The following is a 57,445-nucleotide window of genomic DNA, read 5'->3' as shown; positions in this document are numbered from 1 at the left end:
GGTGCGAGTAACCGCCCGAGGTGCAGAAGCCCACGACCTTGCCGTCCAGCCAGATCGGTTCATAGGCGTTCACGTCGGCGTCGTCGGCGTCGACCTCGAAGGCCACCAACCTGCGCGCGGAGCCGGTCGCACGTTCCGCCTCGGCAGCGGCGCGACCGATGAAATCGGCGGGTTTGTTGAAGGCGATGAAACGGTCCAGCCCGGTTTCGGCCGCCGTGTAGTCGGGCGAGAACTCGCGCATCCACGAGCCGAAGAACTTGTCGAGCCGCAGGCTCATCATCGCGCGCATGCCGAAGGGGGTGATGCCGTGCGGTTGCCCGGCCTGCCACAGCGTCCACCACAGCTGGCGCTGCGCCATCGGATCGCAGTAGATCTCGAACCCCAAGTCGCCGGTATAGCTGACACGCTGCACGATACAATCGGTCATGCCGACGACCATCCGCCGCACGTCCATGAAGCGCATGTCGCTGATATCGGCGCGGGTGCAGGCGGCCAGAACCTCGCGGGCCTTGGGGCCGGCGATCTGGAAGCCGTTGCGTTTGTCGCTGATATTTTCGACGGTTACGCCGTCTTCCTGATGTATCTGGAACCAGCGCATGTGGAAGTTCTGCGCGCCGTATGAGGCGGTGAGCTGAAATTCCTCCTCACCCAGACAGGAAACCGTGAAGTCGCCGATCAGCTTGCCCTTGGGCGACAGCATTGGGGTCAGCGACAGGCGGCCCGGCTTGGGGATGCGACCCGCCATGATCCGATCCAGCCAGTTGCGGGCACGGGGGCCGGTGACTAGGTATTTACCGAAATTGTGCACCTCGTTGATGCCGACGCCCTCGCGCACGGCGCGCACTTCGCGGCCGGTTGCCGCGAAGGCGTCCGAGCGGCGGAAGGAGGGGGTTTCATAGGTGGGCTCGCCCTCTTGCGCGAAGTAGTTCGGCACTTCCAGACCGTATTGCTGGCCCCAGACCGCGCCCAGATCGCTGAAGATGTCATACATCGGCGTGGTGCGGTTGGGCCGAGCGGCGGGCAGTTCCTCGTTGGGGTAGGAGACGGAGAAACGCTTCTGATAGTTCTCGATCACCTTGGGGCGGGTGTAGCCCGGGGTGATCCAGTCGCCGAACCGGGCCACGTCCATGGCAAAGACGTCGCGCTCGGGCTCGCCCTCGATCATCCATTGCGCCAGCGTCAGGCCGACGCCGCCGCCCTGGCTGAACCCGGCCATCACCCCGCAGGCCGACCAGTAGTTGCGCACGCCCGGCACCGGCCCGACCAGCGGGTTACCGTCGGGGGCAAAAGTGAACGGGCCGTGGATCACAGATTTCACCCCGGCCTCGGCCAGAACCGGGAAACGGCGATAGGCAAATTCGATACTGTCGGTGATCTTGTCGAAATCGTCGGGCAGCAGTTCGTGGCCGAAATCCCAAGGGGTGCCGTCCACCGCCCAAGGCTTGCAGGGTTGTTCGTAGAAGCCGATGCAAAGGCCGCGCCCCTCCTGCCGCAGATAGCTCTCGCCGGCCGGGTCCATGACGTGCGGATGCTCGCCTCCCGTGTCGATGATCGCCTCGATCTGAGGGATGTTGTCGGTGACGAGGTATTGATGCTCCATCGGGTGCAGCGGGAAGTAGATGCCTGCCATCGCGCCCACCTCGCGCGCCCAAAGGCCGCCGGCGTTGACGATATGCTCGGCGTGGATGGTGCCCTTGTCGGTGACCACGTCCCATGTGCCGTCGGGGCGCTGGTTGGTTTCGCGCACCATGCAGTGGGTCTCGATGGTGGCACCGCCCATTCGTGCGGCCTTGGCATAGGCATGGGTCGTGCCCGAAGGGTCGAGGTGCCCGTCCAGCGGATCATACAGCGCGCCGATGATGCCGTCGGTATTGGTGATGGGGGCAATCTTCCTGATCTCGTCGGGGCCGACGATCTCGGTCTCCAGCCCCATGAAGCGATGCTTGGCGCGCTCGGCTAGCAGCATGTCGAACCGGTCTTGGTTGTCGGCCAAGGTGATGCCGCCCACATGGTGCAGCCCGCAGGACATGCCGGTGATCTCTTCCAACTCCTTGTACAGCCGGATGGTATAGCCTTGCAGCGCGGCCATGTTGGTGTCGCCGTTCAGCGTGTGGAACCCGCCCGCCGCGTGCCAGGTCGATCCGCTGGTCAGTTCCGACCGTTCCAGCAGCATCACATCCGACCAACCCAGCTTGGTCAGGTGATACAGCACCGAACACCCGACAACTCCACCGCCGATCACGGCAACCTGACACGTCGATTTCATCCGCACCTCCTTGCGTCTGGCCCGAAGGTGCAGGGGTGCCGCGGCGGTATCTGTCACGAAAACGACCGAGTTTGTCGTTTCCGCCGGCCGTCCGTCAGAGCGGCCGCACCTTCAACCAAGTGATCCGGTTGCCCTCGCGTTCGACGACCTCGAACCGGAAGCCGTGGAACGAGAACACCTGACCAACGGTCGGGATCATCTGCGCCTCATGGATCACCAGCCCGGCAATGGTGTTGGCCTCGTCATCGGGCAGGTTCCAGTCCATCGCACGGTTCAGGTCGCGGATGGTCATCGAGCCTTCGACCAGGTACTGACCGTCTTCGGTGCGCGTAATCGTCACATCTTCGTCCACGTCGAACTCGTCCGCGATCTCGCCCACGATTTCTTCGAGGATGTCCTCGAGCGTGATCAGCCCCTGAAGCGATCCGTATTCATCGACCACCAGCGCAAAATGGCTGTGCATACGCAGAAATTCCCGCATTTGGTCGTCCAGAGTGGTGGTTTCCGGCACGAAATACGGGGCGTTGGCCACTTTGAGGATGTCGAATGACTTCAGCCGCTCGGCACCGCCCTCGCCGCCGCCGGCCTGCGCGTACATGGCGCGGAACAGGTCTTTGGCATGCACGACACCCACGATGTTTTCGGGCTGGCCGCGGAACACCGGCAGGCGCGTGTGACGGCTTTCGAGACACTGTTTCAGGATCGCTTCGGGGTCGGCATCGGCGTCGATCATCTCGATATTCGAGCGGTGCAGCATGATTTCCTCGACCGTGCGGTCGCCGAGGTCAAGCGCCCCCAGGATGCGATCGCGGTCCTCTTTTTCGACGACGCCTTCGGAATGGCCCAGTTGCAGGGCGCCGGCGATCTCTTCACGCACGGCAAGGATGTGGCTGTCCGGGTCGATCCGTACACCGAACAGGCGCAAAACCCCGCGCACCAGAAGGCGGACAGCGGCCACCACCGGCGAAAACACCGTAACGACAACACCGATCACCGGGGCGACCGCAGCGGCGGCCTTTTCGGCATTGGTGATCGCATAGGTCTTGGGAAGAACTTCGGCAAAGATCAGAACCAGCAGGGTCATGACCAGCGTAGCCAGCGCCACGCCGCTTTCGCCGAACAGCCGCGTGAACAGAGCCGTCGCCAACGAGGCCGCAAGGATATTCACCAGGTTGTTGCCCAGCAGGACCGACCCGATCAGCCGTTCGTTGTCGTCGGTGATTTCCAGCGCCTTTTGCGCACCGCGCGATCCCTTGTCGGCCTGCGCGCGCAGCTTGCCCCGAGACGACGCAGTCAGCGCCGTTTCCGAGCCAGAGAAGAAGCCGGACAGCACAAGCAGGAACAGGATCGAGACGGTGGTGATCCAGAAGGCGCTGTCGAAAAGGGAAGGGTCAGTGTCCATCGTTCCACTATGATTGTTTTCGCGCCTTGGTTATGGGGTCGCGGGGGCATGCGATCAAGGGGAAGCCCCTAGTCCTCGGTGTCGTTCCTGGCAAGGGGGTGATGTTGCAACACCAATTCCGACAGCCGCTCGTCCAGAACATGCGTGTAGATCTCGGTCGTGGCCACGTCGGCATGGCCCAGCAGGGTCTGGATCGAACGCAGGTCGGCCCCGTTGGCCAGAAGATGCGTGGCAAAGGCGTGCCGCAGCGTGTGCGGGGTGACCTTGTCGGGGGACACACCGCCTTGAACCGCCAATTCCTTGACCAGCAGGAAGAACCTGTGCCGGGTCAGGTGCCCGGACTTGCCGCGCGACGGAAACAGAAAGCGTGACCTCTGTCCGCCTTTGGCCACGGTCGCCTCCTCGGCCGCATCGCGCGCAGCCAGCCATGCGGCCAACGCATCGCGGGCCGGTGGCGACAGGGGCACCATCCGTTCCTTGCCGCCCTTGCCCAGAACCAGAAGCATCCGCGGGTCGCCACGCGCTGCGGACACGGGGAGCGAAACCAATTCGGTTACCCGCATGCCGGTGGCGTACAACAGCTCCATCAGGCATGTGTTGCGCAGCCGGTCGGCTTGGGTGCGGCCGGTCTGGCAAGCGGCCTGCAGCAGGCGGTCGACCTCGGCCACGTCCAGCGTCTTGGGCAGGCGCTTTTGCCGGCCTGGTCCCTTGATCTGGATGGCGGGGTTGGTGTCGCGCCAGCCCTCCTCGAAAGCGAAGCGGTACAGCTGTTTGATGGCGGACAGGCGGCGAGCCCGGGTCGCGCGCGACAGGCCCTCGGCATCGCAGTCGATCAGATAGGCCTCGATCCGGGTCTGGTCGGCCTGGGCAAATCCGTCGCCGTGACGGCTCAGCCATCCCGCGAAGTCCTTCAAGTCGCGCCCATAGGCCAGCAGCGTGTTGGTTGCCGCGCCCAGCTCGGCGGCCTGCGCTTCGAGAAAGGCCGAGATCCACAGCTCTGGCGTTTCAGGCCCCGGCACGGTCAGACCCCCTGCAGGATCAGCAGCTGCAGCGCCGCCCGCCGCGCGGTATCCTCGAGCCCGACCCTGCGGAAGGTTGCGATGGCAGCGGTCAAGTCCACCAGGTTGCCGCGCGCGCCCTGGGCATAAAGCTGCATCGCTTCCAGAATCGCTTCGCCCAACCGGTTCTGATCCAGCATAGTCTGCAGGTCGGGCGGGACCGGGGCGGCCCAGGCAAAGCCTTCGGTGATCGCATCGGACAGCGGCGACGGCGACGGGGCCTGATCGGGCATCCCCCGGGCCAGCGCGGCCAGAAAAGCATTGGCAGTTGGCCCATCGGGCACGGATTGGGCCGCGTCTTCATACAGCTCGGACAGCAGCAGAATGCGCCAGCGCAGGTTCTCGGCCTCGGCGCCGGGCAGGGGGAGGGGCACTAGCCGGTCCGCGAACAGCTCGGCAAAGGGAACCTGCAGCCCGACGGTTTCCATCTGCGCCCAGACCGCGATCAGCGCATCCGCGACGGCCTGCGGCTTGCCGCCGTCCAGCGCGGCCTCGAACCGCTGTACCGCGGCGACGCGGTCCCAGACGGCGCCCGAGGCCGCCGGGGCGCGCTCGGTATAGAGACCCAGCAGGTGGTTGGGGGTCAACGCTCCGATGCGGGTCAGGCGCTCGGCCGCCTCGATCTGGGCCTTCCAGCCGGCGACGTCGCGCAGATCGGCATTGGCAAAGGCGCGCGGCAGCGACGCGGTGGGCAGCCGTTCGCCGATGGCCTCGAACAGGCGAAAGGTCAGCGGGTCGGGGTCCTGGGGTTGCGGAAGATAGGGGGCGCCTTCGAACATCTCGGGGCTTAGAAACCGGTCGAGCAGGTCCAGCGTTTCTGTCGGCAGGATCTCGAGCGCGTGGGCGGCCTCGAGCATGAGCGCGGCCGAGGCCCAGTCACCGCGGCGTGCCTTGCAGAAAATGTGGGCGCGGTAGTCGCGGGACAGGCCGGGTTGCGCGATGAGCGCGGTACAGCTGCGGTCCTCGTCGCCGGTCAGCAAGGTCGTGTCGAACCAGCGGCGAAACCGGTCCGGTGAAGCCGCCGGCCCGGCCTGTTGCACCAGCGCCTGCGCAGGGTCGGCCGCCCCCAACTGGAACAGGCGATCCAGTCGCGCCAGCAGCAGGGTGTCGGGATCCGCGCCGCCCGACGGCGCGCGGGCTTCGGTCAGCAGCAAGGTGAACATCAGCTTTTGCATGGCCGGGCTGGATTTCACCGGAACTTGCCCGATCAGTCGGGCCAGGCGGGCCGGGTCGCTTGGGCGCCACAGATCCACCGGCAGTCCCGTCACCGAGGCATCCACCAACCCCAGTGGCTGCGACAGCGCCTCGAGCGGAGTTACATGGATCTGCGGGTCCGCCACCGCATCGGCCACCGGAGGTTCGAGCATCACCGTTCCCGGTAGCAGGTCGCCCGGTTCCTTCAGCCAGTCGATCGCCGACAGCGGCTCGGTCGTCTGTGCGGCGACCTGCCCGGCCAGGGCAATCGTCACCGCCGCGGCCCTAGTCCACATTCAGGATGACCGGTTCGCTGATTTCGCTTTGCGGGGCCGAGAAATCCGCGCCGAAATACGGCCCCAGATAGGCATAAGCTACCAGCCCGATGAAACTCAGGCAGATGAGGTACAGGAGGAGTTTGATCAGACGGCCCATGGCGAAACGCTGCCTCAAATTTTGATTTTGGCCAAGTTATAACTGGCATTTTTTCCAAGATCACGTCATTCACGGGGAAATGAGCGAAATTAAGCATAACGCATCGCCGGCATCGGTCCGGCCGGCCTATGACCTGCACAAAACGGTGGTTATGGTCGGCATGATGGGCGCTGGCAAGACGGCGGTGGGCCGGGCGCTGGCCGCGCGGCTGGGCGTGCCGTTCCTGGACAGCGATGCCGAGATCGAATCGGCAGCCAACATGACCATTCCCGAGATCTTCGAGCGCGATGGCGAGGCATTCTTTCGGGCCAAGGAAAGCCAGGTCATCGGCCGGTTGCTAGACGAGCAGAAAGGCATTCTGTCGACTGGCGGCGGCGCCTTCCTGTCCGAGGCGAACCGCAGGATGATATCAGAGCGCGGCGTGTCGGTCTGGCTGAGGGCCGATCTGGAGGTGCTGTGGAACCGCGTCCGCCACAAGGACACACGGCCGCTGCTGCGCACCCCCGATCCGCATGCGACGCTGAGCGCCTTGTACCAAGCACGCGTTCCGCTTTACCAACAGGCCGATCTGGTCGTGGACTCGGATGGCGAAACTGCGATCGAGGACATGGTGGACCGGGTCTTGGAAAAACTGGCGACGCGCCCTGACGTTCTGGAACTGAAGTAGATGCATCAAACCGTATTCGTTGATCTGGCCGAACGGTCCTATGACGTGGAAATCGGGCCGGACCTGCTGGCGCAGGCCGGGATGCGGATCAGGCCGCTGTTGCCCCGCCCGCGTGTGGCGGTACTGACGGATGAAACGGTTGCCACGCTTCATCTGGACGCGCTGCGTGCCGGGCTGGCCGCGGCCGGTGTCGAGATGACTGCCCTGGCGCTGCCGCCGGGTGAGGCAACCAAAAGTTGGCCCCATTTCGAACGCGCGGTCGAATGGCTGCTGGCCGAAAAGGTCGAGCGCCGTGATGTCGTCGTAGCCTTTGGCGGCGGGGTGATCGGCGATCTGGCCGGGTTTGCCGCTGCCGTGCTTCGCCGGGGGGTGCGGTTCGTGCAGATCCCGACCTCTCTGCTGGCGCAGGTCGACAGTTCGGTGGGCGGCAAAACCGGCATCAACGCCCCGCAAGGCAAGAACCTGATCGGCGCCTTCCACCAGCCGTCGCTGGTGCTGGCCGATACCTCGGTTCTGGGCACCTTGACGGCGCGGGATTTTCTGGCGGGCTATGGCGAGGTCGTGAAATACGGGCTGCTGGGCGATGCCGAATTCTTTGAATGGCTGGAACGCAACGGCCCCGCGTTGGCCGAGGGCGACATGGCGGCCCGGGTTCAGGCGGTGACGCGCTCGGTGCAGATGAAAGCCGACATCGTCGCGCGCGACGAGACCGAACAGGGCGACCGGGCGTTGCTGAATCTGGGCCATACCTTCTGCCACGCGCTCGAGGCCGCGACCGGCTATTCCGACCGGTTGCTGCATGGCGAGGGCGTGGCCATCGGCTGTGCCTTGGCCTTCGAACTGTCGGCGCGCCTGGGCCTTTGTTCGCAGGAAGACCCCAGCCGCGTTCGGGCGCATCTGCGCGCGATGGGGATGAAGGCTGACCTCGCCGACATTCCCGGCGATTTACCGGGGGCCGGAGCGCTGGTCGATCTGATGGCCCAGGACAAGAAGGTGGTGGACGGACAGTTGCGGTTCATTCTGGCGCGCGGAATCGGGCAGGCCTTCGTGACATCGGACGTGCCGCGCGATGCGGTTTTGTCCGTGCTCGAGGATGCGCTGGCCACCTGCTGACGGTCTCAGCGTCCCCGGATTACCATCAGTTCGCCGATGTTTTCGCGGGTTATGTACCCGACCATCTGCCCCGCTCTGGTGCACACGGCCACCGCCGGAGCGCCGCCGTGCAACCCGTCTAGCACTGCCTCGAGCCCGCCGGCTGGCGATACGATGGGAATCTCGGTCTCCATGACCGATGTGGCCGGTTCGGACCGGGGGTGTTCGCCGGCGAGGGCTGCGAACAACCGGTTGCGCGTCACGAAGCCCAGCAGTTGCCCGTCGGGGCCCAGCACCGGAAACTCGTGCTGGGTGGTCTGGATCACGGCCTGCGCGGCCGTACCCAGCGTGTCCTGCGGCGTCAGTGCGTGGAACTCGGTGATCATCGCGTCGCGGGCCAGAACTCGGCGCGCGATCGAGCGCATCTCGACATCCTGGCTCTCGGCATTGGCGGCGATGAAGACGAACACCGCGATCAGGACCAGGATCGGGTTTCCGGTGCTAAGCCCCAGAAAGCCGAAACCCACCGCCACGATCTGACCGGCCGAGGCAGCAGCCCGCGTGGCCTTGACCCGGTCCATCTTTAGGCACAGCAGCGCCCGGAACACCCGGCCACCATCCATCGGAAAGGCCGGGATCAGATTGAATACCGCCAAGAAAAGGTTCACATACGCCAGCCGGCTGAACAGATCGACGCGCGCCGAGTCGATATGGGCCATTACATCCATCTGAATGCCCGCACCCAGACCCACCAGCACCAGCCAGATCACGATGTTCACCGCCGGCCCGGCTAGCGCAACGGCAACTTCCTGCATGGGCTTTTCCGGCATCCGCTCCAGCCGGGCCAGCCCGCCGATCGGCAGAAGCGTGATGTCCGGCGTGCGGATGCCATAGCGGCGGGCCATCAGCGCGTGGCCGAATTCATGGGCGACCACGCAGGCAAACAGCGCCAGAACGAACAGGATGTTGTCAAATGCGGCGGGCAGGCCGCCCTCGGCATAGGCCGCGAAGCCGACCCAGGCCAACAGAATGAAGAACGTGACATGGACCCTCAGCTCCGAGCCAAGCAGACGACCGACGGCGAAGGACCATGTCATTTTCTGGCTCCGTCAGATCAGAACGGGATCTCGTCGTCGTCGATCCCGCCCGAGGCCGGGGCTGGTGAACTGCCGCCCATCGGTGCGCCATAGGGGTCTCCGTAACCGCCGGACTGGCCGCCACCGTAACCGCCGCCGCCGCCTTCTCCGCGGGCATCCAGCATGACGAGGGTCGAATTGAACCCTTGCAGAACGACCTCGGTCGAATACCGGTCCTGACCGGACTGATCCTGCCATTTGCGGGTCTGCAACTGGCCTTCGACGTAAACCTTTGACCCCTTGCGAAGGTATTGCTCGGCCACCCGGACCAGGCCCTCGTTGAAAATCGCGACCGAGTGCCACTCGGTCCGTTCGCGGCGCTCGCCCGTATTGCGGTCTTTCCAGGTTTCCGACGTGGCGATGCGCAGGTTGCAGACCTTGCCTCCGTTCTGAAACGACCGAACCTCGGGGTCACGCCCGAGATTGCCGATCAGAATGACCTTGTTGACTGAACCTGCCATGTTTTTCCTCGTATCCTGTCTTGCGGGTTGGGGCGCGAATCTCGCGCGGTGTTCACCCGAACCCTATACCCCCCGCGCGCGGGTTGGAACACGGATGATGGCGGAGGCTTAGGTTTGAATTTCCACCCGCGATTAACCAAGCTTTCATTTCGGCTTGAAATACCTATACTCATTCTGATGGCAGAACGGGCGGGATTTGCTTGAATGCGGTATGTGTTGACTGGTTTTTTGGTTGCCTTCCTTGCGCTGACTTCTGTTCCGTCGGGCGCCGATGTTCTTTCGACCAAGAACCGCAGGGATATCTTTCTCAAGCAGGCCAAGGTGCTGGACAGTCGCGCCGCCAGCCAATACCGCGACAGCGAGCGTCTCAAACCCAAATCGGCGCAGGGAAAGTTCGGCAAACGGTATGACGGCAAGTACAAGGGGCAGTATCTTGTCCTGGCGCGCCAGGCCGCCCGCATGAACAACGTCCCCGAAGAGCTATTCCTGCGGCTGGTCCAGCAGGAAAGCGGATGGAACCCGCATGCCCGGTCCCACAAGGGCGCTTTGGGGCTGGCGCAGCTGATGCCGCAGACCGCGCGCCTGCTGGGCGTGGACCCGCACGACCCCAAGCAGAACCTGGAAGGCGGCGCGCGCTACCTGTACTGGCAGTACAAGAAATTCAGGTCATGGCGCCTTGCACTGGCCGCTTACAATGCGGGGCCGAAGGCGGTGGAAAAGCACGGCGGTATTCCACCTTATGCAGAGACCCGGAACTATGTGAAGGCCATCTGGGGCGGCTGAAAACCCCATCACTCGCGCCAATTGGTCTGGACCGTCCAGTGGACGGCCCCAACCCGTCGAAGACCGCGTACGTCATTCAGCAGCGATCTTGATGACCGGCTGCATTCTGGCAAGAATGTCCTCGGCCAGATGGCACTTGATCTGGTGCCCCTCGGACAAAGTTTTGACCGGCGGAACCTGCTGTTCGCACAGGCCCCCGTGGACTTCGGATTTCCACCGGCAGCGCGTCTGAAACGGACATCCCGGCGGCGGGTTCATCGCCGATGGAATATCCCCCTCGAGCACGATGTGCTCTTTCTCGACCGAGGTATCGGCGATCGGAACCGCGCTCAGCAATGCCTCGGTATAGGGGTGATAGGGGGGCGAGAACACCTGATCAGTGGTGCCCAGTTCGACCACATGGCCTAGATACATCACCATCACGCGGTCGCTGAGGTAGCGGACGATCGACAGGTCGTGGCTGATGAACAACAGGGTCGTCTTGTGCTCGCGCTGGATTTCCATCAGCAGGTCGGTCACCGCAGCCTGCACCGAAACATCCAGCGCCGAAACCGGCTCGTCTGCGACGACGATGCGCGCATCTCCGGCAAAGGCACGCGCAATGCCAACCCTTTGCTTCTGGCCACCCGACAGTTGCCGTGGCATCCGGTCGGCAAAGGCCCGGGGCAGCTTCACCAGATCCAGCAACTCCAGCATCCGTTGCTTGCGCTCGGCCTCGGAATTGCCGACGCCGAAGATTTCCAGCGCGCGGATGATCTGTCGCCCCACCGTCATCGACGGGTTCAACGTGTCAAAGGGGTTCTGGAACACCATCTGGACTTCGCCGATGGTTTTCGTATCCCGCTCTTCGATCGGCAGATGTTCGATGTTGCGGTTGTCCAGCAGGATCTGCCCGTCTGTCGCCGTTTCCAGCCCCATCAGCACCTTGGCAAAGGTGGATTTGCCGCAGCCCGACTCGCCCACAATGGCCAGAGTTTCAGACTCGCGGGCCTCGAAACTCAGGGTCTCGTTGGCCTTCACCACTTTCTTCTCGCCGCCACCGAACAGCGCATTTGCGGCGACTTCATAATATTTCTTGAGGTTGTCGATCTTCAGAACGGTCTGACCGATGGGCGCTTTTTCCTTCTGCTCCGCCACGGTAACCGGGGCGTTCCAGTCGATCTCCTGGAACTTGAGGCAGCGCGTGTGGTGACGGTCATTCCCCGGCACCGGGAACATCGGGATGTCTTGCGCGTCACAACGCCCCTCTTCGAAATAGTCGCAGCGCGGTCCGAAATTACAGCCCGGCGGACGTTCATGCGGCAAGGGGAAATTGCCCGGAATCGCGACCAGCGGGCGCGCGTTCTTGTCCGCGCCGGGCAGGGGGATCGAGCGGAACAAGGCCTGCGTATAGGGGTGCTGCATCTCGTCGAACACGTCATGGATCGAGCCCCGTTCGACCGCCTCGCCGGAATACATCACGCACAAACGGTCGCAGGTCTCCAGCACCAGGCCCAGATTGTGCGAAATGAACAGCATCGAGGTGCCGTATTTCTTGCCCAGGTCCTTGACCAGTTCCACCACGGCGGCCTCAACGGTCACGTCCAGCGCGGTTGTCGGTTCGTCGAGGATCAGCAGTGCCGGTTTCGACATCAGCGCCATCGCGATCACGATGCGCTGCTGCTGCCCCCCCGACAATTGATGCGGAAAGCTGTTCAGCATCCGTTCGGGGTCGGGCAGGCGCACGTCGGTCACCACTTCCAGCGCGCGGGCATAGGCCTCTTCCTTGCTGACCCCTTCGTGGATCATCGGTACTTCCATCAGCTGCTTGCCGATCTTCATCGCCGGGTTCAGCGAAGCCATCGGCTCCTGATAGATCATCGCAATCTCGTTGCCGCGGATGTCGCGCAACTCCTCGGCACTCATCTCGCTCAGATCGCGGCCCTTGAACTTGATGGTGCCTCCGACGATACGGCCGTTCTTGCCAAGATCCTGCATCACGCCCAGCGCAACGGTCGACTTGCCGCAGCCGGATTCCCCGACCAGCCCCACCGCCTCGCCGGGCATCACGGAAACCGAAAAATCCATCACGGCCGGAATTTCCCGCAGGCGGGTAAAGAAGGAAATCGACAGCTTTTCGATTTCCAGGATTGGCCCGTCATGATCTGCAAGTTTGCTCATTTCTTCGCTCCTCGCCAAAGTCCGGTTTCCCCTTCATCTGGCTCAAAATATCCCGGGGGGTCCGGGGGGCTGGCCCCCCGGCTGCGTTCACATCAGTCCTTCAGGCTTTCCTCGCGCAGGCCGTCCGCCAGCAGGTTCAAGCCCAGAACCAGCGACAACAGCGCCAACGCCGGCGGCAGGGCCGGGTGCAGATATATCGACAGCAGCTTGCGCCCTTCGTTGATGGTTGACCCCCAATCCGGGCTTTCCGGCGGCAGGCCCAGCCCAAAGAACCCCAGGGTTCCCAACAGGATGGTCGTATAGCCGATGCGCAGGCAGAAATCGACGATCAGCGGCCCGCGCGCATTGGGCAGGATTTCCCACAGCATGATGTACCAGGGACCTTCGCCGCGCGTCTGGGCGGCCGCCACATAGTCGCGCGTTTTGATGTCCATGGCCAGGCCGCGCACGATGCGGAACACCGTGGGCGAGTTGACGAAGACAACCGATACGAACACGACCAATATCCCGCCCGGAATGTCGAACAGATCCAGATAGGTCGGCAACCCCCAGATGCTGTAGGCGTCAGTGTTGATGACGTGGCCCCCGGTCGAAATCAGTGACAGGTACAGCCAGATCGCGATCCCCAGCACCCCGATCAACAGAGGCGTTCGAAAGTTCGGGCGGGTATAGTAGCGCGAGTTCAGGAGCACCGCGATGAACAAGATCGGAAAGATGAACAGCACAGCGGCCATATAGTTCGGCACGCCGGTCGCCACGATTTCCGGGGTTACCAGCAGATAGAACAGCAGGATTACCGGAAAGGCCAGGATCAGGTTGGCGAGGAACGACAGGAACGTATCCAGGCGTCCGCCATAGTACCCCGCCGGCAGGCCCAGCGTGATGCCGACCATGAAGGCGAACATCGTGGCCAGCGGCGCGATCTGCACGACGATCCACGCGCCCTTGACCATGCGGCTGAACACATCGCGGGCCAGGTTGTCGCCGCCCAGAAGGTACCAGGCGAACTGCCCTTCCTCGGGGTTGGGCAGGGGGGTGCCGGGCACCTTGTTCTTCATCCCCGACAACTGCACCAGCGGGTCATGGGTCACGATCAGGTCGAGCGCGCCGAAAATGCCGGTGAACACCCAGAACATGACCAGGGCAAAGCCAATCATGCCGATCGGGCTGTCGAACAGCTTGCCATACAGGCCCAGCCGCCGCTTGAAGGCGACCGACATCGCGAACAGGATGATCAGCGACACCCAGACCGGCAGGAACTGCTGCGCGACGGCGCCGACGATGCCGGCTCCGGTTCCCAGGAATACGCCCAGCAGCAGATAAGCGACGACCGTCGCGATGCTGGCCAGGAAGGAATACCACAGCGCGGTTTCGACCAGGCTGCGCAGCCCGCCACCAGAACTGACGGTGCCATCCGCGTTCACGGTCACCTGGGGTTCAGGCAGCACGATACTGGCCAGGATCCAGGCCAGGACCGAGACGGCCAGTGCAACCAGAGCGATTGTCAGGATCGGGTTCAGAAAGGCGATAGAGCCAGTCCAGCTCAGAGGTTCCATGGTCTATCCTCCTTTATGAAATGCGGATGCGTGGGTTGAGGTAGACATAGCCGATATCCGAGATCAGCTGCGTCACCAGAACCACGAAGACCGACACGACCGAGATCGCCAGCAGCAGCTGGATGTCGTTGTTGCCCGCGGCCTGCACCAGCGCCCAGCCAAAACCCTTGTAGTTGAACAGGGTCTCGACGATCACGACGCCGTTCAGCAACCACGGGAACTGCAGCATGATGACCGTGAAGGGCGCGATCAGCGCGTTGCGCAGCGCGTGTTTCAGGACGATGTTGGAAAAGGATACACCCTTGAGCCGCGCGGTGCGGATGTACTGCGCCGTCATCACCTCGGTCATCGAGGCGCGGGTCATCCGCGCGATATACCCCATTCCGTACAGGGCGATGGTCAGCACCGGCAGAAAGAAATTCTCGAATGTCGGGTTGTCCATGGCCTGCGTGGCCGTGCCCTTGAACCATTTCAGACCCACGGTGGACGAGGTGAAGATGGCGATGAAGATCACGCCCGAAACATATTCCGGCGTGGCCGTGGTGATGATCGAGAAGGTGGACAGCGACCGGTCCAGCGCTGACCCTTCGCGCATGCCGGCCAGAACCCCCACCAGCAGCGCGGTTGGCACCATCAGCAGCAGCACCCAGAACATCAGGTACCCGGTATTGCCCAGGCGTTTGGCGACAATCGTCCCCACCTCTTCCTTGAACACGGTCGAATAGCCCCAATCGCCCTGAAGAACGCCGCAATAGCGGGGGGTCGTGTCCGGGGTCGATCCGGGGCGGGCGCAGGTGCCCACGAATTGCCCGTCATCCAAAGTGTTCGTGAATCCCGGGATCACCCCAAGCCACTGGCCGTACTTGACCAGCGTGGGTTGCATATAGCCACGATTTTCCAGCCACGAGACGACCTGTTCGTCCGACATGCGCTGGTTGCCCTGTGTCTTGGCCAGTTTTTCCAGGTTCGGATAGAGGTTCGTGAGGAAGAAGACCACGAAGGTCAGGCACAGCGCCGTCAGCAGCATCACGCCCAATCGTCGGAGGATGAAGAGTCCCATGTTGGCCCCTGTTGTTCGGGTTTTCCGCAGATCAGTGGACCATTGCCTGGCCTCGGACGTTCCGACCCCGTGTCGGTGTGTCTGCGGCTGGAAAGGGGCGCCCGCATTCGGGCGCCCCAGCAGGGTTCAGGTCGGGCTCAGGCCGCCCAACCCCATTTGTAGTGATGGTGTTCGAACGACACATGCATGTCGGTGCCCACCAGACCTTCCTTCATGTGGCGATACAGCGACCGCCAGTAGGGTTGGATGGTAACGCCTTCCTCCTGGATCATCGCTTCGCCCTTGGCCACGATTTCGCGGCGCTTGTCGGCATCGGCAATGGCCAGGGCCTCGGTCAGCAGGGCGTCGAACTCGGGGTTCGCCCAGCCGAATTCGTTCCAGGCCTCTCCGCTGCGATAGGCCAGCGCCCAGATCTGCACGCCAAGCGGACGGTGGTTCCAGTTGGTCGAGCTGAACGGGTATTTCGCCCAGTCGTTCCAGAAGGTGTTGCCGGGCAGAACAGTCCGCTTGACCTTGATGCCGGCGTCGCGCAGCTGGGCTGCGACCGCATCGGTGGTGTTGCGGCGCCAGTCGTCGTCGATCGAGATCAACTCGTGCTCGAAATCGGCCATGCCGGCCTCTTCCATCAGCTTGCGCGCGCCTTCCGGGTCAACTTTTTGCGGCGGCAGTTCGTAGTAATCCGGGTGGATCGGACCAACGTGGTGGTTTTCCGCGGGCGAGCCGCGACCACCGTAGCCAAGCTCGAGGCAGACCGAGTTGTCCACGGCCATCTGCAACGCCTGACGCACACGTTTGTCGGCATAGACCTTCTTGCCGTCCACTTCCGCAAGCTGGTTCGGGCGGATCACGATGGTGTTCATCGTGACAACCTCGGATTTGACATAGCCGAGGCCGTCCATCACATCGATGAATTCACCGACCGATTCGTACAGCATGTCGACTTCGTCGGATTCCAGCGCCGCCAGCCAGGCCGACGGATCGGTGCCGTAGTCGATATACTCGATACGGTCCAGCGCTGGGCGGCCGAACACGTCCTCGCCCCACCAAGTGTGGTTTTCGTTGCGCACCAGCACGGCCTTTACGCCGACTTCGAGGCTCTCGATCAGGTAGGGGCCGGTGCCCACGTTGTTGGTCAGGTCCGTCTCGCTGAACGAGCTGTGGATGATTGCGGCCGGGTAGTCCGCCATGCCCGGGATCAGCGAGATGTCCGAATTCGGCAAGTTCAGCTTGACGGTGTGCGAATCCACCACCTCGATCGCACCTTCGATCGCCTGACCGGTATCTGCGTCGATCAGCGTGGCGAAACGGCCGGCCATCGAGTTGGTTTCCGAGCTCTTGTCACACCAGCGCGCGATGTTGCGGGCGACGTCGTCGGCAGTGAAATCGTCACCGTTGTTCCACTTGACGCCCTTGCGGACCTTCAGCGTGTACTCGGTGGCGTCGTCGTTGACTTCCCAGCCCTCCAGCAACATGCCGCGGAAAGTGCCGTCCGAGTTGTACTCGACCAGGTATTCCAACGTGCCGCGGGTAACGTTCGCAATCTGCGACCAGTCATAGGTGCGCGGATCCTTGAGGGCGCGCACCTCCATCTGAACGCGCAGCGTGCCGCCCATCTGCTTGGCGTCCTCGCCGGCCGCCTTGGCCGGGGCGGACAGCCCGATCATGCCGTAGGCTGCAGCAGCAGTGACGCCGAGGCTGGTCGTGCGCGTCAGAAACTCGCGGCGGCTCAGCTTGCCTTCCTGGTATTCCCGGGCGTGCATGTCCGCCGCCCAGTGTACCGGTGCGCCGGTCAATGTCTTGATTTCCATGAAAGTCTCCCTGTGAGATTTGTTTTTTCGTTACTGGAAACCGTCGCATTCGAACTGAGCCGTTTGCGGCGTTTCCGTGAATTTTTCTGAGCGCAGATCATCCCCATGCGAACATTCGGCACCAGAATCCGATCAAGGTCAATGTTCGAAATCGTCATCAGATGTTCAAAAACGACATTTCAGAGCAAAGACACCGGTTACCTCGCCACACTCTGCCGGGCAAGTCCAAGAGTGACACCCAAAATCACCCGGGTGATTCTGTTTAGTGCGGGCCAAAGGGTGATAATTCGGCTTAAGGCAATGAAAAGAAATGAAAATAGACTGGTGATAGGGGCCGGCGCCGGGTTGTCTCAGTCGCTCAGGTCGACTTTATGCCAGTCCTTCATGCGCGACCGGCACCAGGTCCGCTGACGTTTAGCGTATTGCCGTGTCGCAATCGTCGCTTTCTCGCGGGCCTGGTCCAGTGTGAGGTCGCCCGTCACGTAGGCCATCAGTTCGGGAACGCCGATTGCTTTGCACGATGGAAGCGACGGGTCGTACCGGTCCCGCATCGCCGCCACCTCGTCCAGGGCGCCGGTGGCCAGCATCTGGTCGAACCGCCGGTTAATCCGATCCAGCAGCCAGGCCTTGTCGACATCGACCACGATCGGTACGGCCTGATCCAGCCGAAGCACCGGCGGCGGCGTTTCGGCCTGCCAATCTGCCAGGCTGCGACCGGTGGCGCGTTCGACTTCCCAAGCCCGTTGCACGCGCGCGCGATTGTGGGTGTCGAGGCGTGCGCGCGTGAGCGGGTCCACCTCGGCCAGCAAGTCGGGCAGGGGCATCGCGTCAGCCTGCGCGCGGATCGCGGCAGGGGTCGGCGGAATTTCGGCCATGCCTTCGGTCAGCGTCTTGAAGTACAGCCCCGTTCCGCCGACGATGATCGGACGCAGGTCGCCCGACAACAACGGGGTAACCTCGCGCAGCCATTGCCCGGCCGAATAGGTTTCATCGTAGGGCACATGCCCATAAAGGGCGTGCGGCGCCCGGGCTTCCTCTTCGGCCGACGGGCGGGCCGAGATGACCCGCCAGCAGTCATAGACCTGGCTGGCATCGGCGTTGACGATGACCCCTCCGAACCTTTCGGCCACGGCCAGCGCCAGCGCCGATTTCCCCGACGCCGTGGGGCCCGCGATCAGAACCGGTTTACCCTCGGGAACGGGGGGGAGCCGGTCCGCGATCGCGGTCGTTGCGTTTCCTGTCCTGTCCGATTGCGCCATTGTCCGACCATCCGCATTGAACCCGCGGGGGTTTTGCTTCATTTTGCGCCGGAAAACAAACCCGTGCCACCCCGGAGCGCAACATGACCCTTTCTCCCGCCACCACAACCGAAGAAACCCCAAAGACAACCTACAATCGCGTGATGCTGAAGATCTCGGGCGAGGCGTTGATGGGCGACCAGGGCTTTGGCCTGCATCCGCCCACCGTGCAGCGGATCGCGCAAGAGGTGAAGTCGGTTCATGACCTGGGCGTCGAGATCTGCATGGTTATCGGCGGCGGCAACATCTTTCGCGGCCTGTCGGGCTCGGCCCAGGGGATGGAACGGACGACGGCCGATTACATGGGCATGCTGGCCACTGTGATGAACGCACTGGCGATGCAGTCCGCGCTCGAGGGGCTGGGCGTGTTTACGCGGGTGATCTCGGCCATTCGGATGGACGAGGTGTGCGAACCCTACATCCGACGCCGCGCGGTGCGGCACCTGGAAAAGAAACGGGTCTGCATCTTTGCCGCCGGCACCGGCAACCCGTATTTCACCACCGATACCGCAGCGACGCTGCGCGCCAACGAAATGGCCTGCGAGGCGATCTTCATGGGCAAGAACGGCGTCGACGGCGTCTATGACAAGGACCCCAAGGCGCATCCCGACGCGGTGCGCTATGACACGGTCACCTATGACGACGTGCTGGCTAAGCGGTTGAAGGTGATGGATGCCTCGGCCATCGCGCTGGCGCGCGACAATAACTTGCCGCTGATCGTCTTCGGTCTGGACGAGCCAGGCGGGTTCCGCGGTATCCTGGCGGGTGAGGGAACCTATACCAAGGTTCAGGGCTGACCCGGCGGTTTCACGCCCGTAACGACTTGGATTCACGAGCTGTGGCTCGCGCCCACTGGCGGCGCGGTCTTGCCTTTTTACGGACGGAATCCGTGTTTTTTTTTGCGAAAATTCCTGAAGGCAGTCGTTTTTGCTCGGTGGACGGTCTCTCGCGACAGACCGTCGCGGCAGGCCTTCCGTGCAGACAGGGGCAGCAACATCGGGAGGAGAGAGAATGTCCGACAATACGGAAACCGACTATGAGGTCGGCCAGGACAATATCCAGATCATGGGGTTGGATATTCACAACCCGGTCTTTGCGGTCTCGGGCCTGACCATCATCGCTTTCGTGTTCTTTTCGCTGGTGTTCCGCGAACAGGCCACGGAGTTCTTCGGCTGGCTGCGGCCGGCGCTGACCAGCCGCTTTGACTGGGTGTTCATGGTTGCGGCCAACATCTTCGTGGTGTTTTCGCTGCTGCTGATCGTTACGCCCTATGGGTCGATCCGACTGGGTGGCCCGGACGCACGGCCCGATTACAGCTATGCCGGCTGGTTTTCGATGCTGTTCGCCGCAGGCATGGGCATCGGGCTGGTGTTCTGGGGCGTGGCCGAGCCGATCTCGCATTTCGGGTCGTCGCTGGGCGGTATGGCCGTGGGAGAGGACGGCGCGCGCACCGACTGGGCGCCGCTGGGCGCCGCGTTGAACGACCCTGAGGCATCGCGTGAACTGGCTATGGCCGCCACGATCTTTCACTGGGGGATGCACCCCTGGGCTGTATATGCGATCGTCGCGCTGGCGCTGGCCTTCTTTAGCTTCAACCGCGGGCTGCCCCTGACAATGCGGTCGGTCTTCTACCCGCTGTTCGGCGAGGCGACCTGGGGTCCGCTGGGCCATGTCATTGACGTTCTGGCGGTGTTTGCCACGATTTTCGGGCTAGCGACCTCGCTGGGGTTGGGGGCGACGCAGGCGCTGGCGGGGCTGAACTATCTGTTCGGCGTTCCGGTGAGCGACGGGATGAAGGTGTTTCTGATCGTCTTGATCACCGCCTTTGCGCTGGTTTCCGTCGTCGCGGGTCTGGACAAGGGGGTCAAGCGCCTGTCCGAGGCCAACATGATCCTGGCCGCCCTTCTGCTGTTGCTGGTTTTGGTCGTGGGTCCCACGATGGTCATCCTGACGGGATTCTTCGAAAGCATGATCGCCTATGTCGAAGCGCTGCCGGCGCTGTCGAACTGGATCGGGCGTGAGGACACCAATTTCATGCAAGGCTGGACGGCCTTCTATTGGGCCTGGTGGATCTCGTGGTCGCCCTTCGTGGGCATGTTCATCGCGCGCATCTCGCGCGGGCGCACCATCCGCGAATTCGTGACCTGCGTGATCCTGATCCCGACCCTTGTCGGTGCGCTGTGGATGAGCGTGTTCGGCGGCGCGGCACTGGATCAGGTGATGTCGGGCAGCGGTCAGGCCCTGACGGATGCGGCGCTGGAGCTGAAGATGTTCAAGATGTTCGAAGCCTTCCCGATGGCCGGCCTTCTGTCTTTCGTCGGTATCGTTCTGGTGGTCGTGTTCTTCGTGACCAGTTCGGATTCCGGCTCGCTGGTGATCGACACGATCACCGCCGGCGGCAAGACCGACGCTCCGACCGCGCAGCGCGTGTTCTGGTGCGTTCTGGAAGGCGCCATCGCAATCGTTCTGCTGCTGGGCGGCGGATTGGGCGCCCTGCAGGCCGCGGCCATCGCAACCGGGTTCCCTTTTGCGATCGTGCTGGTTCTGATGTGCGTGTCGATTTTCATCGGGTTGGTGAACGAACGCCGCTGCAAGTGACGCGGTCCATGATCTGAGCTGATAGGGCCTCGGGCGATCCAGGGCCCTTTTTTGTTGTCGGTCGCGTATAACCGCCACGGGGATACACACCTTGACCCGTGCGACTGGCCAAGGCTAACTGTCGCCGTTCGGTGTGCGCATTCGAACTGCCGCGGCCGCCCGTGGCTGGCTGGAAGACCTGCCATGTTGTCGGAGATGTCCGGTGTCATGCGCGGGCAGACCTCTGGAACCATCGTGCATGACAAGGGAAGGACAGTGTGATGGGCACTCTGGATATCGAGTTCGTGCGGGCGCAGTTTCCGGCCTTTGCCGAGCCGAGCCTGCAGGGAAAGTCTTTTTTCGAGAATGCGGGCGGGTCCTATACCTGCAAGCCGGTGCTGGACCGGCTGACGCGGTTCTACACCCAGCACAAGGTGCAGCCCTATGCCCCGTATGAGGCCAGCCGTCTGGCGGGCGAGGAGATGGACGAGGCGCGTATGCGCATGGCGGCCCTGTTGGGCGTTGACACGGACGAGCTCAGCTTTGGTCCTTCGACCACGCAAAACACTTATGTGCTGGCGCAGGCGTTTCGGCAATGGATGAAGCCGGGCGAGGCAATCGTGGTCACCAACCAGGATCACGAGGCCAATTCCGGCCCCTGGCGGCGTCTGGCCGAGGACGGGATCGAGATCCGTGAATGGCAGATCGAACCCGAGACCGGCGCGCTGAACCCGGCCGATCTGGAAAACCTGCTGGACGACAAGGTGCGGCTGGTCTGTTTTCCGCATTGCTCGAACGTGGTGGCCGAGATCAACCCGGTGACCGAGATCACCGCCATCGCCCACGCCGCCGGGGCCTTCGTGTGTGTCGACGGCGTTTCCTATGCCCCGCACGGGTTCCCCAACGTGGGCGAGTTGGGGCCGGATATCTATCTGTTCTCGGCCTACAAGACCTATGGACCGCACCAGGGTTGCATGGTGATCCGGCGCGCGCTGGGCGAGCTGCTGCCCAACCAGGCCCACTACTTCAATGGTGACGTTTTGTACAAGCGGTTCACCCCGGCTGGGCCGGATCATGCGCAGGTGGCCGCCAGCGCAGGCATGGCGGATTATGTCGATCTGCTGTGCGACCATCATGGTGGCCCGGCTTCGGGCGCGGGCGAACGCGGCCAGTTCGTGCATGACCTGATGCGTGCGCATGAAATTGCGCTATTGCAACCGGTGCTGGATGCGGTCAAGGACCGAAACGCGGTGCGCCTGATCGGCCCGGACAAGGCGGAACAGCGCGCGCCGACCGTGGCGCTGGCGCTGAACCGCAACGCCGAGGAGGTCGCCGCCGAACTGGCGCAACACGGCATCATGGCGGGCGGCGGAGATTTCTACGCGGTGCGGCCTCTGACCGCGCTGGGGGTCGATCTGGGGCAGGGCGTTCTGCGCGTCAGCTTCACCCACTACACCTCGCGCGACGAGATTGACCAATTGCTTCAAGCGTTTGATCGCGTTTTGTGATCCGCTACGCTCGTTGCTGCGTAGACAAGGAAAAACAGGGCGAGCATGGACAGCAAACAGTCACCTATTCTCATCTGGTTCCGGCAGGATCTGCGCCTGTCGGACCATCCGGCGCTAAGCGCCGCGGTACGGTCTGGGCGGCCGATCATACCGGTGTTCATTCGCGATTCACTGGTGGCGGGCCTAGGGGCGGCGCCCAAATGGCGGCTGGGTCAGGGGCTGGCGGCCCTGGAGCGAAACCTTGAACACAAGGGCAGCAAGCTTGTCCTGCGCAGCGGGGCCCCACTGGACGCGCTGAAGGCTCTCATTGGCGAGACGGGCGCGCGCGAGGTCTATTGGTCTCGGGCCTATGACCCGGACGCGATCGCGCGGGACACGGGTATCAAATCGGCGCTGACGGAATTGGGCCTGACCGCAAAATCCTTTCCGGGGCACCTTCTGTTCGAGCCGTGGACAGTGGCCACCAAGACCGGGAAGCCCTTTCGGGTATTCACACCGATGTGGCGCGCGGTGGCGCAGCGGGACGTCCCCTCGCCGGATCCGGCCCCCGAGCGGCTGGCTGCGCCGTCAGACTGGCCCGCGTCCGAACAGCTGGACGATTGGGGCCTCGGGCACGCCATGCGGCGGGGCGCCGGGATCGTCGGGCAGCATGTACAGGCCGGAGAGACAGCCGCCGAGGCGCGGCTTGACGCCTTCATGGAGCGGCTGGACGCTTATCCGGCGCAGCGCGACGCTTTGGCGGATGACGGAACATCGCACCTGTCCGAATACCTTGCGCTGGGCGAAATCGGCCCCCGAACGGTCTGGCACAGGGTGAAGGGCGCGGCCCTGATCGGCTCGACCGGCGCTGACGCCTTTCTGCGGCAACTGGTCTGGCGCGAGTTCGCCTATCACCTGATGTACCACACGCCGCATCTGCTGACGCGGAACTGGAGACCGGAATGGGACGGCTTTCCCTGGAACGAGGACATCGAGACGCCCGAGGTTCGGGCCTGGATGACTGCGCGCACGGGCATACCGATCGTCGATGCCGGGCTGCGCGAGATGTATGTGACAGGGCGGATGCACAACCGGGCGCGGATGATTGTGGCAAGTTATCTGACCAAGCACCTGATGACGCATTGGAAAATCGGGATGGACTGGTTTGCCGACTGCCTGGTCGATTGGGATGCCGCCTCGAACGCGATGGGCTGGCAATGGGTGGCGGGTTCAGGGCCGGACGCCGCGCCCTTCTTCCGTATTTTCAACCCGCAGTCCCAGGCCGAGAAGTTCGACCCAAAAGGCGCCTATGTGCGGCGTTGGGTGGCCGAGGGTCAGAGCGCCCCGCCGGAGACCGCCCTGTCATATTTCGAAGCCATTCCCCGGTCGTGGAACCTGAGTCCCAACGACGCCTATCCGCGGCCGGTCGTCGATCTGAAGGTCGGCCGCGAACGCGCGTTGGCCGCGTATGAAGGCCAAAAAAACCAGTAAGGAACTGAAAACTTGCCAGAAACGCTTTCGCGACCTAGCCTGACCCGAATACCGCAAAGGGGAGCGCGGATGATCTTGACCACCACCGAGGGGCAGAAAAACCTGCCCAGATATTTTGCCCAAGTCTTCAAGATGCTCGGAAAGATGGAGTCCGGCCGGCTGGATATCAGCTTGCCCGACGGGCGCGTGTTTCGCAGCGAAGGCGCCAAACCCGGACCGGTTGCGCGAGTGGACATTCATGACCCCGACGTGTTCGCGCGCCTGATCCGAGAAGGCGAGCTTGGCTTTTCCGACGCCTACTTGGAAGGCGGGTGGAGCACGCCCGATCTGCGCTCCTTCATGGATCTGGTGCATTTGGGCACCGAGACGGTCTACGACGATTTCACCGGTAAGTTTCTGGTGCAGGCCTATGAGAAGCTGCGGTTCTGGCTGCAGCGCAATCACCGGAAACAGGCCCGCAAGAATATTTCGTACCATTATGATCTGGGCAATGATTTCTACGCCGCCTGGCTGGACGAAACGATGACCTATTCCAGCGCCCTGTTCGAGACCGGGCAGGAAAGTCTGGAAAAGGCGCAGATCGCGAAATATGCCAGCATGGTCGATGAGATGGGTGTAAAGCCAGGGGACCATGTGCTTGAGATCGGATGCGGCTGGGGCGGGTTCGCTGAATACGCCGCAAAGGAGCGCGGCCTGCGCGTGACGGGGTTAACGATCAGTCAGGAGCAGTTGAAGTACGCACGTCAACGTATTGAAAAAGCAGGGTTGTCAGACCGGGTAGAGCTCAAGCTGCAGGACTATCGCGACGAACGTGGGCAATATGACGGCATCGCTTCGATCGAGATGTTCGAGGCCGTCGGGCAGAAATACTGGCCCGTCTATTTCGAAACCGTGCGCGAGCGGCTGAAGCCGGGAGCTCAGGCGACCTTGCAGATCATCACTGTCGCCGACCGGCGCTGGGAGGTTTACAAAAACGGGGTGGATTTCATCCAGAAATATATCTTTCCGGGCGGCATGCTGCCGTCGCCGACGGTTCTGCGCGCGCAGATCGCTCAGGCGGGCCTGCAGGTTGTGCGATCGAAGGAATTCGGGCCGAGCTATGACCTGACGCTGCGCCGTTGGTACGACACGTTCAACGAAAAATGGGACCAGATCGCGGCCATGGGCTTTGATGAGCGTTTCCGCCGCATGTGGAATTATTATTTGACGGCCTGCGGCGCGGCCTTTGACACCGGCAATTGCGATGTGACACAGATCACAATAGCAAAACCGAACTAAAGCACGGAAAAGACAAATGCCCACCGCCTCACGCCTGGTTGCCGCGATCTGCCTTGTGGTCGTGGCCTTTCTGGTATCCGGAATGATCATGGACAACGGAGAGGAGGGCAAGGATTATGGCTATTTCACCTATGTCAACGTCATACTCGGGTTTCTGTGCGGCTGGGTGATCATGGGCAAGCGCGCCGGTCACGGGTGGACGGCCGCGATCAACAACGGGCTGACCGGGGTGGTTTCGCTGGTTTTCTGGGGGCTTTTCGTGCAAGGCACCTACGAGATGTTTCGTCTGGCGATGCGCCACCGGTATGACGGCCCGTTCGAAGCGCTGCTTGCGATTTTCCAGCTGGGTGTCGAGTTTGGGCAAGAGCTGATCTATCCGGAAATCATTGCAACCCTGGCCTTCGGGGCCATCCTGTCGGGGCTGTTCACCGAAGAAGCGTCGCGTCGGTGGAACTGAGCTCTGGTTGAAGGTCCTGACAACATGACAGATCTGTTTTTCTACGGCACGCTGCGCCACTTGCCGCTGCTCGAACGTGTGCTGGGCCGGTCCGGGGATGCGCTGGCGGTTCGGCCGGCCCGCCTGATCGACCACGCCGTGCGTTGCGCAGAAGGGCAGCCCTTTCCGATGATCGTGCCCGAAGCTGGACAAGCGGCCGAGGGGCTGCTTGTGCAAGGTCTGCAGGCGTTGGACTTGGACCGGCTGGCCTTCTACGAGGGCGGGTTTGAGTTCGATCTGCGCGATTGCAAGGTGCAGTGCGACGATGGCACGCTGGTGCCGGCCCAGGTGTTCTTTCCTGACGCCGGCCGGTGGACACCGGGTGCGCCATGGTCGCTGGACCAGTGGATTGCCCGATGGGGACCCATGACCCTGCTGGCCGCTGACGAGGTCATGAGCTGGTACGGCCGGATCGATGCCGTCGACATCGCCGAAAGCTTTCCGGCCATCCGAACCCGGGCCTGGGCCCGGCTCGCGGCCCGGAAACGCCGTACCGGAGATCCGCGCGACATTCGCAAGGACGTGATCGTTCACCGGCACCACCGGGCCTACGTCAACTATTTCGGTGTCGACGAGATCGACCTTCAGCATCGCCGCCATGACGGCACGATGGGGCCGGTTCTGAACCGCAGCGCCTTGATGCAGGGCGGTGCCGTGGTCGTCCTGCCATATGATCCGGTCCGCGACTGCGTTCTGCTGGTCGAACAGTTCCGCCCGCCCGTCTATCTGATCGACGACCCCGAGCCATGGGTCTGGGAACCGGTGGCCGGCATGATCGACCCCGGTGAGACGCCTGAACAGACGGCGCTGCGGGAAACGGTGGAGGAGGCGGGGGTGTCGCCGTATCGGCTGGAATACGCCGGCGGGGCCTATTCCTCGACCGGGTCGTCGACCGAATTCGTCCATCTGTATGTCGGCCTGTGCGATCTGACCGATCCGGCGGCCAATGGCGGTGTGACGGCCGAGGGCGAGGACATCCGCAGCCGGATCCTGCCATATGACGCGTTCATCGGCCAGGTCGACCGCCACGGCTTCAAGGACATGCCGTTGTTGGTGGTGGCGCATTGGCTGGCGCGCCATAGGGATCGGTTGCGCGGCTGAGCATCGCCGCTTGTCGTCGGAGCCGGGCACCTGTATGCCTGCAATGATGCCAAATGACATGAGGGCGCCATGCGCATAGCACGAGATCTTGCCGACGCAGTTGGAAAAACCCCGTTGATCCGCCTCCGCCGGGTCAGCGAGGAAACCGGATGTGAAATTCTGGGCAAGGCCGAGTTCATGAATCCCGGTCAGTCGGTCAAGGACCGGGCCGCGCTGTACATCATTCGCGATGCCATCGCCCGTGGCGAGCTGAAACCAGGGGGAACCATCGTCGAAGGCACGGCCGGAAACACCGGGATCGGGCTGGCGTTGGTGGGGGCGTCGATGGGGTTCAAGACGGTGATCGTGATCCCCGAAACACAGTCGGAAGAAAAGAAGGACATGTTGCGCCTTGCCGGCGCGCAACTGGTCCAGGTGCCGGCTGCTCCGTACCGGAACCCCAACAACTTTGTCCACTATTCGCGCCGCCTGGCAGAGAAACTGGCCAAGACCGAACCCAATGGCGCGATTTGGGCCAACCAGTTCGACAACGTAGCCAACCGTCAGGCCCATGTGGAAACCACCGGCCCCGAGATCTGGGAGCAGACCGAAGGCAAGGTCGACGGGTTCATCTGTGCCGTGGGCTCGGGCGGAACGCTGGCCGGCGTGGCCGAGGCGCTGCAGCCCAAGGGTGTGACCATCGGGTTGGCCGATCCGCTGGGCGCGGGGCTATATTCCTATTACACGACCGGCGAAATCGCGATGGAGGGCAGCTCGATCGCGGAAGGGATCGGGCAGGTGCGCATCACCAAGAATCTGGAAGGGTTCAATCCGGACCATGCCTACCAGATCAGCGATACCGAGGCGCTGCCCTATGTCTTCAACCTTCTTCGCGAAGAGGGGTTGGTGATGGGCGGCTCGACCGCGATCAACATCGCCGGCGCGGTCCGGCTGGCCCGCGAAATGGGGCCTGGGCACACGATCGTCACGGTCTTGTGCGACTATGGCACGCGCTATCAGTCCAAACTGTTCAACCCCGAATTCCTGCGGGAAAAAGAGCTGCCCGTCCCCGAGTGGATGACCGAGGCGCCCCGCAGCATCCCCGGCGTGTTCGAAGACGTCTGATGGTCAGGCACCTGCAACATCTGCTGGCACTTGCCTTTGTGCTTGTGCTGAGTCTGGTCGGCGGTGCATCTGCCCAGCTGAGTGACACGCAGAGTGAGTATTACAAGAAATGGCTTAGCACAGCCGAGCGCGCTGAAAACGTCATTGAGGCGCGCCGTGCTTCGAATGTCGCATTCGAAAATTTGAGAGCAGAAATAAATGCTTACAGGGAGGACTTCAATTGGGCACGGACGGCAAACACCGATCGGTTGAAAACACTCGAAGCACAGCTTAATGCGCTTGGGCCGGCGCCCGAGGATGGCTCGGAGGAACCAGAGCAGATAGCTCAGCTGCGGTCCCACTTGGAAAGTCAGATCAACAAGCTGAAGATCCCGCGGATCATCAGCGAGGAAGCCTTCAGTCGCGCCAATGGATTGATCAGCGAAATTGACGGGATCATTCGAGAGCGGCAGCGTACGCAGCTTTTGACGCGTGGGCCGTCGCCGCTCAATCCCGCGTACTGGGTACCTGCCTGGGAGGCGGTCAGCGAGGCCGGGCACAGCCTGGTCAACGAAACCAAGGCGAACCTTCGGTCAGCAGTCGTTCGTGAAAGAATGCGCAATGATGCTCCAGCCATCCTGACGCTGGTCATTTTGGCGCTGGTACTGCTGCTGTTTGGGCGTCGCTGGTCAGAGAGGGCCGGCGATTATCTGCGGCGCTTTGGCGGTGCGGGGCGTGGCGTGTGGACCTTCATCGTTTCGCTGTTTCGGATCATCTTCCCGTGGATGGGGGTCGTTTTTCTCATTCAGGCCGTGTCGATGACCGGCGTTCCGGGGTTTCGCGGCGCTTTGCTGATCCAGGAAGTTCCCTATTGGGCCGCGATCATTCTGTTCTACGACTGGATCGGACGTCAGATACTTTCGATGAGCGAGGCCGATGGTGCCTTGGCCCTGCCGGAAGGCAAGGTTGCTGAACTGCGGCTTTACATCGACCTGTTAGCCGTGATGCTGATTTTGCACGAACTGGCGCAGTTGTTCGGTCGGATCGAAAACATCTCCGACGCGACCCGCGCGGTGGTCAACTTTCCCATCATTCTGATTACCGGTCTGCTATTACTGCGGGCTCGGCATATCCGTGGTGGCGGTGATGGTCGAGATTCCGATGAAAAGACTTCGGAGCGGGGCCGGGGATTTGCGCAGATCGTCGAGCTTCTTCGGCGTCTCATGTTTTTGTTGGGGGCCACCGGACCATTGCTTGCTGCGCTGGGTTATACCAACGCGGCCGTTGCGGTTGTCTTCCCGGCGGTCAAGACGCTTATTCTGATTGCGGCCCTGGTGATCTTCCAGCGTTTCGTGACATCGCTATATGGCTGGCTGACCGGCCAGCAGGACGGGGCGAGCGACTCGCTGTTCTCTGTTCTAGTCGGGTTCGTTCTGGCTGTTCTGGCGCTGCCAGTCCTGGCGCTGTACTGGGGCGCGCGGGAGACCGACCTTATCGAGGTCTGGTCGCGGATCATGCTGGGCTTCGACATTGGTGGCGTGACAATCTCGCCGTCCAATTTCCTGACTTTCGTGGCCGTCTTCGTGATCGGCTACATGCTGACCCGCCTCTTGCAAGGCACGTTGCGCGGATCGCTTCTGCCGAAGACCGGGCTCGACGCTGGAGGGCAGGCCGCTGTCGTGGCCGGAACGGGCTATGTCGGTATTTTCGTGGCGGCGTTGGTCGCCATTGTGGTCGCAGGCTTTGACATGTCTTCGTTGGCGATCGTGGCCGGGGCGTTGTCGGTCGGTATCGGTTTCGGCCTGCAGACCATCGTGTCGAACTTCGTGTCCGGGATCATTCTGTTGATCGAGCGCCCGATCTCGCAGGGCGACTGGATCGACGTGAACGGCATGACCGGATACGTCCGCGATATTTCGGTCCGCTCGACCCGGATCGAGACCTTTGATCGGACCGATGTCATCATCCCCAACTCGGACCTGATCAGCGGGGTGGTCACGAACTATACCCGCGGCAACACCATCGGGCGGGTCATCGTTCCGGTCGGAGTGGCCTATGGCACGGATACCGCCAAGGTCGAGAAGATCCTGCGCGAGGTGGCAAACCAGCATCCGATGGTCCTGTCGCACCCGACGCCCAACATCTACTTTGTCGGGTTCGGGGCAGACTCGCTTGATTTCGAGATCCGCGCGATCATCCGCGATGTGAATTGGGTGGTGGCGGTCAAGTCCGAAATGAACCACGAAATCAATCGCAGATTCGCCGAGGAGGGGATCGAAATTCCCTTTGCCCAACGGGATGTCTGGTTGCGCAATCCCGAGACATTGGTCGGAGCGCCTGGGGTTGGTGTCAATGCGCCCGAAGTCGAGTGCGAGCCGAGTCAAGGAAAGGCTTCGCCGGATGGATTGTCAGACGGTGCCCACAAGTCCGAGGGAGACGTCAAAACCTGAAGGCTCGGTGTCCGGGCCCACAGAATGGGTTGTGTTGTTCATCAACAACGTCGGAAATTTTTGGTCCGGCTGAGATGCATGTGATTTGCGTTCAATCGGGCCTTGCAAATCCTGATTCATTGGTCCAAATATCCTCGGCACGGAGAGGTGGCCGAGTGGTCGAAGGCGCACGCCTGGAAAGTGTGTAGGCGGGAAACCGTCTCCAGGGTTCGAATCCCTGTCTCTCCGCCACTATTTCTCTTCATCCATCTGATATTATTGTGATATTGGCGGGCTAATTTCTATTCGTCCCCCAATTCCCCCACCCCCGAAAGCAGGCCATGCCAAGTTGTGTAAAGACAAAGCTTGGCTGCCAATACATTCCCTTGCCGGACAGTACGACTCTAGATTTTCCGGCCCTGAGCCGACCCCCGAAGTGGGGTCTCGATGCTGCGACAAGACCCGCCTAACTAATAGTCTGCGGACAAAGCAACATTTGGCAAACTCGGTCAATAGCGTTGATACCCAAGGGGGCGTTGGCACGGAATGCCTGTTCTGAGCCGAACCTAGAGGTTTTTGCGTGACGCTTGAATGTCAGATTGCGTCGCAGGCCGCTGTTGTAAATTTGAGAAATCTATTTTGCTACCGTTTCACGGGCCGGGGAGAAGAAGGCATCGCTCTATGCGATAGCGAAGTGTCGTCAGCTGGAGGTCTTCGCAGAATCGGCTTCTCAGCACAGATTTTCTCATGCTCCCAGAGTGCAGCGCGTCGTTTTTGCTCGTGCGACTTTACGATCGACGCCAATGGTGTATTCGAATCGTATGAGAATATTCCCGTGCATTGCGGATATAAACTGCACCCCCAGAAGAGTTGTTCTTTTTTGTTCTTCCGTAGAGCCATCTTCCTACCACACTTTTTGCAGTCAGGATGCGCGGAAATGAAATCTGAGCAAAACTTCTTGTCTTTTTCCCAACCATTGGGAAGACATTTGGTCAGGCCTCCTTCCCGCTCCAAATCGTTGTGTGCGAGTTGGCGAACGTATTCCTTTTGCATCTCTGTTGGAATATTGCTGGAGTTGCCTCTGTGAGAACATAGAACTGAGGCTTCTGCCGAATGCCGTAGCCGGTCATCAAGCATGTTCCAAAGTGGTGTATCCACGAAGTCGGGAATTTGCCCTCCACAATATTTGCAATCTAAACACTTGTAGACATAAACAGATTCAAAGTCTGGTTCGTTTCTCCGCGGACAGGCATTGACGTAGAATTTAGGAGTCAATTTACGCGGAACCATGTCGTTGAGCCGTGAGGCTTCAGCTCTCAATCTCTTCGTGAATTCTTTTTCCAATCTCTCCCGAGTCTCCGTCCGCCCAGTGACCAGCCACTTGCGTGGTGCCTGTAACTTTATTAGCCGTGTTAGTTCATTTGGTGAGACGTGGCGATCTGCGTCCGAGAGGTCAATCTCTATGGCGCCAATTCCCATTCTTCGCATTCGTTCCCGTTTCGGTTGATCAACCTCATGCGTGACACGAATTTCAATGAACAACTGGACGCCGTTCAACTCCAGAACCGCATCAGGCCGAAACCCCTGGTGTACCCAGTCTTGTGGCTCGATGCGGACATTGGACTCCGATGCAATACGTTCAGGAAAGGAATGCGTCATTAGTTCGTTCAGTTTCGCGATGGGCCCGTTTGCCAACTCGTTTGGGGCGGGCCAGCCTGCCTTGCGAATGATTTCTTCCGGAATGAGAATTTTCCCCTTCAGGTCTTTTAGGGCTTGTTTTGCGGCTAAATGTAGTGCGGTTTCGCCAGCGCTCTCGCAGTTCACTTTTGATGCATGGGCGAAGTGCCATACCCGATGCTTGCCCTGACGCGCGATCAGGGGTGACTTGCAGGCAGGGCATAGACATCCGCAATCCGAGCCGTTCCGCACGTCGCTGACATGAACCAAACGACCATCCGTTTCGCGTATACCCCATCCCGGACGATTTTCGTGAGTTGCGGACAATGGTTAGCCCCTCTTGAGGTGTAGCTGAACTACTTCCATTGTAAGTATGCAAACTCCTGAATTCCAAGCTTTTGCCAAGGTGCTGGGCATAAAACGGAGCGATATTGCCTTCTGCAAGCAAACCCCTGAACGCTGGACGAGCGGCAGGTATTGACGGTAAGGGCTAGGTCGTACGTCCAGCAGGAAGGGAACCCCAGTGCATACGCCTGACCACTCGGTGGCCGACAGCATCTATTACATCAACCTTGATCGCGTACCGGAACGCCGTGCCTTCATGGAGGCCGAGTTCGCGCGGGCCGGGTTGGCCGGGGCGCACCGTCTCAGCGCGACTGATGCCAGCCAGCCGGGGGCGCTGAATTCCGCGCGCTATGTGCCCGGCAGCGGCAGCCGGTGGGGGCTCAAGCTGAGTGAGATCGGGTGCTTCGAAAGCCACCGAAGGATATGGCAAATCGGAGCCGACAGAGGGCTGCCGGCCGTGGTCGCATTTGAGGATGATGTCCAACTGTCCGATGTGACGGCCGATGTCCTTCAATCTCTGGTCCTGAACGCCGACAAATTCGACTACGTCAAGCTCGACTATTGGCCGCGCGTGCGCCGATTCGGCCCCAGCAGGGACATTGGTGGCGTGGCGGTGCGCGAGATATTGGAGATGGTTGCCAGTGCGGCGGCATATGTCGTGTCGCAGCAAGGATGCCGCAAACTGCTGGAATGGTCTGAAGAATACTCGGACCATCTGGATGACTTTCTGACCATTCCGCGCCCGGATTGGGCCATGTATCAATGTTTTCCAGCCGTGTGTGTCCAGGCGGTTCAGTCGCAGTTGGACACTCAGACCGTCATCAAGACTAGCGAACGCGAGCAGGACGTTCGCATCAACAGCGGGCTGGACAAGGGGCCGACCTGGTTCCGGGTGGCGCGCGAGCTGAAGGCTGCGGGCCGCAAGCTGTACTGGCGGGCAGGCGGACAGTCCCGGCTTTTGAAGCGGGGCGGCTATGTCGGTCTGGTTCCCTGCGCGGATGATCTTGAGGTCTGAACTCTTAAGGCCGGTTCGGGTCGAGTCTCTTGTAAATCGCTGGTTTTGTGTGCTCAAAAACAGTGAATAGCTCAAAATAATTCGCAATACTCTCGGGATGAGATTACACTGCGAGGATGTTTGAGTTGGTATGAGGTCGCGCCGTGGTTCAGACGATTTTTGAAAAATACGGCGGATTCAAAACGATAAGCCGGATCGTGATGTCGTTTTATGAAATGGCATTGGAGTCCGACGAGATCGGCGACTATTTCGAAGACATCGACATGCCGCGCCTGATCGACCACCAGACCAAGTTCGTGTCTTCGTTGGTCGGAGGCCCGGCCTCGTTCAGCGATGACCGGATCGAGGCGGTTCACCGCCACCTGGGTATCAGTCATTCGGATTTCGACGCGATGGCCGCCTTGTTCGCGCAGGCCCTGTCGATGCACGGCATGTCGGATGAAGACGTGGAGGCCGCCCTTGCCGCCATCGAGGGCAAGCGGGGGATCATCGTCGCCCGCAACGCGGCATGAGCATCCAAGCCATCAACGAACAATTGCTGCGGGCCATCGGAGTCGGCGTTGCGGTATTGCGGGCTTCGGATCTGACCTTCATCTTCCACAACGGGCCTTTTGCCGAATGGTTCGGAACGCCGGCCGCCGATCAGACCTTGCTGGACCTGCTGCCTGATCTGGACGGGCGCGAACTGGATGACGTCAAGCAATCAGGGCTGCGCTATTCGGCCGAGCTGAAAATCAAGCGCAACCGCCGGACGCTGATTTTCGCCGTCTCGGTGTCGCTGGCCAACGGGATGGACGAGCAGATTCTAGTGGTCGAATGCCAGAATATCACTCGGATCCGCGAACTTGAAAGTATGATCGACAGCTACTCGACCATGGTCGAGCGCAACACGCGCGAATTGGAGCGCGAAAAGGAGCGGGTCGAGCGGTTGCTGCTGAACCTGATGCCGCGATCCGTCTACGAGGAGTTCAAGACCTTCGGGGTGGTGACACCACAACTGTTCGATCAGGTTTCGGTTGTGATGCTGGACTTTGTCGGGTTCACCGATTTTGCGGCCCGGACCGACCCCACGGTCACGTTGAGCGAACTGAACGACATCTTCACCGCCTTCGACCGGATCGTCGAGCAATTCGGCTGCGAGCGGATCAAGACGATCGGCGATGCCTACCTGGCGGTGTCGGGAATGCCGGATGCAACGCCCGATCACGCGACGGCGGTGGCGCATTGCGCGGTGCGGTTTCTGCGATATCTCGACCGGCGCAATGAAAGCCATCCGCATAAATGGCAGGCGCGCATAGGCCTGGGCATTGGTCCGGCGGTGGGGTCGGTCGTGGGGGTGCAGAAATACGTCTATGATGTTTTCGGGCCGGCTGTGAACATCGCATCGCGGCTTCAGGTTTTTGCCAACCCGATGAACATTGTCGCGCCGGAAGAGATGAAATACGCCCTGATCGACGAATTCCAGATCGCCGATCTCGGGGCGGTCGAAATCAAGGGCATGGGGCGGATGGATCTGATCAATGTCAGTTCGCGGCTGAACGTATCCCGGTCCGGCCGGATGCCGTGATCATTCGTCCGGCGGCACCAGCCCTAGACCGCGCAGATAGATGCCAATCCCGGTTTCCAGAAGGTCCTCGGGCGGGAAGGGCGAGGACGCGCCCGTGTTGCGGGCATAGAGTTCGACCACGCCGTGGCTCATGGCCCAGATATGCGCGCTGAACATCGAGGCGGGTGGGCGTTTCTCGGGTGGGATGTGTTGTGACAGGTCGGCTGCTGCCTGTTCAAGCACGGATTTCGCACGGTTTGCGGCCATCGACAGCTCGGGCGTGCGGTTCAGGGATATGCCGCTTTCGAACATCGCGATGTAGTGACCGGGATGCTTGCGGGCAAAGGCCAGATAGGCCCGGCCGGTCGCCTCGAACGCGGCAAGCGCCGACGGCTGCCCCTTGTCATAGGCGTGTTGCATCAGGTCGGCGAACATCTCGAAGCCCTGGCGCGCGGCCTCGGCGATCAGGTCTTCGCGCCCGTGATAGTGGCGATAGACAGCGGCCGGCGTCACCCCGGCGGTCTTGGCGGCCTCGGACAGGGTAAAGCCGGTCGGGCCCTTTTCCTCGATCAGGGACAGGGCCGCCTCGATCAGCGCCTGCTTGAGGTTCCCGTGGTGATAGCCGCGCTTGGTCATACCGGCCTCGAATGCCTGTGTTTCTTTTGTCTTTTGCCTAACGGGTATATGGTGTCGATCGGCAGGAATCCACCGCTGCGGCATGGCCGCGCGGGTCGTCATGCATCCCAGATGTCCGGGCCTCCGCAGATCAGGGGATCGGGGGTGCCGACGGTGTCGAGATCTTTTTCGTCATGGTCCAACCCCGCCAGAACCGTTCGGATCGCGGCCAGCCGGGCGCGCTTTTTGTCGTCCGCGCGGATGATGGTCCAGGGGCAGTGGTTGAAATGCGATCGGGTCAGAGTTTCGTGGATGGATTGGGTGTAGTCCTCCCACTTGCCAAGGCCGGCGATGTCGATGGGGCTGAGCTTCCAGTATTTCAGCGGGTCGTTTTCGCGGTCCAGAAAGCGCCTGAGTTGTTCGGCCCGACCAACGTTCAGCCAGAACTTGAACAGGCGGATGCCGTCGTTGACCAGACCTTCCTCCAACCCCGGAAGCTGTCTAAAGAAGCGCTCTCGATCGTCCGGGGTGCAAAAGCCAAAGACGTTTTCGACCACGCCGCGGTTGTACCAGCTGCGGTCAAAAAAAACGAGCTCTCCGGCCGAGGGCAGGTGCGGAATGTAGCGCTGGAAATACCACTGGCTGCGTTCGGCATCCGACGGTTTGCTGAGCGCCACGACCCTTGCGCCGCGCGGATTGAGATTTTCGCGGAACCGTTTGATGGTTCCTCCTTTGCCCGCGGCGTCGCGCCCTTCGAAGATGATGGCGACACGTTGACCGGTTTCCTTGACCCAGGCCTGCAGCTTGACCAGTTCAATCTGCAGCGCGTCCATCTGCCGGTCATAGTCCTTACGCTTCATCTTTTGTCGGTAGGGGTAGGTTGGAGACAGGATGTCGCCGCGGCCAGCATTCTCGATCGCGTCGCGGACATCTTTGGGTGCGGACTTGCGGTAATAGTCGTTGATTGCCCCTTTTTGGGTTCCGGTCATGAAGCGCCTCGTAAAACTGTTCACAGGTCACTATGGCTTGCTGGCCGGGCTAACGCAAACCGGCACGGTGCGCTGCCCGCTCGATGGCTGCGGCCACCTCGGACGCGGCGACGACCTGTGGCATGTGGCCGATGCCCTGCAGTTCGATCAACTCGGCGCCCGGTATCCGATCGCGCAGGCGCCGCGAGTGCCAGTCCAGCCCCACGGTGGTATCGGCAGTGCCGTGGACGATCTCGGTCGGGGCCGAAATTTCAGGATAGCGCGGTTCGAGTCTCGTGACTTCATCCAGCAAGTTGGCGCGCTGTTTGGCATTGGCGTGCATGGATGCGCGGCGCAATGTCAGACCGGGACCGAAATGCTGGGCATAGCCTGCAGGCGTCTTTTGCGGGGAAAACACGGTACCCAGCGCTTTTTCGACATACCAGTCCGGCACGAAAGCGGTAATCAAAGGCAAGAGCACTGCGCTGCCCCAGGCCGTCGATGAGACGCCATTGAACGAATCCAGCGGGGTTTCCCATGGCACCGCTGCCGGGGCGATCAGGACCAGAGCCAAAATATCTTCCGGTCGCGTCACCGCCCAGGCAAGGGCGACCGAACCGCCATAGCTTTGCCCCGCGACGATGGGTTTGTCAGCCCCCAACCGGGCCGCGGCCCTTTGCAGGATGTCCGCCTGTTCGACGATGGTTTCGCCGGCAGGATTGAAGCTTTGCGAATATCCAAGGCCGGGTCGGTCGAACACGATGACACGAAAAGACCTGGCCAGTATCGGTGCCAGCGCAAAGGTCATGTCGCGGGTGTTGCCGCTGGAGCCATGTATCAGCACGACGTCAGGCCCCTGACCCATGACCACCGCATGGACGGCGATACCGTCGATGTCCAGGATTTGCCCCTCGGGCGGGAAGTCCGCCAGGGCTCGGGATTCCCGCTGGGCCGCAAGCCAGAGGGTCACGGCCGCCAGCGTTGCCGCGGCCGCGGTGAACAGTATCAGCGCCTTAACGGCCAATTTCGTTCATGTCGAACGGGGTGGTCTGGTAAATCTCGTTGATCCAGTTCCCGTACAGAAGATGCGCGTGGCTGCGCCAGCGGTTCTGCGGAGTCCGGCTGGGATCGTCGTCGGGGTAATAGTTGATCGGAACGTTGATCGGCGTGCCGTTGGCGACGTCGCGGTCATATTCCTGTTTCAGTGTGTCGCTGTCGTATTCGAAATGGTTGAAGATATACAGAGCCCTGTGTGCGGGGTCCTCGACCAGGCAGGGGCCGACCTCGTCACTGCCCAACAGGGTGGTCAGGCCGGGGGCGGCGTCGATCTCGCCCTGTCGCACCTCGGTCCAGCGGCTGACGGGGATCACGCAGTCATCCGAGAAGCCGCGCAGAAACGGCGAGGCAGGCGCAAGGTTGCGATGCCGGAAACAGCCGAAAGCCTTGGCCGGAAGCATATGCTTTCGGACCCCGTGGAAGTGGTAGATCATCGCCATCCCGCCCCAGCAGACGCCAAATGTGGAATGCACGTTGGTCTGGGTCCAGTCGAACACTTCAGTCAGTTCATCCCAATAGGTCACGTCGGAGAAATCCAGATGTTCGATCGGGGCGCCGGTGATGATCAGCCCGTCGAATTTCTGGTCCTTGACCTCCTGGAAAGGGCGATAGAACTCTTCCATGTGCTCGGCGGCGGTGTTCTTGGTCTGATGTTCGGTCATCCGGATCAGCGACAGTTCGATCTGAAGCGGGGTTGCCCCGATCAGCCGCGCGAACTGGTTTTCCGTCTGGATCTTCTTCGGCATCAGGTTCAGCAGCCCGATCTTCAGCGGCCGGATGTCCTGCCGCATGGCCTGATCCTCGGCCATGACCATGACGCCTTCGTTGGTCAGGACGTCAAAGGCGGGCAGGTCAGAGGGGATCTTGATGGGCATGGCTCAAACTTCTGGTTGGTCCGGTGAGAGGCTCTAGTTAGGACGCGGCCCGGCGGGCCTCAAGGGTGCGTTCGATCAACTCGTCGAAATCACCGGCATCGCGTACCTGTCCGATCTGGTCGGCAGTGACGGTCACGCCCCAGTTTTCCGCCATCGCCCGATACCGCGGTTGGCGATGCGCAAGCGCCTGGGCATAGGTCCAGCGGATGAAGTCATCGGGGTTCACGTCAGCCTCGGCGCAGCCGTGCCGATCCAGGTAGTCCTGCCAGACGCGCGTCAGGAATTCGGCCTGGTAGGACATGGGCTTGGGGGCCTTGTCAAAGCGACGGATCAATTCGGCGGTGTGGTCGTCATCGCCCTTGATCCAGATCATCAGCGTATGGTGCGACAGTTCCGACAGCACGCGATCCGCCGGGTCATCGGGATCGACCCATTCACAGATCGACCCGCCCGTATCGCAGATGAAATGCGGATAACCGTACAACCGCTGCGCGCGGTCGATGAAATATTCGGTGTCCAGCAGGGCGTGGATCTCGGCCAGCCGGAATTGTTCCTGCCGGCGCCGGTATTCAGGCATGGGCAGGCCGCCCAGGTCCGGGTTTCCGGGCTTGCCCAGATAGGCGGACACGGGGGTCAGATTCTCGAACGAGATATTCGAGCCGATATAGATGGAATCGGTCAGCAGCAGATCGCGCAGAAACGGCACCTTCATCGCCTCGGCCTTGGCGTTGTCGGTGATGTATTCTCCCATATAGCGTGTACCGATCCGGTAATCGATCGAGTAATGAAACCAATCGCCGGATTCGCGCAGGATATTCGAGACATAGGTCTTGCCCAGCCCCGACATCCCGAAAAACAGCACCTTCTTTCGTGCAGCCTCGCGCCATTCCCGTGCCGAGCCGTAGATCATGTTCCGCCGTCCCTTGTTTTGCCCTAGCTAGAACGCAGGGCGCGCGGCGTCAATCGCGCCGCCCGGATCGACTGAGGATCGTCAAGCCTAAGGCAAGAACGCCGAACCCCAGATAGGCGTTGGGCGGAAGGGCCTCGTTTCGGACCAGGGCGCCAAGCGTGATCGCCACCGGAGGGATGATGAGCGTCACCAGCAACAGATTGCCGCTGCCCGCCGCCGCGAGGATGCGGTAATACAGCAAATAGGCGCCGGCCGTTGCCACCACGGCGAAATAGCCGATGGCCAGCCACGTCTCGGCGGGCAGGAACAGGACGGGCGGGCCGTCAACGACCATCATGACTGGCAGCATGAAAACCGTAGAGGCGGTCAACATACCAGCAGCCGAGACTTGCGGCGGCAACTCGGACAGGTGAAGCCGCGCCCAGACCGCTGCCATCGCATAGGATGCCGCGCCGGCCAGAATCGCCAGTTGCCCCATGCTCTGCAGGTCAAAGCGCAGCAGACTGCCGATGCCAATCGTGATGGAGACGCCGGCGAATCCGAGGATCACCCCGATCAGGCGGGTCGCCGAAAGCCTTTCGTCGGGAAAGAACATCGCGGCGGCCAGAACTCCGAAGATGGCCGTGGCTGCGTTCAGAATTGAGGTCAGGCCGGTATCCACATGAAGCTGGCCCCAGGCCATCAGGGTGAAGGGTAGGGCATTGTTCAGCAGCCCCATGACCAGGAATGCGCGCCAGACCCGCCAGCTGGTCGGCACGGGCAGCCGCTGGATCAGGACTACGGCCCAAAGAGCCAGCGCCGCCCAGAAAACCCGGTGAAACACGGCGGTGATCACCGGAACCGAATCCAGAGCGATTCGAATCGCAAGGAAGGACCCGCCCCAGATCAGGCCCAGCAGCAAGAGTTCGGCCCCGGAGCTGGGTGAGAGTGTTTTTTGTCGTGTCATACCGGCATTTTCCACACCAGAGCCGGGCAAACGACCCGGATCATGCGAAAAACCCCGCCACTTGGGCGGGGTTCATGTTTTCAACCATTTGGCGGTCTTCAGTTCAGCGCATAGGTGATCTGGAAGCCGACACTCCAGGCGCTGTTGCCTTCGAATGTGGCGCGCGCACCGGGGCCCGCGCCGTCGGCGATCGCATCACCCAGATCCGTATAGCGGACCCCGGCCGATATCTTGGCCTTCTCTATCGAGTAGGTGCCGCCCAAGCCGATGCTCCAGAACCCGTCGGTCGGGCCGAGGTTGGATACAGGCTCGTCAGTGGACGATTCATACCCAAGCGTCACGGCGCCCGAGAACTGCTCGTTGAACTGGTAGCCCAAGCCAAGCGAATAGGTCCAGGTCGGGTCGTCATAGTCGACCAGTGGGTTCGCCGGCGGGTAGTTCGGCGGGTCATACACCGTCTGCGGCCAGTCCGCCCAGCGGACAGAACCAAACAGCAGGGTCTTTGGTGCAACACCGGTCTGGAAGTCCAGGTTGACCGACTGTGGCGAAACCACTTCGCTGGTGCTGTTTAGGCTTGCGACCGTGCCGGGCGGGATCGGCGGAACCGGGATCGGGTTCAACGACTCCGTTTGCGACAGATCATGCGAGATCTTCGAGTTGTAGGTCAGTGCGACACGCGCGGCGATTTCGGGTTTCTCCCACGCCACGCCGACCACGTAACCCAGTGCGGTATCGGCATCTGCGTCAACTTCGTATCCGGCTGCGGCCGGAACCGCGACATTGGCACTAAGGCGTTGAATCCGCAGGCCACCGATTGCACTGAATCCGCCGTCGAACTTGTACCGCAACAGAGCGGTGATCGCATCGGTATCCGCCTTCGCCCGTAGAACGTCGGTCCGGCCACCCGGGATCGGGTTCTGCGACAACGGATAACTAGCGCCATACGAGACATCCGCGGCAAACGGTTCGTCGTAGATCAACGCGAAGTCCAACCTTTCGTTGACCGCACGCTTATATGCAAGATGGGGCGTGAAGAAGTTGTTGGCCACCTCTCCCGAGTCCACCCCGAGCATCGTTCCGGTCACGCTGGGCGACGTGTAACCCAAGCGGAACTGGACCACCGATCCTTCTTCGAAGATGACGTTGATGCCTTGACCACTCCGGTCGATACCGCCTGCATGTACGGCTGTCGCTCCGACGCAAAGCGCGCACGCTTGTAGCAGCGCTTTTTTCATGTGTTCCTCCCTTTTCACTATCCGGTGCCACGTCACTTTTGTGGTGAGTGTTTGTGGCGATGAATTCGATGAACCCTATTCACGCGGAGTTTAAAAAAACGTCAACCTATGACCGAACGTTAGTTGTTTTGTGTACCCCGATGTCGTGTTGCAGAATTGCTACGGCCTTCGGCTCGAACGTTTAGGAAAATACCGCCGAAAATCACGGCAGCTCCCAGCAGTGTCCAATGGTTGAGCGGTTCGCGATACAACAGCATCCCCACAACCGCGATCGTCGGCAGACGTGCAAAGTCAAACGGGATCACTACGGTGGCGGGTGCGATGGCCAGCGCGTTGGTGATGCAGAAATGCGCCAACAGCCCCGCCAGCCCGACCAGCAGCAGGAAGGGCGCTGTTTGCAGGGTCGGCGCCGCGATCTGCCCGTCGATACCCGATGCAGCAAGCCCCATGACCGCCTGCATGCTGGTCAACCAGAAGACGATGCAGCCAATGCTGGCAAACTGTGTCAGCTTTTTGGTCGAAATCGTTGTCAACGCAAAGAAAACCGCCGAGGCTGTCGCGGCCATCACTCCCGGCGAAATCGAGGTGGCGCCGGGGCGGGTCACGATCAGTACTCCGACAAACCCGATCACAGCCGACAGCGCGCGTGTCGGGGTCAGGCGCTCGCCCAGCAACAGGGGCGACAGCAGAATGACCCAGATCGGCTGCGTGAATTCCAGCGCGAAAACCTGCGCTAGAGGAATGACACTGACCGCGTAGAACCACAGGTTCTGGCCCGCGAAATGCACCGTGTTACGAACAAGATGCAGCCCGAACCGCCGGGTCGAAACTTGATGCCATTTTTGGGTCAGCGTCAGAATGGTGGCGACCACGATCACACCGACGACGCTGCGGTACATCATGATCTCGAACGTATCGTGGACGGCGCTCAGCTCGCGCCCCGCAACGGCCATAGAGGAAAACGACGCGATGGCGCCGGTCATCCACAGTGCCGTTTTGACCATCGTCCTTGCGTTCTCATTCATTCCGAATCCCTGCGCTATCGCCGGAGAAGCGAACCAGACACAGGCGGTTGGAACAACAACAAAAAAGCCGGGTCAGGGCCCGGCTCTTCGTGTCATTCCCATTCGATCGTGCCAGGAGGCTTGGATGTGATGTCATAGGTGCAGCGGTTGATGCCCTTGACCTCGTTGATGATCCGGGTGGCGGTTTCGCTCAGGAATTCGTGGCTGAACGGGTAGTAATCGGCCGTCATTCCATCGACAGATGTCACCGCCCGCAAGGCGCAGGCATAGTCATAGGTGCGCCCGTCGCCCATCACGCCGACCGTGCGCACCGGAAGGATCGCGACGAAGGCCTGCCAGATCTCGTCATACAGGCCATGTTTGCGGATCTGGTCGATATAGATCGCGTCGGCCTCGCGCAGGATTTGCAGCTTTTCGCGGGTGATCTCGCCCGGGCAACGGATGGCCAGGCCCGGTCCGGGGAAGGGGTGGCGGCCGATGAAGCTAGGCGGCAGGCCCAGTTCACGGCCCAGCGCGCGCACCTCGTCCTTGAACAGCTCGCGCAGCGGCTCGACCAGCTTCAGGCCCATCTTTTCGGGCAGGCCGCCGACGTTGTGATGCGATTTGATCGTGACTGACGGGCCACCGGAAAACGACACCGATTCAATGACATCTGGGTAGAGCGTGCCCTGGGCCAGAAACTCGGCGCCTTCGATTGTGTCGGCATGCTTCTGAAACACGTCGATGAACAGCTTCCCGATGATCTTGCGCTTCGTCTCGGGGTCCGAGACGCCCTCGAGCTCGCCCAGGAACAGCTCGCTTTCATCCGCGTGGATCAGTTGGATGTTGTAGTTGTCGCGGAACATCGAGACGACTTCCTGCGCCTCGTTCTTGCGCAGCAGACCGTGATCGACGAAAACGCAGGTCAGCTGGTCGCCGATCGCTTCGTGGATCAGAATCGCCGCGACCGAGCTGTCGACACCGCCCGACAGACCGCAGATCACTTTCTTGTCGCCGACCTGTTCGCGGATCTTGCGGATCATCTCGTCGCGATAGGCGCCCATGGTCCAGTCGCCCTTGAACCCGGCCAGTTTCACGAAATTCTCGTATAGTTTTGCGCCCTTGGGGGTGTGGTGCACCTCGGGGTGGAACTGAACGGCATAGAAATGGCGGTTGGTATCGGCGGTGATCGCAAAGGGCGCGTTGGGCGAGGTGCCGAACACCTCGAACCCCGGTGCGATTTGGCTGACATGGTCGCCGTGGCTCATCCAGACCTGTTCTTTGCCATCGGTGAACCAGCCCTCGAGCAGGTCGAGCTTGCCGCGCGGCGTCACGAAGGCCCGCCCGAACTCGGCGGTGCCGTGGCCGCTTTCGACCTTGCCGCCCAGCTGGTGCATCATGACCTGCTGGCCATAGCAGATGCCAAGGATCGGAACGCCATAGTCGAAGATCTCTTGCGGAACACGCGGCGAACCTTCGCGGGTTACGCTGTCCGGTCCGCCCGAAAAGATGATGGCGCGCGGGGCCATGTCCCGCACGAAATCCATCGTGACGTTCTGGTAGGGGTGGATTTCGCAATAGACGTTCAACTCGCGCAGGCGGCGCGCGATCAGCTGCGTCACCTGGCTGCCGAAGTCGATGATCAGAAGGCGGTCATGGGATGTCTCGGTCATACCCGGCCTTTAGGTCGGAAGCCTTGCATGTGCAAGCGCCTTGACGTCATTTGGCGGGAAAGAGTGACGCGGAGCGCACCGAATGACCGAAATCACGCTTAGACCTGCTGTTGTGGGGGACACGGACTCCATTCGCGCATGTATCCGGGCCGCCTATGCGGACCCGGCGGCGCGGATTCCCGATCTGCCAGATGTCGCGGCCGGACTCGAGGACGACATTGCGCGGCATTCGGTCATCTTAGCGGTGGTGCAGGGCGAGATTTTGGGTGTGATCGTCTTCGGGCCCGTGGGGCAGGCGATGATGGTGTTCAACCTGGCGGTTTCGCCGGTTGTACAGGGGCAGGGGGTGGCCCGCAAGCTGCTGGCCCAGGCGGAAGCCCAGGCCATCAGGTCAGGGTGCGACCGGTTGAAGCTGACGACCCACCGCATGATGAAGAATACCTGCGCGATGTACCGGCATCTGGGCTGGAACGAGGTCGCCGCGCAGGGCAACAAGGTCTACTTTGAGAAACCCCTGTGATCCCCGAATGCGCCAGATTTGAGGGGTTGACCTGACGCACTATGTCGCTTTTTCCCCCAATGCGCCGGAAATCACATCTGATGGCGCGCTAGATTCCAGTAACACACATACCAACCTAAACAGTCACACGGGGTCATCTGATGGCAGAGGCAAACACCCGACGCAGAGCGCGCGGTGGCGGCGGCGCCGCCCGCCGGGCCGAACGCACGGCGGTTCGGATCGAAACGGCGAAATACATCGAGCGCAACATTCCGAACTTTGAGGTTCTGAACGACGAGGCGCTGGAGATCATCGAAACCAACGCGGAGACCGTGCTGGAAGAAGTCGGCGTCAATTTCGTCGACAACCCGGCGGCACTGGAACGCTGGCGCGACGCCGGGGCCGATGTGGACGGGGAACGGGTACGCATCCCGCGGGGCCTTGCGCGCGAGTTGATCAAGACCGCGCCCAGCCAGTTCACGCAGCACGCCCGCAACCCCGAGAAATCGGTGGTGATCGGCGGGCGCAACCTGGTGTTGGCTCCGGTCTATGGACCGCCCTTCGTGCGCGATGCCAAAGGCGGGCGCCGCTATGCCACGATGGACGATTTCAACAAGTTCGTGAAACTGGCCTACATGTCCAAGTGGCTGCACCACTCGGGTGGCACCGTCTGCGAACCCACCGACATTCCGGTGAACAAGCGGCATCTCGACATGCTGATGGCGCATATGACGCTGTCCGACAAACCCTTCATGGGTTCGGTGACCGATCCCAGCCGGGCGCAGGATTCGGTCGAGATGTGCGAGATTCTGTTCGGCAAAGAGTTCGTGCAGGAAAACACCGTGATGACCTCGCTCACCAACATCAACTCGCCGATGACGTTCGACGACGTGATGATGGGGTCGCTGGAAGTCTATGCGCGCAACAACCAGGCCTGCATCATCTCGCCCTTCATCGTGGGCGGCGCGATGGCGCCGGTCTCGGTCGCGGGGACGCTGACCCAGGTGCTGGCCGAGGTTCTGGCCGGTGTGGCCTACAGCCAGATCATCCGTCCCGGCGCGCCTGCCATCTTTGGCGCTTTCGTGTCGTCGATCGACATGAACTCGGGCGCGCCGACCTTCGGCACTCCCGAAGCGTCGCTCATCACTTATGGTGCGGGCCAACTGGCGCGTCGTTTGAACCTTCCTTACCGCTCGGCCGGGTCGTTCTGCGGCTCGAAACTGCCGGACGCGCAGGCCGCATACGAAACCGCGAACTCGCTGAATACGGGCTTGCTGTCGGGCGTCAACTTTATGTTGCATGCCTGCGGCTGGCTGGAGGGCGGCCTGGTGGCGGATTTCGAGAAATTCGTGATGGATGCCGACCAGCTTGGCGTTCTGCACGCAATGGCCAAGGGCGTTGCATATGATGAGAACGCGCAGGCCATGGACGCAATCCGCGAGGTGGGGCCGGGCGGTCACTACTTGGGCTGTGCCCATACCCAGGCCAACTTCAAGGACGCGTTCTGGAAGACTGAGCTTCTGGACTACAAGCCCTTTGAAACCTGGGAAGAAGAGGGCGCGCGCGACACGCGCACTCTGGCCTCGGTCCGGGTCGAACATCTGCTGGCCCATTACCAGCAACCGCATCTCGACCCCGAGAAACTGGCCGCGCTGACCGCCTATGTCGAAGAAAAGAAAGCGTCGATGCCCGACGCCTTCTCCTGATTAGTGACAGGCCGGGGCGCGGCTGACCTGATATAGCTGCGCCTCGCCCGCCAGTGCGATCAAAATGTCCAGGTGACGGACCAGAGAATAGGCCGGATCGTTGATGCGCCGCCGGTCTTCCATCTCGCGCTCCAACTCCAACAGCCGTATCAGCGCCGCCCCCGAACCGGGCAGGGCGCCAAAACCCAGCACACGCTGCAAATGCCTGTTGCGGTCGTAGTCCCGTGCCCCCAGTTTGGCCGCCCGAGCCAACAGGCGGGGACGGCGAAGGGATGTGATCATCGTGGTCAGGTCCTGCATCGGGCAATCCTTTGTTCTATGTTGGATGCCTCACCGTTGCACAACCTGAGCGGGTGTTGCCTTCTCCAGGCTCTCTCCGAACGATGGTTTCACCACTGTTTATGATTTTGAATCAATTCTGGTTGGCGCCGTTGGTGGTTAACGAACGAGTAACGAAACCAACCCTAGTTAGATTTGGTTAACACTTTATCCAACGGCGGATACTGGCAGTTTGGTTTGTCGACGAGGGCGTACAACAATGGACAACATCATGGCTTCCACCGTTCCAACCTGGGTCCCCGAGGGCGCGCAGCGCTATCTGGCCCATACCGAAGCGGGGCGGTCGATCCGGGATCTTGCACGATCGGCCGGATGCCACGCGTCAACCATACTCAGGCAGATCCGACGCATCGAAATGCGGCGCGACGATCCGCTGGTCGATGCAGCATTGCAATCGCTTGCGCAAACCCATTTCGCCGACCAGAGCCGGCGGCAAGAGGCAGACGAAGAACCCACGCCGTGCGAATTGACGGCCGAAGACGAGGAGTTCAACCGCGAGGCCCTTCGCGTGCTGCGCCGCCTGTGTGAAACCGGCGCTGTTCTGGCCGTTGCCGAGGACATGGACAAAGCCGTCGTGGTGCGCGACAGCGGAGCGGCCGGCGCGACCCGGACCGCCGTTGTCGATTGCAAGATCGCGCAGGCCTTGGCTTTGAAAGACTGGATCTCGTGCGACAATCCCGGACGGATCAGCCGCTATCGGATCACCCCGACAGGGCGAACGGCGCTGGGTCAGTTGATCGCGGATGCGGAAAACCGAGCCAGGGCAAGGGCGGAATTCGGCATGGCCGAGGCTCCGGCAGCGTTTCAGCATCGCAACGCGGCACGGCCGAGCCACGCCCCGCGCGCGCGTCGGATCCGCTACACTGCCGCCGAAAGCCCTCTGGTCGCCCTCGCGCGTCGGCGGGACCGGGATGGAAAGCCGTTTCTGGATGAAAGTCTGGTGCGCGCCGGCGAACGGCTGCGGGAAGATTTTGAGTTGGCTCAGTTGGGGCCACAGGTCACGCAGAACTGGGACAGGTTCCTGACCGGCGGCGGGCGCGTCGGGTTCGAGGGCGATGCGCCGGTTGCGCGGGGGTCCTCCGAGGCACGCGACCGCGTGGCCCGCGCGTTGTCGGATCTGGGGCCGGGGCTAAGCGATGTGGCCTTGCGCTGCTGCTGCTATCTGGAAGGGTTGGAACTGGCCGAGAAACGCATGGGCTGGTCGGCGCGCTCGGGCAAGATCGTGCTGCGGATCGCGCTCCAGCGGCTTAAGCGGCATTACGAAATGCAGGCGGAGAGCGACCGGCGGATCGGGTGATCTGCCGCGAACTTCATTGGTTTTGCTTGCGATAGCCGTCGTAGGTGATAGTCAGGGATTATGAATTTCACCCTCAGACAGCTGCAATACTTCCGCGCTGTGGCCGAGCAGCGCAACTTTGGCCGGGCTGCTCAGGTGTGTCACGTTTCTCAACCGGCACTATCGGTGCAGATCCGGGCGTTGGAAGACATCATGGGCGGGCCGCTATTTGAAAGGCGCGCCCGTGATGTTCTGCTGACGCCGTTGGGGCGCGATGCGCTTGAGCACGCACGGCGCATTTTGGGCGCGGCCGAACGGTTGGATCGGTTTGCGCGTGACAACTCCACCGGGCATCGCAGTCTGTCGGTCGGTTTGATCCCGACCGTCGCACCGTATCTGTTGCCGGATGTCCTGGCTGGTCTGCGGTCAGCGGATGTGTCCCTGCGCGTGCAGGTGCGAGAGGCGCGCACCGAGCGGCTGCTGTCGATGCTGAAAGCGGGAGAGATCGACGCCGCCGTGCTGGCCCTGCCGGTGGGTTCGCGCGGCATGGACGAGGTGCCTCTGTTCGAGGATCGCTTTCTGCTTGCTGGCAGCGAGACACGCCTGAACAGCCTGACCGTCAGCCCCGACGCTCTGCGCCCGATCGACCTGAATGCAGCCCAGCTGATGCTGCTGGAAGACGGGCACTGCCTTACGGATCAGGCGCTTGAGGTGTGCGGTCAGGACCGGACCAGCGCCCATATCAACATGGGCGCATCGTCATTGGCCACGCTGTCGCGGTTGGTGGCCGAGGGGTTTGGCCTGACCCTGATCCCTGAGTTAGCGGCGCGTTCCGAGACCAAAGCCGTTCCGGGGCTGAAACTGCTGCGGTTCGGCGCCCCGGAGCCCGCTCGGCAGATCGGCCTTGTGCGGCGCGACTCGTCGGATGGGGCGGTGTGGTTCGATCAACTGGCCCAGGTGATCCGGCAGGTAGGCGAAAGCATCGTGTCAGAAACCCGGAACTAAAAAGGGCCCGCACTTGGCGAGCCCTTTGCATGGAGGCTGGTTGACGCCTCAGGCCATTTCGGGCTGCTGGGCTTTTTCCAGGTGCTTCATCAGGTTTTCGGGCGACGAAACGCCATAGGGGTCCTCGGGGCAGTTGTCCATCAGGCCGGGCTCTTCGAACCACGCCTCGACCACGCCATCTTTGATGATGGCGGCATAGCGCCACGACCGCATGCCAAAGCCCAGATTGGCCTTGTCGACCAGCATACCTATCTTGCGAGTGAACTCGCCCGACCCGTCGGGGATGACCTTGACGTTCTTCAGCCCCTGATCCTGTGCCCATTTGTTCATGACAAAGCTGTCATTGACTGACATGCAGTAGATCTCGTCGATGCCCTTGGCCTTGAACGCCTCGTAGTTGTTCTCGAACCCCGGCAGTTGGTAGGTCGAGCAGGTGGGGGTGAACGCACCGGGCAGCGAGAACAGGATGACCCGCTTGCCTGCGAAGTAATCGGCCGTGGTCTTGTCTTCCCAGCGGAACGGGTTGGGCCCTTCGATCGAGTCGTCGCGCACGCGGGTGTGGAACGTCACGTCGGGTAGCTTGGCACCGGTTTTCATGGGCATCTCCTGTGATTCACATTAATTCGGCCCGTGGGTTAAAACGATTCCAAACCGGCTTCAACACGGGATGTGCTGCGTTTGCGAAAATCCTCTTGTATGCTGAAAACATGTCGAAATCAGCGTCGATCTCCTAGAAAATCGCGCTTGTATTCTGCATCTGCAAAACGCTGACGCATGGCAGCTATGCATGGCTGGCGTAATACATCCGACCGGTTTATGTTATGCACCAACCAAATTGACCCAAAGTCAGGAAACCGGCCCCGTGCGCGATCTGAAAATCCCTGAACAACGTCACCCGGAAAAGGCGCATAAGCCCGACAATGCGCAGCCGAAAAAGCCCAGCTGGATTCGGGTGAAAGCGCCCGGCGGCAAGGGCTATGCCGACACGCGCCGGATCATGCGCGACAACAACCTGGTCACCGTCTGCGAAGAGGCCGGATGCCCGAACGTGGGCGAATGCTGGAGCCAGGGCCATGCGACCATGATGATCATGGGCGAGATCTGCACCCGTGGCTGCACCTTCTGCAACATCGCCACCGGTCGCCCCGATGCGTTGGACGCGTTCGAACCGGGCCGGGTGGCACATGCGGTGGAAAAGCTGGGCCTGAACCATGTCGTCATCACCTCGGTTGACCGCGACGATCTGGCCGATGGTGGGGCCGAGCATTTCGCTCAGACCATCCGCGCGGTACGTCACCGCTCCCCCAACACCACGATCGAAATCCTGACACCGGATTTCCTGAAATGCGATCCGTCGGTTCTGGAAACCGTGGTCGCGGCCAAGCCGGACGTGTTCAACCACAATCTTGAAACCGTGCCGGGCCTGTACCCCGAGGTGCGCCCGGGCGCGCGCTATTTCCACTCACTGCGGCTGCTGCAGAGAGTCAAGGAATTGGACCCGTCGATCTTCACCAAGTCGGGGATCATGGTTGGTCTGGGCGAGAACGAACAGCAGGTGCGCCAGGTCATGGACGACATGCGCGCCGCCGACATAGATTTCCTGACCATCGGCCAGTATCTGCAGCCCACGCCCAAACACCACCGCGTGGACCGCTTTGTCACGCCCGAAGAATTCGCGGCCTATGAAAAAGCCGCCTATGGCAAAGGGTTCCTGATGGTTTCGGCCACGCCGCTGACCCGCTCGTCTTACCATGCGGGCGATGATTTCGCGCGCCTGCGAGCAGCGCGACAGAAAAAGCTGGGGCAGGCGTGACGCCGCAAGCGCTGGCGCAACTGACTGCGCTGCGCCATGCGTTGCACCAACGGCCCGAGGTCTCGGGTGAAGAGTCTGAAACGGCCGCCTTCATCGCCGAGCAATTGCGTGGTGTGGGCGGCCGGGTTCTGACCGGAATCGGTGGGCACGGGGTCGCGGCCGTGTTCGACTCGGGCCAGCCGGGGCCGGCCGTGGGCATCCGCTGCGAACTGGACGCGCTGCCGATTTTGGAGGTGCCGGGAAAACCCTATTGCTCGCAGATTCCGGGCAAAAGTCATCTGTGCGGCCATGACGGCCACATGGCCATGGTGCTGGGCGTAGCGCTGGACTTGGCGCAAACGCCGGTGTCGCGCGGTCGGGTCGTGCTGATCTTCCAGCCTGCCGAAGAGACCGGTCAGGGCGCACGCGATTTTCGGAACGACCCGCAATACGCTGGAATACAGCCCGATTTCCTGTTTTCCCTGCATAACCTGCCGGGGCTGGACCTGGGCGCGGTCGAACTGTGCTCTGGCCCGGCCAATTGCGCCTCACGCGGGATGCGGGTGCGGCTGACGGGCAAGACCTCGCACGCCGCGGCCCCGCAGGACGGCCTGTCGCCGGCCTCGGCCATGGTCGAGTTGATGCCGGCCTTGGCTGCCTTGGGGCCGGGCGGAGAGCTGACCGAGGATTACACGCTGACCACCGTCACCCACGCCCAACTAGGGGCCCCGACATTCGGCGTGGCGCCCGGCGAGGCCGAGATATGGGTGACGCTGCGCACCGTCTCGGACGCGCGCATGGCGCAACTGGTCGATCAGGCCGAGGCGCTGGTCTGCGAGGCCGCGGCCGACGAGGGGCTGGGTGTCGAGATCACCTATGACGACGTGTTCGAGGCCTGCGTCAACCACCCGGAGGCCGTGCAGATCCTGGCTCAAGCCTGCGCACAGGCCGGGGTGCAACCGCGCCTGACCACCGCGCCGCAACGGTTCTCGGAGGATTTCGGGCAATTCGCCAAGGGGTCGAAAACCGGCATGTTCTGGCTGGGGGCCGGGGTTGACCATCCGCAACTGCACAACCCCGACTATGACTTCCCTGACGCGCTGATACCTGTCGGCGCGGGCATCTTTCTGGCGGCAATCCGTCAGGTGCTGGACGCGCCGGTCACGGGCTGAGCTTGCGCGGCTGGCTGGTTGCCCATTCGGGCCACCAGCCCATGTATTCGATAACCGCAATTAGCAGACACAACACGATTAGACCCAGTACCAGCTTGACCCGCTGGTCCGAGGGCGGATTGCGCGCCCAGCGGGACATTCGCAGAAGGTGGCGCAGGATCATGGGGCCTCGAATCCGCGGCGGGATCAGTCTTGGGTAAAGCGGACCTTGCCGATGAAGGGCAGGTTGCGGTTGCGTTGCGCATAGTCGATGCCATAGCCCACGACGAATTCGTCCGGGATCTCAAAGCCGATCCAATTGGCGCGGAAATCAACCTCGCGGCGGCTGGGTTTGTCCAGCAGGGCAATCGACTTGAGCCGTTTTGGCTGGCGGCTGCGCAACAGGTTGGTGACGTGGTTCAGCGTGTGCCCCGTGTCGACGATATCTTCGACCACCAGCACGTCGCGTCCTTCAATTGCGCCGCGCAAGTCTTTGAGAATGCGCACTTCCCGGCTGCTTTCCATTGAATCGCCATAGGAGGACGCCTCAAGAAAATCGACCTCGATCGGCAGGTCCAGTTCGCGTACCAGGTCGGCGATGAACACGAAGCTGCCGCGTAGCAGGCCTACGACCACCAGCTTGTCGGTATCGCCGAATTCGCGAGTGATTTCGCGGCACAATTCCTCGATCCGTGCCGCGATGGCCTTGGCCGAGATCATCTCATCTATCACATATGCGCGCTGGCTCATGGCTGCCCCCTTGATCTTTGGCGCGCAACATACGACATGACGCGCCATTGTCACGTTTCAAATGCCCAGGTTGCCATGCCCACTCATTCGGAAACTCGCCACCTCCCATACAGCGCGCAGCAGGTGTATGATCTGGTCGCGGATGTGGCGAAATACCCCGAGTTTCTGCCTTGGTGTGCAGCCGCGCGGATCCGGAGGACCTATGCGGCGGGCGAGGCGCAGGTGATGGAGGCCGATCTGGTGATCTCGTTCAAGGTGTTCCGCGAACGGTTCGGCAGCCGGGTGACGCTATACCCCGACCAAAGGAAAATCGACACCGAATACCTGGACGGCCCGTTCAAATACATGAAATCCGACTGGCATTTCGAGGACGCTCCCGAGGGCGGCTGCAACGTGTCCTTCCACGTGGATTTCGAGTTCAAGAACGCCGTGTTGCAAGGCATCATCGGCGTGGTCTTCAACGAGGCAATGCACCGGATCGTGCGTGCCTTCGAACAACGCGCGGCCAGCCTCTACGGCTGAGGGTTTACCCGGCGCGGGCGTACGTTAGACTGCGCCGCATGACTGATTTCACAAGCGCTCTTTCCGAATTCGCCGCGGGTCCCGTGTCCACGACTGCGCAGGCTCGGATCGTCACGTCTTTGTCCGCGCTCGATTGGTTGGCGGTCGGGCGCGCAGGCGTCAACGAACCGGTCTCGCGCATCCTGCGAGGGATGGTGCTGGACGAAGGCGGGTCCGGACAGGCCACCCTGTTCGGCGGCGGGGCCGCGCCGGTGCGCGCGGCGCCTTTGGTCAACGGCACGGTGTCGCACGCGCTGGACTATGACGACACGCATTTCGCCCATATCGGCCACCCGTCGGTGGCGGTGATTCCCGCCGCGCTGGCCGTGGCCGAATGGCAGGACCAGCCCATCGTCGATTTGCTCGAGGCGGCATTGGTGGGGATGGAACTGTCCATCCGTGTCGGCCTTTGGCTGGGGCGCGGGCATTATCAGGTCGGGTTTCACCAGACCGCGACGGCGGGGGCGTTCGGAGCGGCCGTGGCAGCTGCCCGCCTGCTGGGATGCGATCCGGCGGCCATGCGCCGGATTCTGGGGCTGACCGCGACCCGGGCGGCGGGCCTCAAGGCGCAGTTTGGCACCATGGGCAAGCCTTACAATGCGGGGCAGGCGGCTTCGGTCGGGGTCGAGGCCGCGCTGCTGGTGCAGCGGGGGTTCGTTCCCAATCCCGACGCCCTGACCGGTCCGTTCGGGTTTGGCGCGACGCATCACGGTGCCGATGATAAAGCCTCAGCTCTGTCGGGACTTGGGGATGAGTGGCTGATCGAAAGTGTCAGCCACAAGTTCCACGCCTGCTGCCACGGGCTGCACGCCGCGCTCGAGGCGGCGCGCGATCTGGACATCGCCGAACCCGAGGTGGCCGAGATCAAGATTCGCACCCATCCCCGATGGATGAGCGTCTGCAATCAGACCGTGCCGACAACCGGGCTGGGCGCCAAGTTTTCCTATCGGACGGTGATCGCAATGCAGGCATTGGGATACGATACCGGCCTGCCTGAAAGCTACACGGACAAGGTCTGCGCCGATCCGCGCCTGCAATCGCTGCGCGACCGGATCACGGTCGAAGCGGACGAAACGCTGTCCGAGACTGAGGCCCGCTTGGCGCTGTTGCGGCGGGACGGGGTACGGCGCGAGGCGACCCACGATCTGGCTGCGCCGATGGCCTTGTCCGACCACGAGGATCGCGTGCGCGGCAAGGCCGCCAAACTGATCGGCGCGGACGAAGCGGATGCGATCTGGTCGATGCTGCGCACCGGCGGGCGCGCAGCGGATCTGGCAAAACGATTGGTTGACTAGACCACGCGCCAGTGCAGCGGGAAGCCGGGGTCGAACACGGTGACCGGGCCATCGCGCGTTTCGATCTTGTCGGGGTAGGTGACCGGTTCGCCCTTCTGCAGGGTGATGGTCTGATCGTTGACGGGCAGCCGGTAGAACCTGGACCCGTTGACCGAGGTAAACCCTTCCAGCTTGTCCAGAGCACCCGCGCGGTCAAAGACCTCGGCCACCAGCGACATGGTGTTCGTGGCGGTGAAACATCCCGCGCAGCCGCAGGACGTCTCTTTGTTGGCGTCCGTATGCGGGGCACTGTCAGTCCCCAGAAAGAACCGTTCGTCGCCCGAGGTCGCGGCATCGACCAGAGCCTTTCGGTGCTCTTCGCGTTTGGCGACGGGCAGGCAGTAGTAGTGCGGCTTGATCCCGCCCACAAGGATGTGGTTGCGGTTGATGATCAGGTGATGCGCAGTGATCGTGGCGCCCAGGTCGGTTTCGTTTGCGCGCACATACCCCACTCCGTCGCGGGTGGTGATATGCTCCATCACCACGCGCAGGCCCGGCGTGGCCTTGCGGATCGGGTCCAGAACGCGGTCGATGAACACCGCCTCGCGGTCGAAGATGTCAACCTCGGCATCGGTGACCTCGCCATGCACGCAGAGCGGCAGGCCGATCTCGGCCATCCGTTCCAGCACGGGGCGCACCATGTCGAAATTCCGCACGCCCGAGGCCGAGTTGGTCGTGGCCCCTGCCGGGTACAGCTTGACCGCCTTGACCAGACCGCTGGCATGGGCCGCAGCCATGTCGTCGGGGTCGGTATCCTCGGTTAGGTACAGGGTCATCAACGGCTCAAAGCTCATGCCTTCGGGCAGGGCGGCCAGGATACGGTCGCGATAGGACGCGGCCTGAGCGCCGGTCACCACCGGGGGCACAAGATTGGGCATGATGATGGCCCGCGCGAAATGGCGGGCGGTTTCGGGCAAGACGGCCTGCAGCATGGCGCCATCGCGCAGATGCAGGTGCCAGTCATCGGGGCGGCGGAGCGTCAGAGTATCGGTCATGGCGCCGGGCTAGCACAGGTAGGCCGCACGGGAAAGTGACAACAAACCTTGCCAGACGACCAGATTGCCGCAAGTCCCGGAAAGATCACGGTCTTGACGCGCAGCGGCAGCCATGACCTGTTGTGCCAAGGGAGATAGAGACACATGAGCCAGCCAGATACCATCGACGCCGTTCAGAAGATGCTGGGCGAACAGGGCTATGTCTGTGGCCGCGCCCTGGCCACCGTGGTGTTCCTGTCGCTGAAACTGGGCCGGCCGCTGTTTCTTGAGGGCGAGGCTGGTGTCGGCAAGACCGAAATCGCCAAGGCCCTCGCCTCTGGACTTGGCCGCCGCCTGATCCGGCTGCAATGCTATGAAGGGCTGGATGCGTCATCGGCCGTCTATGAATGGAACTTTCCCGCGCAGATGGTGGCCATCCGCACCGCCGAGGCGGTCGGAGGGTCCGACCGGAAGGGTTTGCAGGAGGAACTGTTCAGCGGCGACTATCTGATCCGCCGACCGCTGCTCGAGGCGATGGAGCCCGATCCGGCTGGCCCGCCGGTGCTGCTGATCGACGAGCTGGATCGCACGGACGAACCGTTCGAGGCATTCCTGCTGGAGGCGCTGAGCGATTTTCAGGTGACCATCCCAGAGATCGGCACGATCAAGGCGCCCGAACCGCCCATCGTCATCGTCACCTCGAACCGCACGCGCGAGGTGCATGATGCGCTCAAGCGCCGCTGCCTTTATCACTGGGTCGATTACCCCGATTTCGACCGCGAATTGGAGATCCTGCACGCCCGCGCGCCCGAGGCCGCCGAGGCGCTGAGCCGCGAAGTGGTGGCATTTGTGCAGCAGCTGCGCACCGAGGACCTGTTCAAGAAACCCGGTGTGGCCGAGACCATCGACTGGGCGAAATGCCTGCTGGCGCTGGACGTGATCAACCTCAGCCCCGAGGTGATCGGCGACACGCTGGGCGCGATCCTGAAATACCAGGACGACATCCAGAAACTGCAGGGCTCCGAGGCCAAGCGGATTCTGGATCAGGCCAAATCCACGCTCGAACCGGTCTGATGTCGTCGTTGCGCCAAAACACTCCGGGGGCCTAGCGATGGCCGAACAGCTTCCGCCGGATATTCCGGCTGATCCGAAACTGGCGCAGAACATCACCCATTTCGCGCGCGCTTTGCGCAAGGCCGGGCTGCCGATCGGCCCCGGCCGCGTCGTTGACGCCATCCGCGCGGTGCAGGCGGCGGGCTTCACCCGCAAGCAGGATTTCTACTGGACCCTGCACGCCTGTTTCGTGAACCGACCCGAGCATCGCACCGTGTTTGCCCAGATCTTCCGCCTGTACTGGCGCGATCCAAGGTATCTGGAGCATATGATGTCGATGATGCTGCCGGCCATTCGCGGAGTTCAGGAGGAACGCATGGCCGAGGCCGGCGAAAAACGCGCGGCCGAGGCCTTGCTGGACGGTGTCGAGCGGGACGAACCGAAAGGCGCGGAGCAAGAGGGCGAAAGCGAAATCGAGATTGATGCCACGCAGACCGCCTCGTCCGAGGAACGGCTGCGGTCGCTGGATTTCGAACAGATGAGCACCGCGGAAACCGCGCAGGCCAAGCGCATTCTGGCACGGTTGCAATTGCCTGTGGACCCGATCGCCTCGCGCCGTGGTCAAGCCAGCCATCTGGGTCGGCGGATCGACCGGGCGCGCACCTTGCGCGCGGCCATGCGCCAGGGCGGCGAACTGCGAGAGATCGCGCTGGTCCAACCGAAACCGCGCTGGCCCAACCTGATCGCGCTGTGTGACATCTCGGGGTCGATGAGCCAGTACAGCCGGATCATCCTGCACTTCCTGCACACGGTCTCGAACGC

52 protein-coding genes and 1 tRNA gene (1 of these 53 cut by a window edge) are annotated in these 57,445 nt (G+C 62.0%); 26 read left to right on the top strand and 27 right to left on the bottom strand.

All coding sequences use genetic code 11. The annotated features are described in order from the left end of the window. From AC2FM3_RS09185 to AC2FM3_RS09165, 5 genes are all read right to left on the bottom strand, one after another. Nucleotides 1–2,266, bottom strand: partial view of a GcvT family protein gene (locus AC2FM3_RS09185; protein ID WP_496680881.1) — the 5' portion only. It extends 152 nt beyond the left edge of the window; only the first 2,266 of its 2,418 coding nucleotides appear in the window; its start codon is at nt 2,264–2,266; its stop codon lies beyond the left edge, outside the window. Nucleotides 2,267–2,360: 94 nt separating this feature from the next. Next, nucleotides 2,361–3,668: an HlyC/CorC family transporter gene (locus tag AC2FM3_RS09180; protein ID WP_496680878.1), complete on the bottom strand. Its 1,308-nt coding sequence runs from the start codon at nt 3,666–3,668 to the stop codon at nt 2,361–2,363. Between the two features lie 68 nt (nt 3,669–3,736). Then, nucleotides 3,737–4,687, bottom strand: a complete 951-nt coding sequence (locus AC2FM3_RS09175; RefSeq protein ID WP_496680875.1) for a tyrosine recombinase — start codon at nt 4,685–4,687, stop codon at nt 3,737–3,739. Nucleotides 4,688–4,689: 2 nt separating this feature from the next. Continuing rightward, nucleotides 4,690–6,216: a hypothetical protein gene (locus AC2FM3_RS09170; protein WP_496680872.1), complete on the bottom strand. Its 1,527-nt coding sequence runs from the start codon at nt 6,214–6,216 to the stop codon at nt 4,690–4,692. Continuing rightward, the gene (locus AC2FM3_RS09165; protein WP_496680870.1) at nt 6,206–6,355 is read right to left on the bottom strand and encodes a hypothetical protein; all 150 of its coding nucleotides are present in this window, start codon (nt 6,353–6,355) and stop codon (nt 6,206–6,208) included. The genes AC2FM3_RS09170 and AC2FM3_RS09165 overlap by 11 nt, the downstream gene beginning before the upstream one ends. Before the next feature lie 79 nt (nt 6,356–6,434). Between AC2FM3_RS09165 and AC2FM3_RS09160 the strand changes: the two genes are divergently transcribed. Both AC2FM3_RS09160 and aroB read left to right on the top strand, forming a co-directional pair. Continuing rightward, nucleotides 6,435–7,022 (top strand): shikimate kinase, encoded by a 588-nt coding sequence (locus AC2FM3_RS09160; protein WP_496680868.1) that lies wholly within the window; start codon nt 6,435–6,437, stop codon nt 7,020–7,022. Beyond that, complete coding sequence (aroB, locus tag AC2FM3_RS09155; protein ID WP_496680866.1) at nt 7,023–8,135, top strand: 3-dehydroquinate synthase; 1,113 nt, start codon at nt 7,023–7,025, stop codon at nt 8,133–8,135. A gap of 5 nt (nt 8,136–8,140) precedes the next feature. Here aroB and AC2FM3_RS09150 read toward each other — a convergent pair whose 3' ends face one another. Both AC2FM3_RS09150 and ssb read right to left on the bottom strand, forming a co-directional pair. Further along, nucleotides 8,141–9,211: a site-2 protease family protein gene (locus AC2FM3_RS09150; RefSeq protein ID WP_496680864.1), complete on the bottom strand. Its 1,071-nt coding sequence runs from the start codon at nt 9,209–9,211 to the stop codon at nt 8,141–8,143. Nucleotides 9,212–9,228: 17 nt separating this feature from the next. Continuing rightward, complete coding sequence (ssb, locus tag AC2FM3_RS09145) at nt 9,229–9,711, bottom strand: single-stranded DNA-binding protein (RefSeq protein WP_496680861.1); 483 nt, start codon at nt 9,709–9,711, stop codon at nt 9,229–9,231. A gap of 204 nt (nt 9,712–9,915) precedes the next feature. Here ssb and AC2FM3_RS09140 point away from each other — a divergent pair, with 204 nt between their 5' ends. Next, nucleotides 9,916–10,494 carry a lytic transglycosylase domain-containing protein gene (locus tag AC2FM3_RS09140; RefSeq protein WP_496680858.1) on the top strand — a complete coding sequence of 193 codons (579 nt, stop codon included), beginning with the start codon at nt 9,916–9,918 and terminating at the stop codon, nt 10,492–10,494. Between the two features lie 72 nt (nt 10,495–10,566). On the opposite strand, the gene AC2FM3_RS09135 is transcribed toward AC2FM3_RS09140, so the two are convergent. The 5 genes from AC2FM3_RS09135 to miaA form a co-directional block, all read right to left on the bottom strand. Beyond that, the gene (locus AC2FM3_RS09135) at nt 10,567–12,654 is read right to left on the bottom strand and encodes a dipeptide ABC transporter ATP-binding protein (RefSeq protein WP_496680857.1); all 2,088 of its coding nucleotides are present in this window, start codon (nt 12,652–12,654) and stop codon (nt 10,567–10,569) included. Between the two features lie 92 nt (nt 12,655–12,746). Continuing rightward, nucleotides 12,747–14,210 carry an ABC transporter permease gene (locus AC2FM3_RS09130; RefSeq protein ID WP_496680855.1) on the bottom strand — a complete coding sequence of 488 codons (1,464 nt, stop codon included), beginning with the start codon at nt 14,208–14,210 and terminating at the stop codon, nt 12,747–12,749. Nucleotides 14,211–14,223: 13 nt separating this feature from the next. Next, nucleotides 14,224–15,270: an ABC transporter permease gene (locus AC2FM3_RS09125; RefSeq protein ID WP_496680852.1), complete on the bottom strand. Its 1,047-nt coding sequence runs from the start codon at nt 15,268–15,270 to the stop codon at nt 14,224–14,226. A 137-nt stretch (nt 15,271–15,407) separates the two neighbouring features. After that, nucleotides 15,408–17,078 carry an ABC transporter substrate-binding protein gene (locus tag AC2FM3_RS09120; RefSeq protein ID WP_496680849.1) on the bottom strand — a complete coding sequence of 557 codons (1,671 nt, stop codon included), beginning with the start codon at nt 17,076–17,078 and terminating at the stop codon, nt 15,408–15,410. A gap of 350 nt (nt 17,079–17,428) precedes the next feature. Then, nucleotides 17,429–18,337, bottom strand: a complete 909-nt coding sequence (gene miaA / locus AC2FM3_RS09115) for a tRNA (adenosine(37)-N6)-dimethylallyltransferase MiaA (RefSeq protein WP_496680921.1) — start codon at nt 18,335–18,337, stop codon at nt 17,429–17,431. An 83-nt stretch (nt 18,338–18,420) separates the two neighbouring features. Here miaA and pyrH point away from each other — a divergent pair, with 83 nt between their 5' ends. The 10 genes from pyrH to AC2FM3_RS09065 all read left to right on the top strand — a co-directional run bounded on the left by pyrH (nt 18,421) and on the right by AC2FM3_RS09065 (nt 30,570). Next, nucleotides 18,421–19,173 (top strand): UMP kinase, encoded by a 753-nt coding sequence (pyrH, locus tag AC2FM3_RS09110; RefSeq protein WP_496680848.1) that lies wholly within the window; start codon nt 18,421–18,423, stop codon nt 19,171–19,173. Nucleotides 19,174–19,387: 214 nt separating this feature from the next. Then, entirely contained in the window at nt 19,388–20,974 is a 1,587-nt protein-coding gene (locus AC2FM3_RS09105) for a BCCT family transporter (RefSeq protein ID WP_496680845.1), read from the top strand. A gap of 260 nt (nt 20,975–21,234) precedes the next feature. Next, nucleotides 21,235–22,461 carry an aminotransferase class V-fold PLP-dependent enzyme gene (locus AC2FM3_RS09100; RefSeq protein WP_496680843.1) on the top strand — a complete coding sequence of 409 codons (1,227 nt, stop codon included), beginning with the start codon at nt 21,235–21,237 and terminating at the stop codon, nt 22,459–22,461. 45 nt (nt 22,462–22,506) lie between these two features. Then, entirely contained in the window at nt 22,507–23,931 is a 1,425-nt protein-coding gene (locus tag AC2FM3_RS09095) for a cryptochrome/photolyase family protein (RefSeq protein WP_496680841.1), read from the top strand. 69 nt (nt 23,932–24,000) lie between these two features. Then, nucleotides 24,001–25,209 (top strand): class I SAM-dependent methyltransferase, encoded by a 1,209-nt coding sequence (locus AC2FM3_RS09090; RefSeq protein WP_496680838.1) that lies wholly within the window; start codon nt 24,001–24,003, stop codon nt 25,207–25,209. 70 nt (nt 25,210–25,279) lie between these two features. Beyond that, the gene (locus AC2FM3_RS09085; protein WP_496680919.1) at nt 25,280–25,666 is read left to right on the top strand and encodes a TrgA family protein; all 387 of its coding nucleotides are present in this window, start codon (nt 25,280–25,282) and stop codon (nt 25,664–25,666) included. A 24-nt stretch (nt 25,667–25,690) separates the two neighbouring features. Next, nucleotides 25,691–26,806 carry an NUDIX domain-containing protein gene (locus tag AC2FM3_RS09080; RefSeq protein WP_496680836.1) on the top strand — a complete coding sequence of 372 codons (1,116 nt, stop codon included), beginning with the start codon at nt 25,691–25,693 and terminating at the stop codon, nt 26,804–26,806. A gap of 69 nt (nt 26,807–26,875) precedes the next feature. Further along, nucleotides 26,876–27,910 (top strand): cysteine synthase A, encoded by a 1,035-nt coding sequence (locus AC2FM3_RS09075; RefSeq protein WP_496680834.1) that lies wholly within the window; start codon nt 26,876–26,878, stop codon nt 27,908–27,910. After that, the gene (locus tag AC2FM3_RS09070) at nt 27,910–30,339 is read left to right on the top strand and encodes a DUF3772 domain-containing protein (protein WP_496680918.1); all 2,430 of its coding nucleotides are present in this window, start codon (nt 27,910–27,912) and stop codon (nt 30,337–30,339) included. Before AC2FM3_RS09075 ends, AC2FM3_RS09070 begins: the two co-directional genes overlap by 1 nt. A gap of 141 nt (nt 30,340–30,480) precedes the next feature. After that, nucleotides 30,481–30,570: transfer RNA gene (locus tag AC2FM3_RS09065), tRNA-Ser, on the top strand. A 390-nt stretch (nt 30,571–30,960) separates the two neighbouring features. Here AC2FM3_RS09065 and AC2FM3_RS09060 read toward each other — a convergent pair. After that, nucleotides 30,961–32,322, bottom strand: a complete 1,362-nt coding sequence (locus AC2FM3_RS09060; protein WP_496680833.1) for a competence protein CoiA family protein — start codon at nt 32,320–32,322, stop codon at nt 30,961–30,963. 196 nt (nt 32,323–32,518) lie between these two features. On the opposite strand from AC2FM3_RS09060, the gene AC2FM3_RS09055 reads away from it, so the two are divergent. The 3 genes from AC2FM3_RS09055 (at nt 32,519) to AC2FM3_RS09045 (ending at nt 34,922) form a co-directional block, all read left to right on the top strand. Beyond that, nucleotides 32,519–33,355 carry a glycosyltransferase family 25 protein gene (locus AC2FM3_RS09055; RefSeq protein ID WP_496680831.1) on the top strand — a complete coding sequence of 279 codons (837 nt, stop codon included), beginning with the start codon at nt 32,519–32,521 and terminating at the stop codon, nt 33,353–33,355. Nucleotides 33,356–33,498: 143 nt separating this feature from the next. Continuing rightward, nucleotides 33,499–33,867, top strand: a complete 369-nt coding sequence (locus AC2FM3_RS09050) for a group I truncated hemoglobin (protein WP_496680829.1) — start codon at nt 33,499–33,501, stop codon at nt 33,865–33,867. After that, on the top strand, nt 33,864–34,922 hold the full coding sequence (locus AC2FM3_RS09045; RefSeq protein WP_496680827.1) for an adenylate/guanylate cyclase domain-containing protein: 1,059 nt from the start codon (nt 33,864–33,866) through the stop codon (nt 34,920–34,922). Before AC2FM3_RS09050 ends, AC2FM3_RS09045 begins: the two co-directional genes overlap by 4 nt. On the opposite strand, the gene AC2FM3_RS09040 is transcribed toward AC2FM3_RS09045, so the two are convergent. The 9 genes from AC2FM3_RS09040 to guaA form a co-directional block, all read right to left on the bottom strand. Beyond that, nucleotides 34,923–35,537 carry a TetR/AcrR family transcriptional regulator gene (locus tag AC2FM3_RS09040; protein ID WP_496680826.1) on the bottom strand — a complete coding sequence of 205 codons (615 nt, stop codon included), beginning with the start codon at nt 35,535–35,537 and terminating at the stop codon, nt 34,923–34,925. 98 nt (nt 35,538–35,635) lie between these two features. Beyond that, nucleotides 35,636–36,505, bottom strand: coding sequence for a polyphosphate kinase 2 (gene ppk2, locus AC2FM3_RS09035; RefSeq protein ID WP_496680823.1), 870 nt, complete (start codon nt 36,503–36,505; stop codon nt 35,636–35,638). 49 nt (nt 36,506–36,554) lie between these two features. After that, the gene (locus tag AC2FM3_RS09030; RefSeq protein ID WP_496680821.1) at nt 36,555–37,508 is read right to left on the bottom strand and encodes an alpha/beta fold hydrolase; all 954 of its coding nucleotides are present in this window, start codon (nt 37,506–37,508) and stop codon (nt 36,555–36,557) included. Next, nucleotides 37,498–38,415: a homoserine O-acetyltransferase MetA gene (gene metA / locus AC2FM3_RS09025; RefSeq protein WP_496680818.1), complete on the bottom strand. Its 918-nt coding sequence runs from the start codon at nt 38,413–38,415 to the stop codon at nt 37,498–37,500. Before metA ends, AC2FM3_RS09030 begins: the two co-directional genes overlap by 11 nt. Before the next feature lie 37 nt (nt 38,416–38,452). Then, a complete protein-coding gene (locus AC2FM3_RS09020; protein WP_496680816.1) occupies nt 38,453–39,325 on the bottom strand; it encodes an ATPase in 873 nt (290 codons plus the stop codon). Between the two features lie 49 nt (nt 39,326–39,374). Then, entirely contained in the window at nt 39,375–40,271 is an 897-nt protein-coding gene (locus tag AC2FM3_RS09015; RefSeq protein WP_496680814.1) for a DMT family transporter, read from the bottom strand. Nucleotides 40,272–40,369: 98 nt separating this feature from the next. Then, nucleotides 40,370–41,506, bottom strand: coding sequence for an OmpP1/FadL family transporter (locus AC2FM3_RS09010; RefSeq protein ID WP_496680811.1), 1,137 nt, complete (start codon nt 41,504–41,506; stop codon nt 40,370–40,372). 119 nt (nt 41,507–41,625) lie between these two features. Then, on the bottom strand, nt 41,626–42,510 hold the full coding sequence (locus AC2FM3_RS09005; RefSeq protein WP_496680809.1) for a DMT family transporter: 885 nt from the start codon (nt 42,508–42,510) through the stop codon (nt 41,626–41,628). 113 nt (nt 42,511–42,623) lie between these two features. Then, nucleotides 42,624–44,183 carry a glutamine-hydrolyzing GMP synthase gene (gene guaA, locus AC2FM3_RS09000; protein ID WP_496680807.1) on the bottom strand — a complete coding sequence of 520 codons (1,560 nt, stop codon included), beginning with the start codon at nt 44,181–44,183 and terminating at the stop codon, nt 42,624–42,626. Nucleotides 44,184–44,265: 82 nt separating this feature from the next. Between guaA and AC2FM3_RS08995 the strand changes: the two genes are divergently transcribed. Further along, entirely contained in the window at nt 44,266–44,703 is a 438-nt protein-coding gene (locus AC2FM3_RS08995; protein ID WP_496680806.1) for a GNAT family N-acetyltransferase, read from the top strand. A gap of 140 nt (nt 44,704–44,843) precedes the next feature. Next, a complete protein-coding gene (locus AC2FM3_RS08990) occupies nt 44,844–46,388 on the top strand; it encodes a trimethylamine methyltransferase family protein (RefSeq protein ID WP_496680803.1) in 1,545 nt (514 codons plus the stop codon). On the opposite strand, the gene AC2FM3_RS08985 is transcribed toward AC2FM3_RS08990, so the two are convergent. Next, nucleotides 46,389–46,688, bottom strand: a complete 300-nt coding sequence (locus tag AC2FM3_RS08985) for a DUF6477 family protein (protein WP_496680801.1) — start codon at nt 46,686–46,688, stop codon at nt 46,389–46,391. A gap of 238 nt (nt 46,689–46,926) precedes the next feature. Here AC2FM3_RS08985 and AC2FM3_RS08980 point away from each other — a divergent pair, with 238 nt between their 5' ends. After that, on the top strand, nt 46,927–48,024 hold the full coding sequence (locus AC2FM3_RS08980; protein ID WP_496680799.1) for a DUF6456 domain-containing protein: 1,098 nt from the start codon (nt 46,927–46,929) through the stop codon (nt 48,022–48,024). Between the two features lie 60 nt (nt 48,025–48,084). Next, nucleotides 48,085–49,008: a LysR substrate-binding domain-containing protein gene (locus AC2FM3_RS08975; RefSeq protein ID WP_496680798.1), complete on the top strand. Its 924-nt coding sequence runs from the start codon at nt 48,085–48,087 to the stop codon at nt 49,006–49,008. Nucleotides 49,009–49,056: 48 nt separating this feature from the next. On the opposite strand, the gene AC2FM3_RS08970 is transcribed toward AC2FM3_RS08975, so the two are convergent. After that, entirely contained in the window at nt 49,057–49,605 is a 549-nt protein-coding gene (locus AC2FM3_RS08970) for a peroxiredoxin (protein WP_496680795.1), read from the bottom strand. Nucleotides 49,606–49,870: 265 nt separating this feature from the next. Between AC2FM3_RS08970 and lipA the strand changes: the two genes are divergently transcribed. After that, nucleotides 49,871–50,821: a lipoyl synthase gene (gene lipA / locus AC2FM3_RS08965; RefSeq protein WP_496680792.1), complete on the top strand. Its 951-nt coding sequence runs from the start codon at nt 49,871–49,873 to the stop codon at nt 50,819–50,821. Beyond that, a complete protein-coding gene (locus AC2FM3_RS08960) occupies nt 50,818–51,972 on the top strand; it encodes an amidohydrolase (protein WP_496680790.1) in 1,155 nt (384 codons plus the stop codon). Before lipA ends, AC2FM3_RS08960 begins: the two co-directional genes overlap by 4 nt. Here the strand turns inward: AC2FM3_RS08960 and AC2FM3_RS08955 are convergent. Together AC2FM3_RS08955 and hpt are read right to left on the bottom strand one after the other, a co-directional pair. After that, entirely contained in the window at nt 51,962–52,111 is a 150-nt protein-coding gene (locus AC2FM3_RS08955; protein WP_496680788.1) for a hypothetical protein, read from the bottom strand. The two genes, AC2FM3_RS08960 and AC2FM3_RS08955, sit on opposite strands and share 11 nt — an antisense overlap. Nucleotides 52,112–52,158: 47 nt before the next feature. After that, nucleotides 52,159–52,701, bottom strand: a complete 543-nt coding sequence (hpt, locus tag AC2FM3_RS08950; RefSeq protein WP_496680785.1) for a hypoxanthine phosphoribosyltransferase — start codon at nt 52,699–52,701, stop codon at nt 52,159–52,161. A 75-nt stretch (nt 52,702–52,776) separates the two neighbouring features. Between hpt and AC2FM3_RS08945 the strand changes: the two genes are divergently transcribed. Further along, complete coding sequence (locus AC2FM3_RS08945; RefSeq protein WP_496680783.1) at nt 52,777–53,223, top strand: type II toxin-antitoxin system RatA family toxin; 447 nt, start codon at nt 52,777–52,779, stop codon at nt 53,221–53,223. 38 nt (nt 53,224–53,261) lie between these two features. Then, the gene (locus tag AC2FM3_RS08940; protein ID WP_496680781.1) at nt 53,262–54,557 is read left to right on the top strand and encodes an MmgE/PrpD family protein; all 1,296 of its coding nucleotides are present in this window, start codon (nt 53,262–53,264) and stop codon (nt 54,555–54,557) included. On the opposite strand, the gene pyrC is transcribed toward AC2FM3_RS08940, so the two are convergent. Beyond that, entirely contained in the window at nt 54,554–55,591 is a 1,038-nt protein-coding gene (gene pyrC / locus AC2FM3_RS08935; RefSeq protein WP_496680779.1) for a dihydroorotase, read from the bottom strand. The two genes, AC2FM3_RS08940 and pyrC, sit on opposite strands and share 4 nt — an antisense overlap. A 144-nt stretch (nt 55,592–55,735) precedes the next feature. Here pyrC and AC2FM3_RS08930 point away from each other — a divergent pair, with 144 nt between their 5' ends. Both AC2FM3_RS08930 and AC2FM3_RS08925 read left to right on the top strand, forming a co-directional pair. Continuing rightward, a complete protein-coding gene (locus AC2FM3_RS08930; protein WP_496680776.1) occupies nt 55,736–56,644 on the top strand; it encodes an AAA family ATPase in 909 nt (302 codons plus the stop codon). A gap of 37 nt (nt 56,645–56,681) precedes the next feature. Continuing rightward, a partial coding sequence (locus AC2FM3_RS08925; RefSeq protein WP_496680775.1) for a vWA domain-containing protein occupies nt 56,682–57,445 on the top strand: 764 nt, incomplete at its 3' end.

Source organism: Ruegeria sp. BHSB172 (genome assembly GCF_059613165.1).
Note: the sequence above shows the minus strand (reverse complement) of the source record. Positions and strands in the feature narration are given on the sequence as shown.

Bases quoted from the DNA above. Each gene is read 5' to 3' on its own strand.
- AC2FM3_RS09180 (WP_496680878.1), bottom strand. From the start codon at position 3,668: ATGGACACTGACCCTTCCCTTTTCGACAGCGCCTTCTGGATCACCACC.
- AC2FM3_RS09170 (WP_496680872.1), bottom strand. From the start codon at position 6,216: ATGTGGACTAGGGCCGCGGCGGTGACGATTGCCCTGGCCGGGCAGGTC.
- AC2FM3_RS09165 (WP_496680870.1), bottom strand. From the start codon at position 6,355: ATGGGCCGTCTGATCAAACTCCTCCTGTACCTCATCTGCCTGAGTTTC.
- AC2FM3_RS09160 (WP_496680868.1), top strand. From the start codon at position 6,435: ATGAGCGAAATTAAGCATAACGCATCGCCGGCATCGGTCCGGCCGGCC.
- aroB (WP_496680866.1), top strand. From the start codon at position 7,023: ATGCATCAAACCGTATTCGTTGATCTGGCCGAACGGTCCTATGACGTG.
- AC2FM3_RS09150 (WP_496680864.1), bottom strand. From the start codon at position 9,211: ATGACATGGTCCTTCGCCGTCGGTCGTCTGCTTGGCTCGGAGCTGAGG.
- ssb (WP_496680861.1), bottom strand. From the start codon at position 9,711: ATGGCAGGTTCAGTCAACAAGGTCATTCTGATCGGCAATCTCGGGCGT.
- AC2FM3_RS09140 (WP_496680858.1), top strand. From the start codon at position 9,916: ATGCGGTATGTGTTGACTGGTTTTTTGGTTGCCTTCCTTGCGCTGACT.
- AC2FM3_RS09135 (WP_496680857.1), bottom strand. From the start codon at position 12,654: ATGAGCAAACTTGCAGATCATGACGGGCCAATCCTGGAAATCGAAAAG.
- AC2FM3_RS09130 (WP_496680855.1), bottom strand. From the start codon at position 14,210: ATGGAACCTCTGAGCTGGACTGGCTCTATCGCCTTTCTGAACCCGATC.
- AC2FM3_RS09125 (WP_496680852.1), bottom strand. From the start codon at position 15,270: ATGGGACTCTTCATCCTCCGACGATTGGGCGTGATGCTGCTGACGGCG.
- AC2FM3_RS09120 (WP_496680849.1), bottom strand. From the start codon at position 17,078: ATGGAAATCAAGACATTGACCGGCGCACCGGTACACTGGGCGGCGGAC.
- miaA (WP_496680921.1), bottom strand. From the start codon at position 18,337: ATGGCGCAATCGGACAGGACAGGAAACGCAACGACCGCGATCGCGGAC.
- pyrH (WP_496680848.1), top strand. From the start codon at position 18,421: ATGACCCTTTCTCCCGCCACCACAACCGAAGAAACCCCAAAGACAACC.
- AC2FM3_RS09105 (WP_496680845.1), top strand. From the start codon at position 19,388: ATGTCCGACAATACGGAAACCGACTATGAGGTCGGCCAGGACAATATC.
- AC2FM3_RS09100 (WP_496680843.1), top strand. From the start codon at position 21,235: ATGGGCACTCTGGATATCGAGTTCGTGCGGGCGCAGTTTCCGGCCTTT.
- AC2FM3_RS09095 (WP_496680841.1), top strand. From the start codon at position 22,507: ATGGACAGCAAACAGTCACCTATTCTCATCTGGTTCCGGCAGGATCTG.
- AC2FM3_RS09090 (WP_496680838.1), top strand. From the start codon at position 24,001: ATGATCTTGACCACCACCGAGGGGCAGAAAAACCTGCCCAGATATTTT.
- AC2FM3_RS09080 (WP_496680836.1), top strand. From the start codon at position 25,691: ATGACAGATCTGTTTTTCTACGGCACGCTGCGCCACTTGCCGCTGCTC.
- AC2FM3_RS09075 (WP_496680834.1), top strand. From the start codon at position 26,876: ATGCGCATAGCACGAGATCTTGCCGACGCAGTTGGAAAAACCCCGTTG.
- AC2FM3_RS09070 (WP_496680918.1), top strand. From the start codon at position 27,910: ATGGTCAGGCACCTGCAACATCTGCTGGCACTTGCCTTTGTGCTTGTG.
- AC2FM3_RS09045 (WP_496680827.1), top strand. From the start codon at position 33,864: ATGAGCATCCAAGCCATCAACGAACAATTGCTGCGGGCCATCGGAGTC.
- AC2FM3_RS09040 (WP_496680826.1), bottom strand. From the start codon at position 35,537: ATGACCAAGCGCGGCTATCACCACGGGAACCTCAAGCAGGCGCTGATC.
- ppk2 (WP_496680823.1), bottom strand. From the start codon at position 36,505: ATGACCGGAACCCAAAAAGGGGCAATCAACGACTATTACCGCAAGTCC.
- metA (WP_496680818.1), bottom strand. From the start codon at position 38,415: ATGCCCATCAAGATCCCCTCTGACCTGCCCGCCTTTGACGTCCTGACC.
- AC2FM3_RS09020 (WP_496680816.1), bottom strand. From the start codon at position 39,325: ATGATCTACGGCTCGGCACGGGAATGGCGCGAGGCTGCACGAAAGAAG.
- AC2FM3_RS09015 (WP_496680814.1), bottom strand. From the start codon at position 40,271: ATGACACGACAAAAAACACTCTCACCCAGCTCCGGGGCCGAACTCTTG.
- AC2FM3_RS09010 (WP_496680811.1), bottom strand. From the start codon at position 41,506: ATGAAAAAAGCGCTGCTACAAGCGTGCGCGCTTTGCGTCGGAGCGACA.
- AC2FM3_RS09005 (WP_496680809.1), bottom strand. From the start codon at position 42,510: ATGGTCAAAACGGCACTGTGGATGACCGGCGCCATCGCGTCGTTTTCC.
- guaA (WP_496680807.1), bottom strand. From the start codon at position 44,183: ATGACCGAGACATCCCATGACCGCCTTCTGATCATCGACTTCGGCAGC.
- AC2FM3_RS08995 (WP_496680806.1), top strand. From the start codon at position 44,266: ATGACCGAAATCACGCTTAGACCTGCTGTTGTGGGGGACACGGACTCC.
- AC2FM3_RS08990 (WP_496680803.1), top strand. From the start codon at position 44,844: ATGGCAGAGGCAAACACCCGACGCAGAGCGCGCGGTGGCGGCGGCGCC.
- AC2FM3_RS08985 (WP_496680801.1), bottom strand. From the start codon at position 46,688: ATGCAGGACCTGACCACGATGATCACATCCCTTCGCCGTCCCCGCCTG.
- AC2FM3_RS08980 (WP_496680799.1), top strand. From the start codon at position 46,927: ATGGACAACATCATGGCTTCCACCGTTCCAACCTGGGTCCCCGAGGGC.
- AC2FM3_RS08975 (WP_496680798.1), top strand. From the start codon at position 48,085: ATGAATTTCACCCTCAGACAGCTGCAATACTTCCGCGCTGTGGCCGAG.
- AC2FM3_RS08970 (WP_496680795.1), bottom strand. From the start codon at position 49,605: ATGAAAACCGGTGCCAAGCTACCCGACGTGACGTTCCACACCCGCGTG.
- AC2FM3_RS08955 (WP_496680788.1), bottom strand. From the start codon at position 52,111: ATGTCCCGCTGGGCGCGCAATCCGCCCTCGGACCAGCGGGTCAAGCTG.
- hpt (WP_496680785.1), bottom strand. From the start codon at position 52,701: ATGAGCCAGCGCGCATATGTGATAGATGAGATGATCTCGGCCAAGGCC.
- AC2FM3_RS08945 (WP_496680783.1), top strand. From the start codon at position 52,777: ATGCCCACTCATTCGGAAACTCGCCACCTCCCATACAGCGCGCAGCAG.
- AC2FM3_RS08940 (WP_496680781.1), top strand. From the start codon at position 53,262: ATGACTGATTTCACAAGCGCTCTTTCCGAATTCGCCGCGGGTCCCGTG.
- pyrC (WP_496680779.1), bottom strand. From the start codon at position 55,591: ATGACCGATACTCTGACGCTCCGCCGCCCCGATGACTGGCACCTGCAT.
- AC2FM3_RS08930 (WP_496680776.1), top strand. From the start codon at position 55,736: ATGAGCCAGCCAGATACCATCGACGCCGTTCAGAAGATGCTGGGCGAA.